Origin of the sequence: Pseudomonas sp. UYEF17, assembly GCF_040546125.1 — a bacterium.
Lineage (GTDB): Bacteria > Pseudomonadota > Gammaproteobacteria > Pseudomonadales > Pseudomonadaceae > Aquipseudomonas > Aquipseudomonas putida_Z.
Map to the genome: position 1 here is coordinate 1 of NZ_JBEPNE010000006.1, position 55,111 is coordinate 55,111.

50 protein-coding genes, 4 tRNA genes and 1 pseudogene (1 of these 55 cut by a window edge) are annotated in these 55,111 nt (G+C 63.9%); 34 read left to right on the forward strand and 21 right to left on the reverse strand.

Annotation, left to right across the window (positions count from 1 at the left end; genetic code table 11):
• The first annotated feature begins 248 nt into the window (after positions 1-248).
• Positions 249-2,057 (forward strand): ABC transporter ATP-binding protein/permease, encoded by a 1,809-nt coding sequence (locus ABIB24_RS11665; RefSeq protein ID WP_137163444.1) that lies wholly within the window; start codon positions 249-251, stop codon positions 2,055-2,057.
• On the opposite strand, the gene ABIB24_RS11670 is transcribed toward ABIB24_RS11665, so the two are convergent.
• A complete protein-coding gene (locus ABIB24_RS11670; RefSeq protein ID WP_354316471.1) occupies positions 2,054-3,283 on the reverse strand; it encodes an MFS transporter in 1,230 nt (409 codons plus the stop codon). The genes ABIB24_RS11665 and ABIB24_RS11670 overlap by 4 nt on opposite strands.
• 300 nt (positions 3,284-3,583) lie before the next feature.
• On the opposite strand from ABIB24_RS11670, the gene ABIB24_RS11675 reads away from it, so the two are divergent.
• The 5 genes from ABIB24_RS11675 (at position 3,584) to ABIB24_RS11695 (ending at position 8,742) form a co-directional block, all read left to right on the forward strand.
• Positions 3,584-5,818: a TonB-dependent siderophore receptor gene (locus ABIB24_RS11675; RefSeq protein ID WP_354316472.1), complete on the forward strand. Its 2,235-nt coding sequence runs from the start codon at positions 3,584-3,586 to the stop codon at positions 5,816-5,818.
• A 157-nt stretch (positions 5,819-5,975) separates the two neighbouring features.
• Positions 5,976-6,263 carry an iron transporter gene (locus ABIB24_RS11680; protein ID WP_075044517.1) on the forward strand — a complete coding sequence of 96 codons (288 nt, stop codon included), beginning with the start codon at positions 5,976-5,978 and terminating at the stop codon, positions 6,261-6,263.
• Positions 6,260-7,774, forward strand: coding sequence for a PepSY-associated TM helix domain-containing protein (locus ABIB24_RS11685; protein ID WP_354316473.1), 1,515 nt, complete (start codon positions 6,260-6,262; stop codon positions 7,772-7,774). The genes ABIB24_RS11680 and ABIB24_RS11685 overlap by 4 nt, the downstream gene beginning before the upstream one ends.
• The gene (locus ABIB24_RS11690) at positions 7,771-8,103 is read left to right on the forward strand and encodes a DUF3325 domain-containing protein (RefSeq protein WP_085706514.1); all 333 of its coding nucleotides are present in this window, start codon (positions 7,771-7,773) and stop codon (positions 8,101-8,103) included. The genes ABIB24_RS11685 and ABIB24_RS11690 overlap by 4 nt, the downstream gene beginning before the upstream one ends.
• 99 nt (positions 8,104-8,202) lie before the next feature.
• Positions 8,203-8,742: a histidine phosphatase family protein gene (locus ABIB24_RS11695; RefSeq protein WP_274078724.1), complete on the forward strand. Its 540-nt coding sequence runs from the start codon at positions 8,203-8,205 to the stop codon at positions 8,740-8,742.
• Between the two features lie 3 nt (positions 8,743-8,745).
• On the opposite strand, the gene ABIB24_RS11700 is transcribed toward ABIB24_RS11695, so the two are convergent.
• Both ABIB24_RS11700 and ABIB24_RS11705 read right to left on the reverse strand, forming a co-directional pair.
• Positions 8,746-9,531 carry a sulfite exporter TauE/SafE family protein gene (locus ABIB24_RS11700; RefSeq protein ID WP_013971855.1) on the reverse strand — a complete coding sequence of 262 codons (786 nt, stop codon included), beginning with the start codon at positions 9,529-9,531 and terminating at the stop codon, positions 8,746-8,748.
• 262 nt (positions 9,532-9,793) lie between these two features.
• Positions 9,794-10,387 carry a helix-turn-helix domain-containing protein gene (locus ABIB24_RS11705; RefSeq protein WP_075044520.1) on the reverse strand — a complete coding sequence of 198 codons (594 nt, stop codon included), beginning with the start codon at positions 10,385-10,387 and terminating at the stop codon, positions 9,794-9,796.
• A 114-nt stretch (positions 10,388-10,501) separates the two neighbouring features.
• Here ABIB24_RS11705 and ABIB24_RS11710 point away from each other — a divergent pair, with 114 nt between their 5' ends.
• The 3 genes from ABIB24_RS11710 to ABIB24_RS11720 all read left to right on the forward strand — a co-directional run bounded on the left by ABIB24_RS11710 (position 10,502) and on the right by ABIB24_RS11720 (position 13,276).
• Positions 10,502-11,638 carry an NAD(P)/FAD-dependent oxidoreductase gene (locus ABIB24_RS11710; RefSeq protein WP_025338400.1) on the forward strand — a complete coding sequence of 379 codons (1,137 nt, stop codon included), beginning with the start codon at positions 10,502-10,504 and terminating at the stop codon, positions 11,636-11,638.
• Between the two features lie 12 nt (positions 11,639-11,650).
• Positions 11,651-12,028, forward strand: coding sequence for a RidA family protein (locus tag ABIB24_RS11715; RefSeq protein WP_085663135.1), 378 nt, complete (start codon positions 11,651-11,653; stop codon positions 12,026-12,028).
• Positions 12,029-12,211: 183 nt separating this feature from the next.
• On the forward strand, positions 12,212-13,276 hold the full coding sequence (locus ABIB24_RS11720) for a YkvI family membrane protein (protein WP_274078725.1): 1,065 nt from the start codon (positions 12,212-12,214) through the stop codon (positions 13,274-13,276).
• A 112-nt stretch (positions 13,277-13,388) separates the two neighbouring features.
• On the opposite strand, the gene ABIB24_RS26830 is transcribed toward ABIB24_RS11720, so the two are convergent.
• The 3 genes and pseudogenes from ABIB24_RS26830 to ABIB24_RS11730 form a co-directional block, all read right to left on the reverse strand.
• Positions 13,389-14,129, reverse strand: coding sequence for a methyl-accepting chemotaxis protein (locus ABIB24_RS26830; protein ID WP_370290711.1), 741 nt, complete (start codon positions 14,127-14,129; stop codon positions 13,389-13,391).
• A 114-nt stretch (positions 14,130-14,243) separates the two neighbouring features.
• A pseudogene (gene mcpA, locus ABIB24_RS26835) lies at positions 14,244-15,320 on the reverse strand (methyl-accepting chemotaxis protein McpA); the annotation flags it as partial.
• A gap of 97 nt (positions 15,321-15,417) precedes the next feature.
• A complete protein-coding gene (locus tag ABIB24_RS11730) occupies positions 15,418-16,296 on the reverse strand; it encodes a LysR family transcriptional regulator (RefSeq protein ID WP_137163450.1) in 879 nt (292 codons plus the stop codon).
• 102 nt (positions 16,297-16,398) lie between these two features.
• On the opposite strand from ABIB24_RS11730, the gene ABIB24_RS11735 reads away from it, so the two are divergent.
• A complete protein-coding gene (locus tag ABIB24_RS11735) occupies positions 16,399-16,827 on the forward strand; it encodes a PACE efflux transporter (protein WP_137163451.1) in 429 nt (142 codons plus the stop codon).
• A 122-nt stretch (positions 16,828-16,949) separates the two neighbouring features.
• Here ABIB24_RS11735 and ABIB24_RS11740 read toward each other — a convergent pair whose 3' ends face one another.
• The 7 genes from ABIB24_RS11740 to ABIB24_RS11770 form a co-directional block, all read right to left on the reverse strand.
• Complete coding sequence (locus tag ABIB24_RS11740; RefSeq protein ID WP_025338406.1) at positions 16,950-18,011, reverse strand: hypothetical protein; 1,062 nt, start codon at positions 18,009-18,011, stop codon at positions 16,950-16,952.
• A gap of 243 nt (positions 18,012-18,254) precedes the next feature.
• Entirely contained in the window at positions 18,255-18,923 is a 669-nt protein-coding gene (locus tag ABIB24_RS11745; protein WP_137163452.1) for a GntR family transcriptional regulator, read from the reverse strand.
• Positions 18,924-18,939: 16 nt separating this feature from the next.
• Positions 18,940-19,644: a FadR/GntR family transcriptional regulator gene (locus ABIB24_RS11750; protein ID WP_025338408.1), complete on the reverse strand. Its 705-nt coding sequence runs from the start codon at positions 19,642-19,644 to the stop codon at positions 18,940-18,942.
• Between the two features lie 44 nt (positions 19,645-19,688).
• Positions 19,689-20,999: a C4-dicarboxylate transporter DctA gene (locus ABIB24_RS11755; protein ID WP_108480307.1), complete on the reverse strand. Its 1,311-nt coding sequence runs from the start codon at positions 20,997-20,999 to the stop codon at positions 19,689-19,691.
• A 342-nt stretch (positions 21,000-21,341) separates the two neighbouring features.
• Complete coding sequence (locus tag ABIB24_RS11760) at positions 21,342-21,821, reverse strand: Lrp/AsnC family transcriptional regulator (RefSeq protein WP_025338409.1); 480 nt, start codon at positions 21,819-21,821, stop codon at positions 21,342-21,344.
• 162 nt (positions 21,822-21,983) lie between these two features.
• On the reverse strand, positions 21,984-23,048 hold the full coding sequence (gene ocd / locus ABIB24_RS11765; protein ID WP_289515200.1) for an ornithine cyclodeaminase: 1,065 nt from the start codon (positions 23,046-23,048) through the stop codon (positions 21,984-21,986).
• Between the two features lie 220 nt (positions 23,049-23,268).
• Positions 23,269-25,017 (reverse strand): sigma-54-dependent Fis family transcriptional regulator, encoded by a 1,749-nt coding sequence (locus ABIB24_RS11770; protein WP_354316475.1) that lies wholly within the window; start codon positions 25,015-25,017, stop codon positions 23,269-23,271.
• A gap of 224 nt (positions 25,018-25,241) precedes the next feature.
• On the opposite strand from ABIB24_RS11770, the gene ABIB24_RS11775 reads away from it, so the two are divergent.
• Genes ABIB24_RS11775 through ABIB24_RS11800 form a run of 6 tightly spaced genes read left to right on the forward strand, consistent with a single transcriptional unit; the run spans position 25,242 to position 31,173 of the window.
• Entirely contained in the window at positions 25,242-26,336 is a 1,095-nt protein-coding gene (locus ABIB24_RS11775; protein ID WP_354316476.1) for an ABC transporter ATP-binding protein, read from the forward strand.
• Positions 26,336-27,445: an ABC transporter ATP-binding protein gene (locus ABIB24_RS11780; RefSeq protein WP_137163457.1), complete on the forward strand. Its 1,110-nt coding sequence runs from the start codon at positions 26,336-26,338 to the stop codon at positions 27,443-27,445. The genes ABIB24_RS11775 and ABIB24_RS11780 overlap by 1 nt, the downstream gene beginning before the upstream one ends.
• On the forward strand, positions 27,442-28,305 hold the full coding sequence (locus ABIB24_RS11785) for a carbohydrate ABC transporter permease (protein WP_013971875.1): 864 nt from the start codon (positions 27,442-27,444) through the stop codon (positions 28,303-28,305). The genes ABIB24_RS11780 and ABIB24_RS11785 overlap by 4 nt, the downstream gene beginning before the upstream one ends.
• Positions 28,306-28,308: 3 nt before the next feature.
• Positions 28,309-29,109, forward strand: coding sequence for a carbohydrate ABC transporter permease (locus ABIB24_RS11790; protein WP_013971876.1), 801 nt, complete (start codon positions 28,309-28,311; stop codon positions 29,107-29,109).
• A 12-nt stretch (positions 29,110-29,121) separates the two neighbouring features.
• Entirely contained in the window at positions 29,122-29,394 is a 273-nt protein-coding gene (locus ABIB24_RS11795; RefSeq protein WP_013971877.1) for a DUF2160 domain-containing protein, read from the forward strand.
• A gap of 39 nt (positions 29,395-29,433) precedes the next feature.
• Positions 29,434-31,173, forward strand: a complete 1,740-nt coding sequence (locus tag ABIB24_RS11800) for an ABC transporter substrate-binding protein (RefSeq protein WP_013971878.1) — start codon at positions 29,434-29,436, stop codon at positions 31,171-31,173.
• 186 nt (positions 31,174-31,359) lie between these two features.
• On the opposite strand, the gene folD is transcribed toward ABIB24_RS11800, so the two are convergent.
• The gene (gene folD / locus ABIB24_RS11805; RefSeq protein ID WP_025338415.1) at positions 31,360-32,214 is read right to left on the reverse strand and encodes a bifunctional methylenetetrahydrofolate dehydrogenase/methenyltetrahydrofolate cyclohydrolase FolD; all 855 of its coding nucleotides are present in this window, start codon (positions 32,212-32,214) and stop codon (positions 31,360-31,362) included.
• 271 nt (positions 32,215-32,485) lie between these two features.
• On the opposite strand from folD, the gene ABIB24_RS11810 reads away from it, so the two are divergent.
• The 4 genes from ABIB24_RS11810 (at position 32,486) to ABIB24_RS11825 (ending at position 32,936) form a co-directional block, all read left to right on the forward strand.
• Positions 32,486-32,562, forward strand: a tRNA-Arg gene (locus tag ABIB24_RS11810).
• A gap of 41 nt (positions 32,563-32,603) precedes the next feature.
• Positions 32,604-32,679 (forward strand) — tRNA-His (locus ABIB24_RS11815).
• A gap of 52 nt (positions 32,680-32,731) precedes the next feature.
• Positions 32,732-32,816 (forward strand) — tRNA-Leu (locus ABIB24_RS11820).
• Positions 32,817-32,860: 44 nt separating this feature from the next.
• Positions 32,861-32,936, forward strand: a tRNA-His gene (locus ABIB24_RS11825).
• Between the two features lie 73 nt (positions 32,937-33,009).
• Here the strand turns inward: ABIB24_RS11825 and ABIB24_RS11830 are convergent.
• A complete protein-coding gene (locus ABIB24_RS11830) occupies positions 33,010-33,312 on the reverse strand; it encodes a helix-turn-helix domain-containing protein (RefSeq protein ID WP_137163459.1) in 303 nt (100 codons plus the stop codon).
• Positions 33,309-33,665, reverse strand: coding sequence for a type II toxin-antitoxin system RelE/ParE family toxin (locus ABIB24_RS11835; RefSeq protein ID WP_025338417.1), 357 nt, complete (start codon positions 33,663-33,665; stop codon positions 33,309-33,311). The genes ABIB24_RS11830 and ABIB24_RS11835 overlap by 4 nt, the downstream gene beginning before the upstream one ends.
• Before the next feature lie 206 nt (positions 33,666-33,871).
• On the opposite strand from ABIB24_RS11835, the gene ABIB24_RS11840 reads away from it, so the two are divergent.
• From ABIB24_RS11840 to ABIB24_RS11870, 7 genes are all read left to right on the forward strand, one after another.
• Positions 33,872-34,171: a DUF6388 family protein gene (locus ABIB24_RS11840; protein ID WP_025338418.1), complete on the forward strand. Its 300-nt coding sequence runs from the start codon at positions 33,872-33,874 to the stop codon at positions 34,169-34,171.
• A gap of 247 nt (positions 34,172-34,418) precedes the next feature.
• Positions 34,419-35,732: a trigger factor gene (gene tig / locus ABIB24_RS11845; protein ID WP_015269696.1), complete on the forward strand. Its 1,314-nt coding sequence runs from the start codon at positions 34,419-34,421 to the stop codon at positions 35,730-35,732.
• A gap of 91 nt (positions 35,733-35,823) precedes the next feature.
• Positions 35,824-36,465, forward strand: coding sequence for an ATP-dependent Clp endopeptidase proteolytic subunit ClpP (clpP, locus tag ABIB24_RS11850; RefSeq protein ID WP_003259400.1), 642 nt, complete (start codon positions 35,824-35,826; stop codon positions 36,463-36,465).
• Positions 36,466-36,573: 108 nt separating this feature from the next.
• The gene (gene clpX / locus ABIB24_RS11855; RefSeq protein ID WP_025338419.1) at positions 36,574-37,857 is read left to right on the forward strand and encodes an ATP-dependent Clp protease ATP-binding subunit ClpX; all 1,284 of its coding nucleotides are present in this window, start codon (positions 36,574-36,576) and stop codon (positions 37,855-37,857) included.
• A 163-nt stretch (positions 37,858-38,020) separates the two neighbouring features.
• Positions 38,021-40,417, forward strand: coding sequence for an endopeptidase La (lon, locus tag ABIB24_RS11860; RefSeq protein WP_015269697.1), 2,397 nt, complete (start codon positions 38,021-38,023; stop codon positions 40,415-40,417).
• A gap of 152 nt (positions 40,418-40,569) precedes the next feature.
• A complete protein-coding gene (locus ABIB24_RS11865; protein WP_003259401.1) occupies positions 40,570-40,842 on the forward strand; it encodes an HU family DNA-binding protein in 273 nt (90 codons plus the stop codon).
• A 184-nt stretch (positions 40,843-41,026) separates the two neighbouring features.
• Positions 41,027-42,898, forward strand: coding sequence for a SurA N-terminal domain-containing protein (locus ABIB24_RS11870; RefSeq protein WP_025338420.1), 1,872 nt, complete (start codon positions 41,027-41,029; stop codon positions 42,896-42,898).
• Between the two features lie 176 nt (positions 42,899-43,074).
• Here ABIB24_RS11870 and ABIB24_RS11875 read toward each other — a convergent pair whose 3' ends face one another.
• Positions 43,075-44,115 (reverse strand): patatin-like phospholipase family protein, encoded by a 1,041-nt coding sequence (locus ABIB24_RS11875; RefSeq protein ID WP_024086621.1) that lies wholly within the window; start codon positions 44,113-44,115, stop codon positions 43,075-43,077.
• 178 nt (positions 44,116-44,293) lie between these two features.
• On the opposite strand from ABIB24_RS11875, the gene ABIB24_RS11880 reads away from it, so the two are divergent.
• The 3 genes from ABIB24_RS11880 to ABIB24_RS11890 all read left to right on the forward strand — a co-directional run bounded on the left by ABIB24_RS11880 (position 44,294) and on the right by ABIB24_RS11890 (position 46,244).
• Entirely contained in the window at positions 44,294-44,572 is a 279-nt protein-coding gene (locus ABIB24_RS11880) for a hypothetical protein (protein ID WP_003259403.1), read from the forward strand.
• Positions 44,573-44,589: 17 nt separating this feature from the next.
• Positions 44,590-45,369, forward strand: a complete 780-nt coding sequence (locus ABIB24_RS11885) for a CHAD domain-containing protein (protein WP_274078731.1) — start codon at positions 44,590-44,592, stop codon at positions 45,367-45,369.
• A gap of 77 nt (positions 45,370-45,446) precedes the next feature.
• A complete protein-coding gene (locus ABIB24_RS11890; RefSeq protein ID WP_085592892.1) occupies positions 45,447-46,244 on the forward strand; it encodes an acyl-CoA thioesterase in 798 nt (265 codons plus the stop codon).
• A 331-nt stretch (positions 46,245-46,575) separates the two neighbouring features.
• On the opposite strand, the gene ABIB24_RS11895 is transcribed toward ABIB24_RS11890, so the two are convergent.
• The 3 genes from ABIB24_RS11895 to ABIB24_RS11905 form a co-directional block, all read right to left on the reverse strand.
• Complete coding sequence (locus ABIB24_RS11895) at positions 46,576-46,944, reverse strand: Mpo1-like protein (protein WP_038409214.1); 369 nt, start codon at positions 46,942-46,944, stop codon at positions 46,576-46,578.
• Positions 46,945-47,020: 76 nt separating this feature from the next.
• The gene (locus tag ABIB24_RS11900) at positions 47,021-48,499 is read right to left on the reverse strand and encodes a methyl-accepting chemotaxis protein (protein WP_137163462.1); all 1,479 of its coding nucleotides are present in this window, start codon (positions 48,497-48,499) and stop codon (positions 47,021-47,023) included.
• A gap of 252 nt (positions 48,500-48,751) precedes the next feature.
• Positions 48,752-49,549: a TatD family hydrolase gene (locus ABIB24_RS11905; protein WP_137163463.1), complete on the reverse strand. Its 798-nt coding sequence runs from the start codon at positions 49,547-49,549 to the stop codon at positions 48,752-48,754.
• A gap of 158 nt (positions 49,550-49,707) precedes the next feature.
• On the opposite strand from ABIB24_RS11905, the gene ABIB24_RS11910 reads away from it, so the two are divergent.
• From ABIB24_RS11910 to greB, 4 genes are all read left to right on the forward strand, one after another.
• On the forward strand, positions 49,708-51,114 hold the full coding sequence (locus ABIB24_RS11910) for an MltF family protein (RefSeq protein WP_137163464.1): 1,407 nt from the start codon (positions 49,708-49,710) through the stop codon (positions 51,112-51,114).
• A gap of 113 nt (positions 51,115-51,227) precedes the next feature.
• Positions 51,228-51,665, forward strand: coding sequence for a DoxX family protein (locus tag ABIB24_RS11915; RefSeq protein ID WP_015269705.1), 438 nt, complete (start codon positions 51,228-51,230; stop codon positions 51,663-51,665).
• 223 nt (positions 51,666-51,888) lie between these two features.
• Positions 51,889-52,197: a hypothetical protein gene (locus ABIB24_RS11920; protein WP_025338428.1), complete on the forward strand. Its 309-nt coding sequence runs from the start codon at positions 51,889-51,891 to the stop codon at positions 52,195-52,197.
• Between the two features lie 11 nt (positions 52,198-52,208).
• Complete coding sequence (greB, locus tag ABIB24_RS11925; protein ID WP_013971895.1) at positions 52,209-52,682, forward strand: transcription elongation factor GreB; 474 nt, start codon at positions 52,209-52,211, stop codon at positions 52,680-52,682.
• Between the two features lie 38 nt (positions 52,683-52,720).
• Here greB and ABIB24_RS11930 read toward each other — a convergent pair whose 3' ends face one another.
• Positions 52,721-55,111 carry the 3' portion of an ABC transporter permease gene (locus tag ABIB24_RS11930; protein ID WP_354316479.1) on the reverse strand. The gene runs 117 nt beyond the window's last position, so only the last 2,391 of its 2,508 coding nucleotides appear in the window; the start codon falls outside the window, past its right edge; it ends in the stop codon at positions 52,721-52,723.

The window sequence follows — 55,111 nt, forward strand, 5'->3', positions numbered from 1 at the left end:
AAGGGCCGCAACGCGGCCCCAGGATTGATGCGCAACAGTTGAAATTGCTGGGGCTGCTTTGCAGCCCTTTCGCGACACAAGGCCGCTCCCACAGGGGATCACAACAACTTTTAGAACTTGAGCAAGACATTTGCTCCCAAAGGGCCCCGCGTAGCTCCGAAAAGCAATCATGAAATGTGCGTCATTTATGCCTGACGAATCACAGGTCAATGCTACGCTCGCGGAAATACTCAGCACGGATACCTATCATGGAAATGAACTGGCACCAGGCCCTGCAAGAGAGCCTGAGTTGGCTGGCAATCGCCTCGTTCATCACCCTTATCTGCTTCACAGCAGCCGCCACACTGGCTGTACGTTGTACGCGCTGGGGCAGCCAGTTCTGGCAGCTTGCCGGGCCCTATTTCAGTTTCAGGCGCAGTTGGCGGCCGTTACTGGTGTTCGCCCTGCTGCTGGTATTGACGCTATTCTCGGTGCGCCTGAACGTGCTGTTCTCGTTCTGGTACAACGGTTTCTACAGCGCATTGCAAGGCCTTGACCAAGCCGCCTTCTGGTACCTGCTCGGCGTCTTCGCGGTATTGGCCACCATCCATGTGCTGCGTTCGCTGTTCACCTTCTATGTAAGCCAGGCGTTCAGCATCCAGTGGCGGGTCTGGCTGACCGAGCGCCTGACCCACGACTGGATGCACGGCGATGCCTACTACCGTGGCCAGTTCCTGGCCGAGCCGGTGGACAACCCTGACCAGCGTATCGAACTGGACGTCAACGCCTTTGTCAGCAACTCGGTGACCCTCGCCCTGGGCGCGGTCAGCGCGCTGGTTTCGTTGGTGGCGTTCACCGGCATCCTCTGGGGGCTGTCGGCGCCGCTGGCCGTCGCTGGTGTGGAGATTCCCCGAGCGATGGTATTTGCCGTGTACCTGTACGTCATCATCGCCACCTGGATCGCCTTCCGCCTCGGGCGGCCGCTGATCCGCCTGAACTTCCTCAACGAAAAGCTCACCGCCAACTTCCGTTACGCGTTGATGCGCCTGCGCGAGAACGCCGAGAACATCGCTTTCTACCAGGGCGCGCAGGTCGAGCGGGGCACCTTGCTGGGCCGCTTTGGTGCCTTGATCGTGAATGCCTGGGCGCTGGTGTTCCGGAACCTGAAATTCAGTGGTTTCAACCTGGGGGTGAGCCAGGTAGCAGTGGTGTTCCCGTTCATTCTGCAGGCACCGCGCTTCTTCAGCGGGGCGATCAAGCTGGGCGACGTCATGCAGACCTCCCAGGCCTTTGGCCAGGTGCAGGATTCGTTGTCATTCTTCCGCGAGTCGTATGATGCGTTTGCCCAGTACCGGGCTACCCTCGACCGTCTGACCGGCTTCCTCGATGCCAACGAGCAGGCGAGCGCTTTGCCGCGCGTCATCACCGAGGACCAGGAGCATGCCTTGGCGATCAGCCGCCTGCAGGTGCTGCGCCCGGACGGGCATGCCCTTATCGCCGACCTGAACCTTGACCTGCACGCCGGCCAGGCACTGTTGATCAAGGGGCCGTCAGGCAGTGGCAAAACCACGCTGCTGCGAGCGCTGGCAGGCCTCTGGCCGTATGCCGAGGGTGAGGTCAGGCGCCCGCTGGGCCACCAGGCGCTGTTCCTGTCGCAGCGGCCGTACCTGCCGCTGGGCGATCTGCGCGCCGTCATTGCCTACCCGGCGGCCAGCAGGCCTGAGGATGAAACGCGGATGCAGCAGGCCTTGCGCCAGGTCAACCTGGCCCACCTGGCCGAGCGACTGGACGTCAGCTGTGACTGGTCACACATTCTCTCGGTCGGTGAGCAGCAGCGCCTGGCATTTGCCCGGGTGCTGTTCAACCGGCCGCAAGTGGTGTTTCTCGACGAGTCCACTTCGGCCATGGACGAAGGGCTCGAGCATGCCCTGTATTCACTGTTGCGCACGGAAATGCCGGGGGCGTTACTGGTCAGTGTCGGGCACCGCAGCACGCTGGCAGGTTTCCATACCCATCGGCTGGAGGTGGATGGGCATGGCGGCTGGTCGCTACTGGAACAGCAGCCAGCGCTGGCCTAGTGCGGCTTGCCGGTGATCGGGCCTGACCTGAGCAATGCGACCCCGACCAGGGTGCTGCCGGCACACGCTGCGCCAAGCAGGAATGTCGCCTTGAAGCCGACCCCGTCCCACAGCAGCCCGGCCCCCACGCTGGCCACCAGCAGCGCCACGCCGGTCAGCAGGTTGAACAGGCCGAAGGCTGTACCGCGCAGTTCGGCGGGGGCGCTGTCGGCGATCATGGCGGCAAAGATGCCTTGGCTGAAGCCCAGGTGCAGGCCCCAGGCAGCCACCCCCATGGCCAGCCCGGTCCAGCCCGGCAGCAGGGCCAGCAGCAGGTCGGCGGCGACCAGCAGCCCCAGCCCGGTCATCAGCACGCCGCGGCGGCCTACGCGGTCCGACAGCACCCCCGCGGGGTAGGCCGACAGCGAGTAGGCCAGGGCCATGAGCACCAGCACTGCCGGCGCCCACAGCGGCGCCAGGCCCATGTCCTGGGCGCGCAGCAGCAGAAACGCCTCGCTGAAGCGGGCGAGGGTGAACAGCGTGGCCAGGCCGATCAGCCGCCAGTAGGCCGGGCCCAGGCGGGCCAGCTCGTGCAGGGCCAGCGGTGAGCGCACCGGCCGGGTGGTGGCCGGCGTTTCAGGTTCGCGCACGAAGGCGATGAGGATGTACACCGCCACGAACGCCGGGAGCACCGCCACCCAGAACACCGTCTGGAAATGGCTCGCGGTCAGCCACATCAGCACGATCGCCAGCAACGGCCCAAGGAAGGCGCCCACGGTATCCAGCGCCTGGCGCAGGCCAAAGGCTGCACCACGCAGTTCTGCGGGCGTGACGTCGGCCACCAGCGCATCGCGCGGCGCCCCACGAATGCCTTTGCCTACCCGGTCGACGAAGCGTGCTGCGGTCAACCACTCCAGCCCGGAGGCCATGGGGAACACCGGCTTGGTCAACGCACCCAGGCCATAGCCCAGCACCGTGAGCAGCTTGCGCTTGCCCAGCCGGTCGCTGAGGGCACCGGAAAACACCTTGGTGATCGAGGCGGTCGCCTCGGCGATACCTTCGATAAAGCCCACCGCCACTACCGAGGTGCCGAGCACGGTGACCATGTACAGCGGCAGCAGGGCGTGAATCATTTCTGAGGAAATGTCCATGAACATCGACACGAAGCCCAGCGCCCAGACACTGCGAGGGATCTTCGACAGAGACCTGGTGGTGTTCGTGGCGTGGCTTTCTTCGTGGCTGCGCATCAGGAGGCTCGGCAGAGGGGCTACGTTCGAAACTGTAGGAGCCGTCACGCAGGATGCAAATCGGACAGGTGTATGCAAGCAACAGCGCGAATAGCCGGGCTGCGCCGGCAACGCTGTCGTGTCAGCAAAGTTCCGTTACAAACATGTAAACTTCGTAAATAAGATTTAAACTCATTTGCGAATCTCTATATTTACCACCCCTGTTGGCCACCAAACTGTGTTTGCGAGGCCGGTGGGCGAGGGCTCCCGGTTTCCGACAGGGATGTGCCGTTTCGCTCATGAATCGCAGGAGATGTACCCATGCAGTGCAAGACTTCACCCAACAGCCTGGCCCTGGCGTTCGTCGCGCTGGCGTTACCGGCCATGGTGGCCACCGTGGCCCAGGCCGAAGAACAGCGTACGGGTGAGGTGCTGGAGATGCCGGTCGCCGACAACGCGCTGGTGATCCAGGACACCCTGGTCACCGCCGAGCGCGAGGCACGCCAGGCCCTGGGTACGTCGATCATCACCGCCGAAGACATCAAGCGCCATCCGCCGGCCAATGACCTGTCCGACATCATCCGCCGCGAGCCCGGGGTCAACCTGACCGGCAACAGCGCCAGCGGCGCGCGTGGCAACAACCGGCAGATCGACCTGCGCGGCATGGGCCCGGAAAACACCCTGATCCTCATCGACGGCAAGCCATCCAGCGCACGCAATGCCGTGCGCTATGGCTGGAACGGCGACCGCGATACCCGCGGTGAAACCAACTGGGTACCGGCAGAAGCGGTCGAGCGCATCGAGATCCTGCGTGGCCCGGCGGCCGCACGTTACGGTTCCGGCGCCATGGGCGGGGTGGTCAACATCATCACCAAACGGCCCACCGACGAACTCAAGGGCAGCGTCAGCCTGTACACCCAGCTGCCGGAAGACAGTGCCGAGGGCGCCAGCCGCCGGGCCAACTTCAACCTGGGCGGCGGCCTGACCGACAACCTCGGCTTCCGCCTGTACGGCGGCCTGGCCAAGACTGATGCCGACGACCTGGACATCAACGCCGGGCATGCCACCAGTGCGCTGGTGGCGGGTCGCGAAGGCGTACGCAACAAGGACATCAATGGCCTGCTGAGCTGGAAGCTGAACGACGAGCACCGCCTCGAGGCCAGTGCCGGCTACAGCCGCCAGGGCAATATCTTTGCCGGCGACACCATGAACAGCAACGGCGGTGGTGACGTCGAGTTCGTGTCCAGCCTGTACGGCCACGAAACCAATGTGATGCAGCGCAGTACCTACGACCTGACCCACCTGGGCGATTTCACCTGGGGTACCAGCAAGACCGTGCTGGCCTACGAGTACGTGCGCAACTGGCGCCTCAACGAGGGCCTGGCAGGCCGCACCGAAGGTGCCCCCAATGCCGAAGGCGCCGCCATGTCGCGCCTGCGTAACACGCGCCTGAGCAGCGAAGTGAACCTGCCATTCGCCATGGGCAGCACCGAACATGTGCTGACCCTGGGCGGCGAGTACCTGTACGAAGCGCTCAATGACCAGGGCTCGCTGCGCCCGCAAAGCTCGGACCCTTCCGGTAACGGCGAGTTGGTCGGTTTCGACCGCAGCAGCTCGAAGATGACCGCCCGCAGCTATGCGCTGTTCGTCGAGGACAACATCATTGTCGGCGACACCACCATTACCCCGGGCCTGCGTTTCGACCACCACGAAACCTTCGGCGACAACTTCAGCCCCAGCTTGAACCTGTCGCACAAACTGACCGAAGCACTGTCGGTCAAAGGCGGTATCGCGCGCGCCTACAAGACCCCGAACCTGTACCAGTCCAACCCCAACTACCTGCTGTACAGCCGCGGCAATGGTTGCAGCGTGCAGCAGACCAACAACGGTGGCTGCTACCTGCAGGGCAACGCCGACCTCAAGCCCGAGATCAGCGTCAACAAGGAAATCGGCCTGATGTACGACCGTGGTACCTGGCGCACCAGTGCCACGTACTTTCGCAACGACTACAAGAACAAGATCGTCGGTGATACCGATGTGTTGTACACCATCGGCACCGGCAGCCGCGTGACCCAGTGGGACAACGCCGGCAAGGCGCGGGTGGAAGGTATCGAAGGCAACCTGTTCATCGAGCTGACGCCGGCCCTGGACTGGAACACCAACCTGACCTGGATGCTCGACAACGACAACCGCGAGACCGGCGAGCCGCTGTCGGTAATCCCGGAATACACCGTCAACACCACCCTTGACTGGCGCGCCACCGAGAAGCTGTCGTTCCAGGTGGCGGGTACCTACTTCGGCAAGCAGAAGTCGCCGACCTTCAACGAACGCACCCAGCAAGGCTACGACAAGACCGCGCAACAGGACGTGGAAGCCTACGGCCTGGTGGACGTGAGCGCTGGTTACAAGTTCAACGCCAACTACGACGTGCGGGTGGGGGTAAACAACGTGTTCGACAAGCAGATCCTGCGTGGCGGCAACGCCAGTACTTCGGGCGCCAATACCTATAACCAGCCGGGCAGGGCGGTGTTCGCTGCGCTGAACATCAACTTCTGATCCAAGGGGCCGCTGCGCGGCCCATTCGCCGGCAAGCCAGCTCCCACAGGTACCACACAGTATTCGAACCCTGTGCAATCCCTGTGGGAGCTGGCTTGCCGGCGAATGGGCTGCACAGCAGCCCCGGATGCCACCGATCAACGCCAAGGAGCCCCCGATGATCAAAGCCCCCGCCTGGCTGCAGATCCTCTCCCGCAGCTGTGCCGCACTGCTCGGCGGCTATGCCCTCAGCTACGCCGCCAGCGCCTGCCTGGCCCGTATCCTGCCGCTGGCTGCCGCCGATGCGGTCATCGTCGCGACCCTGCCGGCCTTCATCTTCTACACCGCCGCCATCCTCTGGGCCTTCGCCTGCAGTGATGCCCTGCGTGCCTGGGCCCCGCTGGCTGTGGCCGTACCGCTTGCCCTGATCGGCTTCTGGCCGCAGGCACTGGAGTGGCTGGCATGAAGAACACCTTCACCCAATCGATGGCCTGGCTGCACACCTGGGCCGGGCTGATATTCGGCTGGCTGCTGTTCGCCATCTTCGTCACCGGCACCCTGGCGGTATTCGACAAGGAACTCGACCACTGGATGCAACCGGAAATCCCGGTCACCGAGGTACCCCAGGCCGACGCCGCGCGGCGCGCCATTGCCTACCTGCAGGCCCACGAGCCGCAGGCTGGGAACTGGGGCATCAGCCTGCCGAGCGAGCGCTCGCCTGGGTTGCGGGTGTCCACCGGCGAGCGTCGCCATGGCCCCACCGTACAGCTCGACCCGCGTACTGGCGAGGCCATCGAGGTGCGTGACAGTGTTGGTGGGAACTTCTTTTTCCGCTTCCATTTCACCCTCGACCTGCCACGCAACTGGGGCATCTTCGTGGTCGGCGCGCTGGCGCTGGTGATGCTCGCGGCGCTGGTCACCGGTATCGTCATCCACAAGAAGATCTTCAAGGAGTTTTTCACCTTCCGGCCGAACAAGGGCCAGCGCTCTTGGCTGGATTTCCACAACGCCAGCGCGGTGCTGTTGCTGCCGTTCCACCTGATGATCACCTACACCGGCCTGGTGATCTTCATGCTCATCTACATCCCGGCCGGGGTCGATGCGCTGTTCGCCGGCGACAACCGTGCCTACTTCCAGGCCCAGGGCAATGCCCGCCTGGAGCAGCCTCGTGGCCTGGCCAGGCAACCGGCCGCGCTGGTCGATGTCGCGCCATTGCTGGCCCAGGCCGAGGCGCGCCTGGGGCCGATTGGTGGCCTGAATATCCGCAACCCCAACACGGCGGCGGCGCGTATCGAAATACGCCCCGGGCTCGGCAACCGCATTGCCTTGGCCAAAGGCCAGGCCATGGTCTTCGATGGTGTCAGCGGGCAGTTGCTCGGCGACGTCGCCGAATGGCGTGCGGCACCATTGACCCAGCGGGTCATGGCCGGCCTGCATTTCGCCCAGTTTGGCGGCTACCCGATGCGCTGGCTGTATTTTGTCTGCGGGCTGGTCAGTTGCCTGATGATCGCCAGCGGGCTGGTGCTGTTCTGCGTGAAGCGTGGGCGCAAGTACACCAGCGCCGCGGCTTCGGTGCGGCGTTGGTACCGGGTGGCGGAGGTGTGCAACGTGGGCTTCGTCAGTGGCCTGTTGTTGGCTTGCGTGGGGTTGCTGTGGGCCAGCCGTGTGCTGCCGGTGGAACTGGCGCAGCGGGAGAGCTGGGAGGTTCGTGCGTTCTTTGGTGTATGGCTGCTGGCGCTGTTGCATGCCGGTATCAGGCCGGTACGCCGGGCCTGGGTCGAGCAACTGCTGCTGACCGCGTTGCTGTGCATTGGCCTGGGTGCGTTGGGTGGCTTGGGCGACGCCATGCGCCTGGGGGTGGTGGCCTGTGCCTTGGTGTTGGGTGTATTGCTCGGGCTGCTGGCCTGGCGCGTATGGCAGGCGCAGTGGGTGCCGCAGAAGGCCAGGGCAGGGCGGCGGATGGAGGCCGGGGCATGATGATGTGGGTCATGGGCAGCGTGTTGTTCGCCTACGCTGGCATGCTGGGGCTGTGCCAGGGGCTGGAGCGGCATTACAAGCAGGTATGGAACCGCACCTGCCCGCGGGTGCTGCGTGTCGGCTTGCGCGCGGCCGGCTGGCTGGCGTTGCTGGCCAGTCTGGTGCTGTGTGCCCAGGCCTGGGGCTGGGCCATGGGGCCGGTGGCCTGGTTTGCCGTGATGTCGCTGGCGGGGATGGTGCTGGTATTGCTGCTGCCATACTGGCCGCGGCTGGCGGTGGGGTTGGTGGCAGCGGTGCCGGTTTGGGGACTGATGCTGCTGATGATCTGACCAGGCCCCATCGTCGGCGCAGCCGGTGCCAGGTTGTTGCGGTAAAAAGTGCCAAGGCATGTTAAACCTTGCGCCCCGACCCGCTGCGAGAGAAACCCGGTGAAAGCCGTCCGTCTGACCCTGATCTGCCACGCCCTTACCCAGGCCCAGAAGACCGGGCGCCTGCACCGTGCCGACGATGGCATCCTGCCGTTGGGCCAGCAGCCTTTCGCCGACCTTTCCGGTGTGCCGGTGCTGACTGCACCAGAGCGGCGAGCCTGCGAGACGGCGGCGTGGTTTTCGGGGCCGGTGCAGGTCGAGCCGGCCTTGGCCGATTGCGACCTGGGGCGTTGGCAAGGGCTGACGCTGAAGCAATTGCAGGCCGAGCAACCGCAGGCGATGGCCGAATGGTTGCAGGCCCCGGCCAGTGATGTGCACGGCGGTGAGTCGTTCGCCGTGCTTTGCCAGCGCATCGCCGCCTGGTTGGGGGCCTTCGACAGGCCGGGTGAATGGGTGGCGGTTACCCACCCGATGGTCATGCGCGCCGCGCTGGTGCACGTACTTGGCTGCCCGATGAGCGCCAGTCAGCGGGTCGACGTGTTGCCGCTGTCGCGCCTGGAGCTGAGCTTTACCGGGCAGTGGCGCCTGCGCCTGGGCTGAAGGTCAGAACGCCAGCTTGTAGCCGATCAGCAGCAGCATCGCCGCCAGGCACGGACGCAGCACGCGGTCGGAAATCCGCCCGGTGAGGTGGCTGCCCAGGTAGATGCCTGGCAGCGAGCCCAGCAGCAGGTAGCCCAGCAGCGACCAGTCCATGTTGCCCATGCCGGCATGGCCCAGGCCCGCCACCAGGGTAAGTGGCACGGCGTGGGCGATTTCGGTACCGACCAGGCGGCGGGTGACCAGGAACGGGTACAGCAGGAACAGCGCCACGGTACCCAGTGCGCCAGCACCGATGGAAGTGAGGGTGACCATCACCCCCAGCACCACGCCGGTGAGCACGGTAAGGGTGTTCAGGCTGCGGTCGCTGAGGTGGTAGTGATCACCGGCATGGCGGCTGGCGAAGGCCTGCAGGCGTGATTTGAACAGGATGGCCAGCGCGGTCAGGATCAGCACCACCGCCAGGCCTTGCTTGATGACGGCGTTGAGCGCCGAGGTGTCGGTGTGCAGGGTGCTGAGGAACCACAGGGTCAGCGCCGCAGCGGGCACGCTGCCCAGGCTGAGCAGGCCGGTGATCTTCCAGTCGACGTTCTTGTTGCGCGCATGCACCCAGACGCCACTGGCCTTGGTGATGGCGGCGTAGAGCAGGTCGGTGCCGACGGCTGTTGCCGGGCTGATGCCAAACCACAACAGGATCGGGGTCATCAGCGAGCCGCCACCGACGCCGGTCATTCCGACGATGAAACCCACGACCAGGCCCGCAATGGTGAAACCGAAAGAACCTACATCCATACGCTACTCGACTGCCCAACTTTGCCCGTTATCGGATGCAGCCCAGCATATAGATTTTTTTATAGCCAAATAGACTTGTTCGTTATTAGGTTATAACCGAGTCAGGGGCTGCATAGGTTCCCTGTGGAAGCGGGTTTACCCGCGAAGCAGGCGCCGCGGTGGATGGCACGGGCTTCGCCCGTGTTCGCGGGTAAACCCGCTCCCACAGGGGGCGCGCCAGTTTTCAGATTTTTAACAAGGCAGTTGCTCTCATGAGGGCTTGTCAGCGATCAGTCATCACCACCATCACATGTGCATCTGCGCCATCGTCACTTTCCGACAGGTAGATATGCCCCACCTGGCTGTCGAAATACGCCGTCTCCTGCGGCCCGATGCTCACCGCTTCGCCGGTTTCGAACTCGATACGAACGCGCCCGCTCAGCACCAATGCGAACTCTTGCCCGGGGTGCCGGATAAAATCGTCGAACTGGCCGCGTTCACGGGCAATGATGCGGGCATAGGCGGGTGTCATGCGCCGTTCGGGGAAGTCGCCGGCGATCGGGTGGTAGTCATAGGTGCCGGTCGAGTAGCCCGCCGCCGCCGGCAGTGAATCGACCACCACGGTCACCGGTGCCGGTGCCGTGACCGTGCCGCTGGCGCGCAACAGCTGGGCAATGTCGACATTTAGCGCCCGGGCGGCAGCGGCCAGTTTTTCATAGCTGACCGAGACCTGCGCCAGTTCCATCTTCGACAAGGTGGACAGCGGTACGCCGCTGGCTTCGGACAATTGCTTGAGGGTCATCTGGCGCGCCTTGCGCACCTGGCGCAGGCGCTGGCCGACTACGGCACGGTCCAGCAGGGGTAGGGCAGCGGGCATTCGGGGTCTCGGCATACGGCGTTGGTCGGGCATCTTACCTTGGACCCTTGCGTATTCGTAAATTCTCATATATTAGAATTCTCATAAATGATAATTAGCCTGGCAGGAGCGTGCATGACCCCGATCTACGACACCCTGATCATCGGCGCCGGCATTGCCGGTGCATCTCTGGGCTATCGCCTGGCCGGCCAGCAGAAGGTGCTGCTGCTCGAGCGCGAGGCACAGCCTGGCTACCATTCCACCGGGCGTTCGGCAGCCATGTTCATGGAGGCCTACGGCACCCCACAGATCCAGGCGTTGACCCGCGCCAGCCGGGCCTTCTACGAAGCACCACCACAGGGTTTCTGCGAGCACCCGCTGCTGGAACCGCGTGGCTGCCTGTACGTCGCCAGCCTGGAACAGCGCACGCTGCTCGAGCAGACCCATGCGCAGAACCTGGCCAACGGCACCGAGGTCAGCCTGCTCGACCGCGACGCCGCCCTGGCCCTGGTGCCGAGCCTGCGTGGCGAGAACCTCGCCGGCGCGGTGCTCGAGGCGGGGGCCATGGACCTGGACGTACATGCCCTGCACCAGGGCTTCTTGCGTGGCTATCGCGCCGCTGGCGGCGAACTGCGCTGCAACGCCGAGCTTGTCCAGGCCTGGTACCTGGATGACCTGTGGCAGGTGCAGCTGGGCGATGGCAGCCGCGTGCAGGCGCGCCAGCTGGTCAATGCCGCTGGCGCCTGGGCCGACCGTGTGGCCGAGCAGTGCGGCGTGGCGCGTATCGGCCTGCAACCCTGCCGGCGCAGTGCCTTTACCTTCCCCGGCCCGGCAGACCAGGACTTCGCCCGCTGGCCGGCGGTAATCGGCGTAGACGAAAGCTTCTACTTCAAGCCCGACGCCGGCCAGCTGCTGGGTTCGCCGGCCAATGCCGACCCGGTCGAACCCCAGGACGCCGCGCCCGAGGAGCTCGACGTGGCTTTGGGCATCTACAACATCGAGGCCATGACCACCCTGGCGATCCGCCGGCCGAGCCACACCTGGGCCGGGCTGCGCTCGTTCGTCGCCGACGGCGACCTGGTGATCGGTTTCGATGTGCACGCGCCAGCGTTCTTCTGGCTGGCGGCACAAGGTGGCTATGGCATCCAGTCGGCTGCGGGCGCCTCGCGCCTGGCTGCCGACCTGCTGCTGGGCCAGCCCCTGTGTCCTGGCCTTGTCAGCCAGGGGGTGGCGCCCGAGCGCCTGTCCCCGGCCCGTTTCCAGCAATCCTGAAAGGAGCATCCCATGAGCAATGATATCCAGCGTTTCCCCAGCAGCCTGCCGTTCCCGTTCTCCCGTGCGGTGAAAGCCGGCGGCTTCCTGTTCCTGTCCGGCCAGGTGCCGATGAGTGCCGGCGGCGAAGTGGTGCGCGGTGACATCCAGACCCAGACCCGCGCCGCCTGCGAGCGCATCGGCGAAAGCCTGGCGGCCTGCGGCGCGCGTTTCGACCAGGTGGTCAAGGCCACGGTGTGGCTGTCGGACATGAGCCACTTCGCCGGTTTCAACGAGGTGTACAAGGAGTTCTTCGGCGCAGCGCTGCCGGTGCGCTCGACCGTGGCCTCGGCATTGGCGCTGGGGGTGGATGTGGAGATTGAAGTGCAGGCGTTTGTCGGAGATTTTTGACCGAACAAATCGCCCATGTGGGAGCGGCCTTGTGTCGCGAAAGGGGCGCGGAGCGGCCCCAGGATTTCTGCATTGCTGCCCAGATCGCCGGGGGCCGCTCTGCGGCCCTTTCGCGACACAAGGCCGCTCCCACAAAAGCGATGTGGTGGCAGTGAGACAACAACAATAAATCCAGAGGTTCACATGCAAGAGCAGCTGAAGATTGCCGGCGCGTTTGTTGGCGTGATCGTGGGGGCGGGGTTCGCTTCGGGGCGGGAACTGTTGTTGTTCTTTGTCGATTTCGGTGTGTGGGGGCTGGTCGGTGCGCTGGTCAGCGCAGCCTTGTTCACCTTCCTCGGCATGGCCCTGGCGGGGCTGGGCAATCGCCAGCAGGCCACTTCGCACAAGGATGTGATCCAGGCCATCTGCGGCCGTCACCTGGGCCTGTTCGTCGACTGGCTGATCACCTTTTTCATGTTTGCCGTCACCGTGGTCATGCTGGCCGGTGGTGGTGCCTTGCTGGAGCAGCAGTTCGGCATCCCGGCGCTGGCCGGCAGCGTGCTGGTGACGCTGGTGGTGGTGGGCATCGTGTGCCTGGATGTGCGCAAGGTGATCCTCGCCATTGGTGCTATCACGCCGTTGCTGATCCTGGTGGCCTCGGCGATTGCGTTGTACGCCGTGTTCAGCCGGGAGCAGAGCTTCGCCCAGCTCGACCAGCTGGCCAGCCAGCAACAGGCGGGCACCCGTCACTGGCTGCTGGGGGCGTTCCTGTACGTGTCGTACAACATCGTTGCCGGCGCGCCGATCCTGGCCATCCTGGGCGGCTCGGCCAAAGGCGAGAGAACCGCGGTATGGGGTGGGCTGCTCGGTGGTGCGGCACTGGGCGGGCTGATGCTGGTGATGAGTGCCGGGCTGTTGTCGCGCCTGGACAGCGTGGTTGACCTGCCGATGCCGATGCTGTCGATCGCCAACGAAGTATCGCCACTGCTGGGGCTGGTGATGTGCCTGATCATCTTCGGCATGATCGTCAACACCGCGGTGGGTACGTTGTTCTCGTTTCTCTCGCGGCTCATGCCGGCGGGTACGGCGAAGTTTCGCTGGGGCTCGGTGGTGACCGGGGTGGTGGCTTTCGGCTGCAGCCTGGTGGGGTTCATCAGCCTGGTGGGTGAGGTGTACCCGCTGTTCGGCTACCTGGGCTTCGTGCTGATGGCTGCGGTGCTGCTGGCCTGGGTCCGGCGGAGCAAAGTGGTTAAAGCGGCGGTGGCGTAGGGGGCTGCTGCGCAGCCCGATCGCGACACAAGGCCGCTCCCACAAGGATCGCATGGCACCTGTGGGAGCGGCCTTGCGTCGCGATTGGGGCGCAGAGCGCCCCCCTGGGTCATCAGATCCTGAAGCTGCCTACCAGCTGCTTCAGGCGCCCGGCCTGCTGGGCCAGTTGGTCGCAATGGCGCAGGGTCTCGTTGAGGTTCTCCACCCCTTGCTGGTTCAGGGCGTTGATCTGGGTGATGTCCAGGTTGAGGCTCTCGACCACGGCGGTCTGCTCTTCGGTAGCGGTAGCCACCGATTGGTTCATGCCATCGATCTCGCCAATGCGCTGGGTCACGCTGGCCAGGCGCTCGCCGGCCTGGTTGGCCACCTGCACGGTCTGCTCGCTGGAAACCTGGCTGGTGTTCATGGTGTGCACCGCTTCGCGCGAGCCTACCTGCAGGCTGGTGATCATGCGGTGGATTTCTTCCGCCGATTCCTGGGTGCGGTGCGCCAGGTTGCGTACCTCGTCGGCCACCACGGCAAAGCCACGGCCGGCCTCACCGGCACGGGCCGCTTCGATGGCGGCGTTCAGCGCCAGCAGGTTGGTCTGCTGCGAGATGCCCTTGATCACGTCGAGGATCTTGCCGATTTCGTCAGTGCTGGCGTTGAGCGTTTCGATTTGCGCGCAGGACTCGCTGATGCGCTGCGACAGGGCGGTCATGGCGCTGATCGCTTCTTCGACCACTTCACGGCCACCGTGGGCCTGTTCGCTGGCACCGCTGGCATGCTGCGAGGCATCGGCGGCGTTGCGGGCGATTTCCTGGGTGGCGGCACCCAGTTCGTTGATCGCTGCGGCCACGCTGTTGGTGCGCATGCTTTGCTCTTCGGAACCGGTGATCGACGCATTGGAGGCATTGACCACCTTTTCCGACAGGTCGTGCACCAGGCGGGTTGCCGAGGACACTTCGCTGATCGAGGCATGGATGCGCTCGACGAAGCGGTTGAACGAAGTGGCCAGTTCGCCGAACTCGTCCTTGTTCTGCACGGTCAGGCGGCGGGTGAGGTCACCTTCGCCCTCGGCGATGTCGCGCATGGCGCGGCCCATGGTGGTCAGCGGGCTCATCAGCACCGGGATCAGCAGGCCGAGCAGGCCGGCGATGGCCGCCACGGCGATCAGCATGGCGATGATCGCCGAGGTGCGGAACTGGCTGAGCGCGGCGTAGGCCTTGTCCTTGTCGATCGACAGGCCGATGTACCACTGTGCCGAAGGCAGGCCGGCCACCGGGGCGAAGGAGATGATGCGGTCCTGGCCATTGAGGGTGACATCCTGCATGCCGGCGGCGACTTGCAGGTTGCTGCCGGGGTAGATGTCCTTGAGGTTTTTCATCACCTGGTCTTTGTCGGGGCTGACGATCACCTGGCCATTGCTGTCGGCCAGGAAGGCGTGGCCGATGCCGCCGAAATCGACCGAGTTGATGATCTCGACCAGGGTGTCGAGGGTGACGTCACCGCCGACCACACCGATCAGCTCGCCATTGCCCTTGCTTTTCACCGGCGTGGCGATGGTGACCATCAGGCCGCCGACAGCACCCTGGTACGGGGCAGTCAGCACGGTCTGCCCGGCGCTGGCCGCGGCGCCGTACCAAGGGCGCTGACGTGGGTCGTAACCGGCCGGCATCTGCGTATCGGGGCGCTGGGTGAACACACCGTTGGCCTGGCCCAGGTAGGTGAACAGGAAATTGCGCGTATAGGACGGCTGCTCGATCAGCCCGGCCAGGGTGTCGCCGGCACCTTGCTGGGCGATGTCCTGGGCCAGGTTTTCCAGGACCAGGATGCGCCCGCTCATCCAGTTCTGCACGCTGCTGGCGGTCAGTGCGCCGGACTGCTGCACCGAAGCTTCGATGTTCTGGCGAATGGTGTTGCGTTGCAGGTAGTCGTTGTAGAGCGTGAACAGGGCAAATGCCAGGACTACGACGCCGCAGGCGCTGAGCAGGATCTTGTGGCGAAATTTCAGGTTCATGTTTCGAGACCTTGGGCCAATGAGGGGAGGGCGCAGCACGCTCATGACGCATTGCGCAACCTATCGTTCGGGATATCGGCTCAAGGGGTAAAAGATTGAAGTGCTTACAGAAATTTCTTACGGTCATTTCGACGGACGGCATTCACTGGCTACACAACTGCTCGATCAACAGGCGTGCAGCCTGCTGCAACGGTTGTTGCTTGCGCCAGAAGATGTGTACCGGCAACTGCAGCTCGTTGCGGGTGTTGCGAAAATCCAGGCGCACCAGGCGCCCGCTGGCCAGCAGTGGCGCGACCCGCGACAGCGGCAGGTCGCCCCAGCCCAGGCCGGCCTCCACCATCTGCAGGGCGAGGTCGAAGCTGTCGGTTGACCAGTGCGTGGCGCCTATCAACGGGCGTGGGTCGGCCAGCGGCAGGTCACGGCTGCGCACCAGGATCTGGCGCACCCGTGTCAGGTCTTCGAGGTAGTGGATACGCCCCTCGCGCAGGGCCGGGTGGGCGGGCGACAGGGTGGCCACCAGCGACTCCATGCCGATGTGCTGGAAGCCGCGCCGGGCATCTACCTGCAGCCCGGCAAAGGCCACGCAGAGGTCGGCGCGGCCGCTGTCCAGCAGGTGCACGGCCTCTTCCTGCGGGGCGCTGAGCAAGGCGATGTCCAGCAGCGGGTGCCGCTCACCCAGGCGAGCGATGGCCGTCAGCAGCGGGCGGTGGTCGATGTCCGGCACCACCGCCAGGGTCAGGCTGCTCTCCAGCCCCTGGGACAGCTCCAGGGCATGCACCTGCAGCAGCCCCAGCTGCTCGGCGATCAGCCGGGCATGGGGTTCCAGCGCCATGGCCTGGGCGGTCGGGCGGACTTCCCGCGGGCCGCGCTCGAACAGGGTGTAGCCCAGTTCGGCCTCGAGGTTGCCGATGGCCATGCTCACGGCCGAAGGCACCCGCTGCAGGGCGCGCGCGGCGGCGGAAAACGAACCGCGGTCGAGCACGGCGAGAAACAGCTGGATATTGTCGCTGGAAAAGTTCATGGCAGCCTCCTGTCAGTAGATCTGACAGCTGCTGACTTTTGCTGTCAAGCATGATGAAGCATGATCGCGCCCCATCGCTTTTGTCATTGGAGGTAACCCCGGGTGCAGGGACTCAAACGCAAACTGGTCTACGTGACTTTCTATGAACTAATCGGGCTGTGCATGTCGACCCTCGGACTGGCCTACCTGTCGGACACCCAAGCGTCGCATACCGGGCCTCTGGCGGTGATGATCACCACCATCGCCATGCTCTGGAACCTGATCTACAACACCCTGTTCGAGTGGTGGGAAAGCCGCCAGGCCAAGCGCGGGCGCAGCGTGGCACGGCGGGTGGTGCATGCCATCGGCTTCCAGCTGACCCTGGTGGTGTACCTGATCCCGCTGATTGCCTGGTGGCTGGACATGACATTGCTGGAGGCGCTGCTGGTGGACATGGCGTTCATCGTGCTGGTGCCGTGCTACACCTTTGCCTACAACTGGGCGTTCGATCGGATCTTTGGCTTGCCCAGTTCGGCCTTAGCAGCAGCCTGATTCAACCTGTTCCGGCCTCTTCGCAGCACAAGGCTGCTCCTACAGCGACCGCACAATCTTCAGGCGGGTGCGGTCCCTGTAGGAGCAGCCTTGTGCTGCGAAGAGGTCGGAACAGTCAACCACTAAGGCGGCAGGCGTATGATCAAAGGCTCCTGTTGCTGCTTCACCTGCTGCTCGACCGGTTGTTCCGCCGGCCGCGGCGCACTGGCCAGCAAGCTGTCCTCGACCTGCCCCGACAGGTAGTACACCCCCGACATGGCCCCGCTCTGGCGGTTCTCCATCAGCTCCTGCCATTCCTGGTTCAGCGCCACGTTGAGGATCACCCGCAACTGCTCGACCATCTGCGGGTGTTCGCGGTCATGGGTCATCATCCCGTAACCGGCCGCCGCAATCGAAATCATCGCCCCCGCCACCTTGCCCACCGCCGACGCCACGGCACTGGCGATGCCGCGCGGGGCAAGGGTGGCACCGAGCTTTTCGCTGGCCTGGTTGGCCACCGAGTTCAGCCCGACATCGGTCTTGCCGGGGCCTTTGCTGGCCTGCTGGTGCAGGTGCTGGCGCATGGCTTGCCAGGCCGGTTGCTGGGCCAGCGACTTGGCCCGTAGCAGTTGGTACAGGCTGGCATTGCGCGCATCCGGCGGCCCCAGGGCGATTGCGGGAATGCGGTTGAGGCGCTGGCTGAACTGCTCGGGGGGCGCGTTGTAGCGGCTGATGATGGCCGGCAGCTGCTGGCCGAGCAGTTGCAGGTACAGCTCGCTGGCACGGTCGCGGATGCCTTCGGGGTTGATCTGCTCCGCCACCGGTTCGATCACCCGCTTGTGGTACTGCTCCTGCAGGTACAGCGCCAGGCGCTTTTCCGCCGGCTCCCGGCCTTCACCACTGTCGATCTTGTACCAGGCCACCTTGAGGGTCAGCCACTGCTGGGTCCAGTAGCCGGTGAACCAGGGGATGAAGTCGCTTTCGGTGCGCTGCTGCACCTGTTCTTTCCACACTCGCATGGAGCGCCGGGCATAGTCGTTGGCCGAGCTGGCGGCGCCGACCGAGGCTTCGATCAGTTCCTGGTCGATGCGTTGCCAGGCGGCGGGGGTGAGCACCACCGGTGGTGGCGGGACAGGTGGCGGCTTGCCTGCGCAGCCGGCCAGGGCCAGCAGCAGGCACAGCAGCAGGAGGACTCGAGTGCTCACGCAACCGCCTCCCTGATAGAGGCTGGGGTGGTTCTCGGAGTATAGGGCGGGGAGTGAAGGGCTGCCGTGCAGCCCATCAGCCATCGCCCGGCCAACGCGATCCATGTAGGAGCGGCCTTGTGTCGCGAAAGGGCCGCAAAGCGGCCCCGGCAATTTCTGCTGCACAGCTGAAATCCTGGGGCCGCTTCGCGCCCCATCGCGACACAAGGCCGCTCCTACAAGGGGGGCGTCAGCTTGAATCGGTCATTCCAGGTCGAGCTTTTCTTCCAGGCGGTCGAGATGCTGGTGCATCAGCCCCAGCGCTGCCTCGGCATCGCCGTGCTCCACGGCATCGATGATCGCCGCATGTTCCTGCCACGCGCAGTGGTCGCAGCATGGCGACTCGTAGCGGGCGATGATCAGCGAGGTCATCGGCACCAGGCCGTTGAGGAACCGTGCCAGTGGCGCATTGGCGGCCACCTGCGCCAGTTTCAGGTGAAACTCGCCGCCCAGGCGGATCGCCGCACAACGCTCGCCGTTCTCATGGTGCTGGCGCTCGCGCTCCACCAGTTGTCGCAGCTGGCGAATCTGTACCGGCCGGGCGCGTTGCGCGGCCAGGGTGATCAGCGTGGTTTCGGCCAGGCGCCGGGCGCTGAGCACCTGGCGGGCCTGCTCCGGGTCGGGCGCGGCCAGATGCGCAGTGTGGCTGGGGCGCTGCACCACCACCTGCTGGTCGGACAGGCGCCCGAGCACGCGGCGGATCACTGTACGGCTGACGCCAAAGGCATGGCCCAGCGCCTGTTCGGGCAACAGGCTGCCAGGTGGCAGGCGCTGTTCGAGAATGGCATCGAACAGCCGCGGGTAGATCTGCTCGGCCGACAGGCGGGTTTCGCCGGCCGCGAGCAGGGCCGGCAAGTGAGGGGCGGCGTTCATGGTCGCTCTCCTGGGGTCATGGATGCGGGTGTTCGTCCGGGATGTTCAACGGGATGCCCATGCGCAACCCTTCGGCCAGGATGTGCTGGCGCATCTGGGCACTGGCCTGGGCGCTGCTGCGCTCACGTATGGCGCGCACCACCGCTTCGTTTTCCTTCAGCCGCGCGGCCAGGTGCTCTGGCGAATTGCGCAGCATGTCGGCGCTCTGCTTGAGGGCATTGCCGGTCTGTTGCACCACGCTCTGGAAGATCGGGTTGGTGGTCAGGGCGAACAGCGCTTCATGGAAAGCGATGTAGGCCCTGACGCCGGCTTCGCTGTCATCGGCCTCCAGCGCTTCACGCATGTCCATCAGGGTCAGGCGCAGCTGGCCGATGTCCTGGCTGTTGGCCGACTGCGCCACCAGGCCGACGATGAAAGGCTCAAGGGTGTAGCGCAGCTCCAGCACGTCGGCCAGGCTGGCTGCGGCGCTGGTGTCCACGCCCGGTTCCTGGGCGGCGGCATCGGCATCCAGCACCAGCACGCCCTTGCCCGGCAGCGAACGCACCAGGCCCAGGGTTTCCAGCACGGTCACCGCTTCGCGCAGGCTGGGGCGGCTGATACCCAGTTGTTCGGCCAGCTCGCGCTGGCCTGGCAGCATGTCGCCGGTACGCCATTGGCCTCGGGCGAGGGCCTGGCGCAGTTTTTCCACCACTGAGTTGACGACGGTAGATGAGCTGATCACGGTTCGCTCCTGGAAGGGCCGGCATCAGTGCCGGCCACGTTCGCTCAGAATTCCTGTTGATGGGGGGTGGGCTGCTTGCGTGGCGTGGGGGCGAAGCCGGGTTTGCCGTCGAGCACGTTGTGCGCGCGTTCCAGGTCGATGTCCTTCTCCCAGCGGGCGATGGCCACGGTGGCCACGCAGTTGCCGATCAGGTTGGTCAGCGCCCGGCCGATGCCCATGAACCAGTCCACCGCCAGTACCAGTACCAGGCCGACCACCGGGATCGCCGGCACGGCGGTCAGGGTAGCGGCAAGGATCACCAGCGCCGAGCCTGGGATGCCGTGAGCGCCCTTGGAAGTCACCAGCGACACCAGCAGGATGGTCAGCAGGTCGGTCATTGCCAGTGGCGTGCCGGTGGCGTTGGCAATGAACACGATGGCCAGGGTCAGGTAGATGGAGAAACCATCGAGGTTGAACGAATAGCCGGTGGGGATCACCAGGCCGACGGTGGAGCTGCCGATGCCCAGGTGCTCGAGCTTGCGCATGATCTGTGGCAGTACGGCATCGGACGAGGCGGTGCCCAGCACGATGGTCAGCTCTTCACGCAGGTACTTGATCAGTGGCAGCAGCTTCAGGCCCGACAGGCGCATGACCGTGCCCAGCACGATCAGTACGAAGCCGGCACAGGTCAGGTAGAACAGCGCCACCAGCCCGCCCAGGTGTTGCAGCGATTCCAGGCCGTACTTGCTGGTGGTGAAGGCGATGGCACCGAACACGCCGATCGGTGCCAGGCGCACGATCATGCCCATGATGCGGAAGATCACGTGGCTCAGTTCGTTGATCAGCCGCGAGATGCCGGCTGCCGAGTCACCTACCAGGTTCAGCGCGCTACCGAACAGTACCGAGAACAGCAGCACCTGGAGGATGTTGTTGTCGGCGAAGGCGCCGATCACCGAGGTGGGGATCAGGTCCATGAAGAATGCCGTGGCACCGTGGATGTGCTGGCCGCGCTCGGCCAGGCTGCTGGCGTCGGCGCTGGACAGTTGGTCCAGGTGGATGTTGGCGCCGCTGCCGATGCCGCTGGTGAAGGCGAACACCAGGCCGATCACCAGCGCCAGGGTGGTCAGCACTTCGAAGTAGATCACCGACTTCAGGCCGATGCGCCCGACCTTTTTCAGGTCGCCGGCGCCCGAGATACCGCTGACCACCACGCAGAACACGATCAGGCCGATGAGCATCTTGATCAGCTTGATGAAGCCGTCGCCAAGGGGTTTGAGTTGCAGGGAAAGGTCGGGGAAGCTGAGACCGCAGGCGATGCCGAGGGCAAGGCCGAGCACGACTTGAAGGAAGATCGAACGCGAGCACCATTTGAGCATGGGAGGGATCTCTGATCGGTGTCCTTGCTTCGGTAGCCGCACGGGGCGAAAGAGCGCAGGACTTAATTATTGTGGTCTTACCGGTTTGTTCAGCGCGAAGCCATGAAAGCGCGAAAAATCCGACATTGCAAGGATTTTTGGCCTTACCGGTCTGACCAGTTGTGGGGCAATCCAGCCTGCCTCGCTCTAATTCGGTGCGTCTGGTTGATCGGGCCGCAGTGCGGCCGTTCGCAGGTGAATCGCAGCGGCGAACCGCGTGCGCACATGAATCAGATCAGGCTTTGGCCAGTGCCTCGGGCACCGTTGCAATCAGCTTGCCAAGCGCCATGCCGAGATAGCGCGTCAGCGAGCCATTGGCTTGACCTCGGCCAGCACCGGGTGCGCGACCAGCTTGTCGATGTGCAGGGTGTCGTCGTTCATCCAGCTTTCGCTGAGCAGCCGGTAGTGCTCCATGTCGCGGCAGCGCAGGCGCAGGCTGTAGTCGAAGTGGCCGCTGATCAGCTGGCACTCGTGCACTTCCGGGCAGTTGCGCAGGGTGGCTTCGAAGGCCTTCTGCGCGGCCCGCCCGCTTTGGTTGGACAGGGCGACCAGCACCAGCAGCGACACCCCGGGCGCCACCTTCTGCAGGTCGATGATCGCCCCGTAGCCGCGGATCACGCCACGGCGCTCCAGCTTGCGTACGCGCTCCAGGCAGGGGCGGGGGGTGAGGTGGACGAGGCTGGAGAGCTTCTCGAAGGTGATGCGGCCGTCATGGCGCAGGATGTCGATGATCGCTTCGTCGATGCGGTCGAGGGGGTGGGCGTTGGCGTCCTTGGTGTCCATGCGCTTGGGCTTCGTTCGGAAGAGGGCATGGGACAGGTTAGGCGGTAAAGGGGGCCGCTGCGCGGCCCATCGCGACACAAGGCCGCTCCTACAAGGGATACGCGGTCCTCGTGTAGGAGCGGCCTTGTGTCGCGATGGGCTGCGCAGCAGCCCCAGGATCTATCAGGCGCAGACAGAACCAGCCTTGGGCACCGCCCGCAACTCCACCACCCGCGGCTGCAACAACCCATACAAATCCTTCGGATCTTCCAGCACCGGCACCAGCCCGATATCCGTGCCGATACCCAGCGCCTGCGCCGTATCCAGCACATAGCGCAAGGCCGAATAATCCTCCAGGGCAAACCCCACCGAGTCGAACAGCGTCACCTGTTCGGCGCGCTCACGCCCCTTGGCTTCCCCGGCAACCACACGCCAGAATTCGGTCACTGGCGAGTCCGCCGGCATCTGCTGGATCTCGCCTTCCACCCGGCTCTGCGGTTCGTATTCGACGATCACCCGGGCCCGCTCGACAATCGCCCGGTGCAGCTCGGTCTTGCCCGGGCAGTCACCGCCCACGGCGTTCAGGTGCATGCCCGGCTCGATCATCTCCGGGGTGAGAATGGTGGCGCAGGCCTTGTCGGCGGTCACCGTGGTGACGATATCGGCCCCGCGTACCGCTTCGGCCACGGAGCTGGCGATGCTCAGCTTGAGGCCGGGTCGGTTGGCCAGGTTGGCGACCAATTTGGCCGAGGCGGCCGGGTCGATGTCATACAGGCGGATTTCATCGATGCCCAGCAGGGCATTGAAGGCGATGGCCTGGAACTCGCTTTGCGAGCCATTGCCGATCAACGCCATGCTGCGGCTGTCTTCGCGCGCCAGGTAGCGGGCGGCCAGGGCCGAGGTGGCCGCAGTGCGGATGGCGGTGGTCAGGGTCATTTCGCTGAGCAGCAACGGTGCACCGGTATCGACGCTCGCCAGGGCGCCGAAGGCCATCACCGTGGGCAGGCCATGGCGAGTGTTCTTCGGATGGCCGTTGACGTACTTGAAGGCGTAGCGGCTGGCGTCCGAGATTGGCATCAGCTCGATCACGCCGTCCGCTGAATGGTTGGCCACCCGGGCACACTTTTCGAAGACGGGCCAGCGCAGGTGGTCCTGGCGGATGTACTCGGCCATTTCCAGCAGGCACGTGGGCAGGCCTTTGCGATTGACCAGGCGGGCCAGGTCTTGCACATCGATATAGCGGGTCATGAGGGGTCTCCCTGCGGTCGACGCTTCCAGAGTGGGCTCTGGTTTCATTGTGCGGCGGGTGGGGAGGTAAAGCTGGCTGTAATGGGCTGTGGCGGCAGCGGCTTTGGCTGATTTCGCTGCGCTGGCAGCCGAATCGGCTGCAACGGTGGGCGATGCTTTCCAGTGTAGGAGCGGCCTTGTGTCGCGATTGGGCCGCAAAGCGGCCCCAGGGAATCAAGCATCACTGCTCACGCAACCGCTTGTACAGCGTGGTGCGGCTGATCCCAAGCCCGCGCGCCACCGCCGACAGGTTGCCGTTGGCTTGCTCCACCAGCGCGTGCAGGTCCGCTTCCTCAGTGGCAAGCAGCACGGGGGCCTGCAATTCGGCCAGAAATCCTGCAGGCAGGTGCTCGACGCCAACCGGCCCATTACCCGCCAAGGCCAGCGCCACCTGCAGCACACTCACCAGTTCACGCATATTCCCCGGCCAGGGGTGCCGATCGAGCAACTCGATAATGGCCGCAGGCAGCCGCGCAGGCTGCCCGGGGTCGCGGTAGCGCGCATGCACCTGCTCGATCAGCTGTCGGCGATCACTGCGCTCGCGCAGCGGCGGCAACACCACCGCCAGCCCGGCGATGCGGTAATACAAGTCCTGGCGAAAGCGCCCGGCGCGCACTTCTTCGGCCAGGTCGCGGTTGCTCGCCGACACCACGCGGATATCCACCGCCACCGGTTCGCCGCTGCCCAATGGCTGGATACTGCGCGTCTGCAGCACGCGCAGCAGGCGGGCCTGGGTGGGCAACGGCATGTCGCCGATTTCGTCGAGGAACAGGATGCCGTGGTGGGCCTTGCGGATCAGCCCCGGGTTGCCCTTCTGGTGGGCACCGGTGAACGCGCCCTTGTCGTAGCCGAACAGTTCCGACTCCACCAGCTCGGCCGGGATCGCCGCGCAGTTGACGGCGATCAGCGGCTGGCTGGCGCGGCTGCTGGCCCGATGCAGGGTATCGACGAATACCTCCTTGCCTACGCCGGTTTCCCCCTGCACCAGCACCGGAATGTCCTTTTCCAGCAGCAGGCCGGCCTGCGCCAGGGCCTTCTCCAGGCGTGGCTCGGCGCTGCTGGCGGCGGGGCGGCCGGGGGCCTCGCGCGGCGGCTGCCACTGGCAATGAAAGCGGTTGCGCCCGGTGGCTTGCAGGGCGAAGGGCTGTTGCCGGGGATGGCTGAGCAGCTGTTGCAGGGGCAACTGGAACAGTTGCGCGATGTTCTGCTGCCGTGGGTTGCCCCCGAGCAGGGTGTCGGCCCGGTGATTGGCGGCCAGCACCTGCCCGTGCTCATCGAACACCAGCAGGCCGGCCCAGGGGCTGTCGAGGTTGTCGGAGGCGCTGTTGAAGATCAGTTGCGCGTGCTGGTCGGCATGCTTGGCGAGGATCAGGCGGTTCTCCAGGCTCTGGCCCATCATGCGCACCAGGCCCAGGGTCTGACTGGCGGGCAGGTAGCCGTCGCTGGCCACATCGAGCACCCCGACCAGCTGCCGCTCGGCGTCGAACAGCGGCGCGGCGGCGCTGGACATATAGCGGTTCTGGCGCAGGAAGTGCTCGTCCTGGCCCACGTGAATCGCCTCGGCGCAGACCAGCGCGGTGCCCAGCGCATTGGTGCCGACACCGCGCTCGTGCCAGTGGGCACCGGCGCTGAAACCATGCTGCTGGCGCGGCTCGATGAACCGCCGCGAGCCCCAGCTGTCGAGCAGGCAGCCACTGGCATCGGCCAGCATCACCAGGTAGCTGGCATTGCCCAGCAGGTGCGCATATTGCGGCAGCACCGCTTCGCGGGTCAGGTGCAGCAGGGCCTGGCGCTGCTCCAGCAGGGCGTTCAGCTCGGCGCGGGTCAGGCAGTCGAAGTCCGGGGCGTGCTGGGGTTGCAGGCCGTGGTCGCGGCAGCGGGCCCAGGAGGCCTGGATCAGTTGGGCATGGGGCGAAGCGGATGCGGCCATGGGCCTGTCCTGTGTGATTGTTGTCATGGGGCCGACCGCTGTTCAGTGTCGTGCACGGTTGTTCAATGTCAAACCGGCAAGTGTTCAGTTGTTCAGTGCTTGTGTTCACTTGTGAACCTGCGATTGGCCGGTGTGGCCAGCAAGGCCCCGGGCCAGACGCTCGCGGCGCAACTGGCACGAAACTGGCTGTGCCCGGCAGACAAAAACCACAAGAAGGCCACGCCATGTCCCTGGTGCTGGAACAGGTCAGCCGCAGCGTCGACAACCAGGCCTGGATCGTCGATGCCTCACTGCGTTTCGAACCCGGCTCGTTCAACGTGCTGCTGGGCCGCACCCTGGCTGGCAAGACCAGCCTGATGCGCCTGATGGCCGGGCTCGATCGCCCGGACCGGGGGCGGGTGCTGATGGATGGCCAGGACGTGACTGGCGTGCCGGTGCGCCAGCGCAATGTGTCGATGGTGTATCAGCAGTTCATCAATTACCCGACCCTCAGCGTGTACGAGAACATTGCGTCACCGCTGCGCCAGGCACGCATGGCCGAGCCCCTAATTCGCCGACGGGTGCAGGAAACCGCCGAAATGCTGCGCATCGAAGCCTACCTGCAGCGCCTGCCGCTGGAGCTGTCCGGTGGCCAGCAGCAACGCACGGCAATGGCCCGGGCGCTGGTCAAGGATGCCTCGCTGATTTTGTTCGACGAGCCACTGGTCAACCTCGACTACAAACTGCGCGAGGGCCTGCGCCAGGAACTGCGCGAACTGTTCGCGGCACGCCACTGCATTGCCGTGTATGCCACCACCGAGCCCAACGAGGCGCTGGCTCTGGGCGGTACCACCACCCTGGTGCATGAGGGCCGTATCGTCCAGAGCGGGCCTACTGCCGAGGTCTACCAGCGCCCGGGCAGCGTGCTGGCTGCCGAGCTGTTTTCCGAGCCGCCGATCAACCTGGTGCCTGGCCGTATCAGCGGCAACGACGTGAGCCTGGCCCAGGCCGTGCATTTTGCCCGCAATGCTGACTTGCAGCCGCTTGCCGAGGGTGAATACCGCTTTGGCGTGCGGCCCAGCCACATCAGCCTGGTGCCGGCCCACGACGATGACCTGGAACTGTCGGTGCTGGTGGAACTGGCCGAGATCAGTGGTTCAGAGACCTTCCTGCATGTGCGCAACGAACACTGGCGCATGATCCTGCACCTGCCAGGGGTGCACGAATACCAGGTGGACACGCCGATCCGCGTGTTCATCCCCACCCACAAGCTGTTCGTGTTCGACAGCGCCGGGGCGCTGGTGCAGGCCCCGGGGCTACGCCAGGCAAGGAGAGGGTGATGGCCGAGATCCGCCTGCGCCAACTGGCGCACAGCTACAGCCGCCAGCCCGCCAGCGAGGCGGACTATGCCCTGCACGCGCTGGAGCATGTGTGGGAGCAGGGCGGTGCCTACGCCTTGCTCGGGCCGTCGGGCTGCGGCAAGTCGACCTTGCTCAACATCATTTCCGGGCTGCTGACACCGTCCCACGGCGAGGTGCTGTTCGACGGCAAGCCGGTCAACCAGCTGTCACCACAGGCGCGCAACATCGCCCAGGTGTTCCAGTTCCCGGTGGTGTACGACACCATGACGGTGTTCGACAACCTGGCGTTTCCCTTGCGCAACCAGGGGCTGGACGAAGCCCGGGTGCAGGCCCGGGTGGAGGAGATTGCCGAGGTGCTCGATCTCTCGGCCGTGCTGCGCAAGAAGGCGCGCAACCTCAGTGCCGACGAAAAGCAGAAGGTCTCCATGGGCCGTGGCCTGGTGCGCGATGATGTGTCGGCGATCCTGTTCGACGAGCCGCTGACGGTGATCGACCCGCACCTGAAGTGGAAGCTGCGGCGCAAGCTCAAGCAGATTCACGAGCAGTTCAACATCACCATGATCTACGTCACCCACGACCAGTTGGAAGCCTCGACGTTCGCCGACAAGATCGCGGTGATGCACGGCGGGCGCATCGTCCAGTTCGGCACCCCGCGCGAACTGTTCGAGCGGCCGCGGCATACCTTCGTCGGTTACTTCATCGGCAGCCCGGGGATGAACCTGATCGAGGTACGCGCCGAAGCGGACGGGGTGGCGTTCGGCGATATTCACCTGGTGCTGCCCGGGCAACTGCGGGAGCACCTGCGAGAGCGCCTGGCGGCCACAGGCGGTGGACGCCTGCAGGTAGGTATTCGCCCGGAATTCGTGCAGCTGTGGGACAGCCCGTTCGATGATGCCTACCCGGCACGGGTGCTGGACGTCGAGGACCTGGGCACCTACCGCATCGTCACCCTCGAACTGGGCGGTGTCGCGCTCAAGGCGCGCCTGGGCGAGGACCGCCCACTGCCGGTGGCCCAGGCCTGGGTCAGCCTGCCGGCGCAGTGGCTGATGCTGTACGTCGACGATGTGCTGCTGGAGGTCGGGCCATGAACAAGGTGCCGAACAACAAGGCCTGGTGGCTGGTGCTACCGGTCTTCCTGCTGGTGGCATTCAGTGCGGTGGTGCCGATGATGACAGTGGTCAACTACTCGGTGCAGGACATCTTCGACCAGTCCAACCGCTACTTCGTCGGCGCCGACTGGTACCGCCAGGTGCTGCGCGACCCGGCGCTGCACGATGCGCTGCTGCGCCAGTTCATCTATTCCGCCTGCGTGCTGCTGATCGAGATCCCGCTGGGCATCGCCATTGCCCTGACCATGCCGACCAAGGGGCGCATGGCCTCGGTGTGCCTGATCGTCATGGCCATCCCGTTGCTGATCCCGTGGAACGTGGTCGGCACCATCTGGCAGATTTTCGGCCGGGCCGACATCGGCCTGCTCGGCGCCACCCTGGCCAAGCTCGGGGTCAGCTACAACTACGCCGGCGACCCGTTCGACGCTTGGCTGACCGTGCTGGTGATGGACGTGTGGCACTGGACATCGCTGGTGGCGTTGCTCTGTTATTCGGGGCTGCGCGCCATCCCCGACGTTTACTACCAGGCTGCGCGCATCGACCGCGCCTCGGGCTGGGCGGTGTTCCGCCATATCCAGTTGCCCAAGCTGAAGAACGTGCTGCTGATCGCGGTGATGCTGCGCTTCATGGACAGCTTCATGATTTATACCGAGCCCTTCGTGCTGACCGGTGGCGGGCCCGGCAACGCCACCACCTTCCTCAGCCAGACCCTCACGCGCATGGCCGTGGGGCAGTTCGACCTGGGCCCGGCGGCGGCATTCTCGCTGGTGTACTTCCTGATCATCCTGCTGGTTTCGTGGCTGTTCTACACAGCCATGACCCATGCCGACAAGGACTAGGCCATGAGCACGCGCAAATCGCTGGCCCTGTTGCTGTACTTCTTCTTCCTGCTGGTGCCGATCTACTGGCTGCTGAACATGTCGTTCAAGAGCAACACCGAAATCCTCGGCGGCCTGACCCTGTGGCCACAGGCGTTCACCCTCGACAACTACCGGGTGATTTTCACCGATGCCAGCTGGTACAGCGGCTACATCAATTCGCTGTACTACGTGTGCCTGAACACGCTGATTTCGCTGCTGGTGGCGCTGCCAGCGGCATATGCCTTCTCGCGTTACCGCTTCCTCGGGGACCGGCACCTGTTCTTCTGGCTGCTGACCAACCGCATGGCGCCACCGGCGGTGTTCCTGCTGCCGTTCTTCCAGCTGTATTCGTCGATCGGCCTGTTCGATACCCATATCGCCGTGGCCCTGGCCCACTGCCTGTTCAACGTGCCGCTGGCGGTGTGGATCCTCGAAGGGTTCATGTCTGGTGTGCCGAAGGAAATCGACGAAACAGCCTACATCGACGGCTACAGCTTCCCGCGCTTCTTCGTGAAGATCTTCATCCCGCTGATTGGCTCCGGCATCGGCGTGACAGCGTTTTTCTGTTTCATGTTCTCCTGGGTCGAGCTGCTGCTGGCGCGCACCCTGACCTCGGTGAATGCCAAACCGATCGCCGCTGTGATGACCCGTACCGTGTCGGCCTCGGGCATCGATTGGGGCGTGTTGGCGGCGGCGGGGGTACTGACCATCTTGCCGGGCATGCTGGTGATCTGGTTCGTGCGCAACCATGTGGCCAAGGGCTTCGCCCTGGGCCGGGTGTGAGGAGGGCAAGGCATGGAGTGGATGGCCTGGACCTTGCCGACGGCGCTGTTCTTCGCCGCCGTTGGCGTGCTGCTGCTGGGCATGACCCTGCTCGAACTGCGCCGCCCCTGCGTGGAGCGACGCGGCTTCCTGCCGCTGGTCACCAGCCGTGGCGACCGCTTGTTCATCGGCCTGCTGGCCAGCGCCTACCTGCATTTGCTGGTGGTTGGCGTCAGCGAGTGGCCATTGTGGGTGGCCTCGCTGCTGTCGCTGGCGTGGCTGGTGGTGGTGCTGCGCTGGGGCTGAGCGAGCGGCCCTGTGGGATAACTGAAACGGGAGATCACAATGTTCGACAACAAGTACAACAGGCGACATTTGACCCTGGCCGCGTTGCTGGTACTGGCCAGCGTGCAGGGCACAGCCTGGGCCGACCAGTACGAGGATGCGGCAAGGAAGTGGCTCGGCAGTGAGTTCAAGCCTTCGACCCTTACCCCAGAACAGCAGCTGGCCGAGTTGAAGTGGTTCATCAAGGCTGCCGAGCCGTTCCGCGGCATGAAGATCAACGTGGTGTCGGAAACCATCACCACCCATGAATACGAGTCCAAGGTGCTGGCAAAGGCCTTCAGCGAGATCACCGGTATACAGCTGACCCACGACCTGTTGCAGGAAGGCGACGTGGTGGAAAAGCTGCAGACACAGATGCAGTCGGACAAGAACATCTATGACGGCTGGGTCAACGACTCCGACCTGATCGGTACGCACTTTCGCTACGGCAAGGTTGAATCGATCACCGACCTGATGGCCAACGAAGGCAAGGACTACACTTCGCCGACCCTGGACCTGAAGGACTTCATCGGCATTTCCTTCACCACCGCGCCGGATGGCAAGGTCTACCAACTGCCCGACCAGCAGTTCGCCAACCTCTACTGGTTCCGTGCCGACTGGTTCGAGCGGCCCGAGTTGAAGGCCAGGTTCAAGGAAAAGTACGGCTACGAGCTGGGCGTACCGGTGAACTGGTCGGCCTACGAGGACATTGCCAGGTTCTTCACCGAAGACGTCAAGGAAATCGACGGCAAACGCGTTTATGGCCACATGGACTACGGCAAGAAAGACCCGTCGCTGGGCTGGCGCTTCACCGATGCCTGGTTCTCCATGGCGGGTGGCGGCGACAAAGGCCTGCCCAATGGTTTGCCGGTAGACGAATGGGGCATTCGCGTGGAGGACTGCCACCCGGTGGGGTCCAGCGTGACCCGTGGCGGCGACACCAACGGCCCGGCCGCCGTGTATGCCACGCAGAAGTACGTGGACTGGATGCGTGCCTATGCGCCCAAGGAAGCCCAGGGCATGACCTTCTCCGAAGCCGGCCCGGTGCCGGCCCAGGGCAACATCGCCCAGCAGATCTTCTGGTACACCGCGTTTACCGCCGACATGACCAAGCCCGGTTTGCCGGTGGTGAACGCTGACGGCACGCCGAAGTGGCGCATGGCGCCTTCGCCGAAGGGGCCGTACTGGGAGGAGGGGATGAAGCTGGGCTACCAGGACACCGGTTCGTGGACCTTCTTCAAGTCCACCCCCGAGAAGCAACGCCTGGCTGCGTGGCTGTACGCCCAGTTCGTCACCTCCAAGACCGTGTCGCTGAAAAAGACCATCGTCGGCCTCACGCCGATTCGCGAATCGGACATCAACTCCCAGGCCATGACCGAGCTGGCGCCCAAGCTGGGCGGGCTGGTGGAGTTCTACCGCAGCCCGGCGCGGGTACAGTGGACACCGACCGGCACCAACGTGCCGGATTACCCGCGGTTGGCGCAGTTGTGGTGGAGCCACATCGCCGAAGTGGCCAGTGGCGAGAAGACCCCGCAGGAAGCGCTGGACGGCCTGGCCCGCGACCAGGACCGGATGATGGAGCGCTTGCAGCGGTCCAACGCCCAGGCCACCTGCGCACCGAAGCTGAACCCGGAGAAGGACGCCCAGTACTGGTTCGACCAGCCCGGGGCGCCGAAGCCGAAACTGGCCAACGAAAAGCCCAAGGGCGAGACGGTCAGCTACAACGAACTGCTGAAGTCGTGGGAGGCGGCGAGGAAGTGACCGGCTGAATACCGCGCCGGCTTCTTCGCGGGTAAACCCGCTCCCACAGAGATATCGCCATCTTCTGGGACGGCGCGCAACCTGTGGGAGCGGGTTCACCCGCGAAGAGGCCGGTGAAGCCAATGCATTGATCACGGGCAAAAAAAACGGCACCTGCCAGAGGTGCCGTTTTCATGTCACGCGGTATTACTTGTGCAGCTCTTCCGCCGCATACAGCGTGTTCTCCAGCAGGCATGCGCGGGTCATCGGCCCGACGCCGCCCGGCACCGGCGTGATCCAGCCGGCGCGCGGCAGGGCGGTCTCGTAGACCACGTCGCCGACCAGCTTGCCGTCTTCCTGGCGGTTGATGCCCACGTCGATGACGATGGCACCTTCCTTGATCCACTCACCCTTGACCAGGCCCGGCTTGCCTGCGGCCACTACCACCAGGTCGGCGCGGCCGACATGGCCGGGGAGGTCCTTGGTGAAGCGGTGGCAGACGGTCACTGTGCAGCCGGCCAGCAGCAGCTCCATTGCCATCGGGCGGCCAACGATGTTGGAGGCGCCGACGATGACCGCGTTCATGCCGTACAGGTCCTGGCCGGTGCTTTCCAGCAGGGTCATGATGCCCTTCGGCGTGCACGGGCGCAGCAGCGGGATGCGCTGGGCCAGGCGGCCGATGTTGTACGGGTGGAAGCCGTCCACGTCCTTGTCCGGGCGGATGCGCTCGAGCAGCAGCGAGGCGTCCAGGTGCGCCGGCAGCGGCAACTGCAGCAGGATACCGTCGACGGCCGGGTCGTCATTGAGGCGGTCGATCAGCTCGGTCAGGGCCTGCTGCGTGGTTTCGCTGGGCAGGTCGAACGCCTGCGAAATGAAGCCGACCTCTTCGCAGTCCTTGCGCTTGTGCGAGACATAGACTTGGGAGGCGGGGTCGGTGCCGACCAGGATCACCGCCAGGCCCGGCGTACGCAGGCCTTGCTGGCGACGCTCCACGACACGTTGAGCGATCTGCTGGCGCAGGCTGGCGGCGATCGCCTTGCCATCGATTAGGTGTGCAGTCATAGACGCGTGATTAACCATCGAGAAGGAAACAATTAAAGAGGGCGCATTCTCGCACGACATGGGCCAAGGGCAAAGGCGGGTGGTCGGGCAAATCCCCTAAGCCCTTAAATAATTTAAATTTTTTTGAGAAAGGTGTTGACGACTATCAGGCCCGCCTATAAGATTCGCCGCACTTGTCGGGCACAGCCTAGCACTGGTTGGCTAAGTCGGGCAGAATGAGTGGTTTAGCAGTTACCTGTTAAGGTCTCGTTCGGTTAGGCTTCAAGCTTAAGCGCCCGTAGCTCAGCTGGATAGAGCATCCGCCTTCTAAGCGGATGGTCGCAGGTTCGAGTCCTGCCGGGTGCGCCATTAGGCAGCTTTGGCAAGCAAGTAGGCTGTAATGCAATATGGTGGGCGTAGCTCAGTTGGTAGAGCGCTGGATTGTGATTCCAGTTGTCGTGGGTTCGATTCCCATCGTCCACCCCATATTCTTCAAAGGCGCCTCGATAGCATCTGGCGCCTTTGTTTTAAGCGTTACGCGGACGTGGTGAAATTGGTAGACACACTGGATTTAGGTTCCAGCGGCGCAAGCTGTAAGAGTTCGAGTCTCTTCGTCCGCACCATGCTTCTGTAAGGCTGTACCGCAACATCGCAAGACCGCAATATGGTGGGCGTAGCTCAGTTGGTAGAGCGCTGGATTGTGATTCCAGTTGTCGTGGGTTCGATTCCCATCGTCCACCCCATATTCTTCGAAGGCGCCTTGATCGTGAGATCGGGCGCCTTTTTGTTTTGCGCCCTGATCTGGCGGCGCTGCGCTCAGGCGAGGGCAGGGCTGTTTACCGGTACCAGGCGCACCTCTACGCGATGCCCGAGGGCGCGCGCTGCGCTGGCCAGGGTTGCCAGTGTCATGCCTGGGTCGTTCTGGTCGAGCGCCCGGTCAACCGCAGTGCGGCTGGTGTGCATGCGCTCGGCCAATGCCTTCTTGCTGATCTTCTGCGCTTTCATGGCCTCAGCGATCTGCCAGGCGATCAAGCGCTTCAGGGCAGCTGCGGATACCTCCTCTGCAAGGCCCTCGCCTGCCAGGAAGTCGTCGAAGTCGGAGCCGATATGTGTGGTCATTGCTTGTGCCTCTTTATGGCGGCTTGGCGCTGCCTGGCGGCGGCCAGGTCCGGCGCTGGTGTTTTCTGGCTCTTCTTGATGAAGCCGTGAAGCAGGACCATGGTGTTTCCATCCACGGTAAAAAGAACCCGGGCGATCGTGTTCTCAAGGTTGACCCTGGCCTCCCATAGGCCTTTCCCGAGCTTCCTGACAATGGGCATGCCTAGCGGCCATCCGATTTGTATTGTCTTGATCTCGGTTCCAATCAGGTGTTTGTGGGTGCGGGGGAGTGAGGTCAACCATTCGCGTACAGGCTCACTGCCGGCTTCGGTGCGAAAGAAGCGGACTTCTAGTGTTGTTGCGTTCCTGTCCATGGAAGTGTACCAAAAAAGGTACTCCATTCAAGCGCAGGGCAATCGCTTGTGCGATAGCGTGTTTCCCGCAGCGCTGTAGGAGTGTTCGCCGGGTTGCAAATCAATCGAGCCCGGCCCTTGCAATCCTCTAGTGACATCCCAATAAAAGCTGTTAGATTTCAGCCGGTTGAAACACCGGCCCATTTGGCCGGCAGAGGAACAGCCCGATGATCGCAAAAGAAGCCCGTCAGGCCCTGGCGCTACAGCGCTTTGCCGAGGCCAATCCGCAGCTGCTCGAAGAGATCCGTGAGCTGGATGCGCGCGAGCAGGCCCAGCAGATCGAGTGGGCGTTCGAGGATGCGGCCGAGGAGCAGGGTATCCAGCCTTGGGAGCTGGCCCTGCAACTGATCGCCGAAACCCCCGAGCAGCTGCAGGCCATGCGCCTGGAGACGCACCGCGAGGTAGCTGAGGCGCTGGGGATGGAGTGGGAGGAGTACTGCCAGTTCAACGAAATCGACCCTGAATAAAGGCAGCGAATTCGTTCCTGGTAGTTGTTTGACAAGGTATTTCGGCTGCAGGTCGCCCCGGGCGTCGTGCGGCCCCCATTGAAACAGGCCCGGCGTTATGTCGTGCGGGCCTTGAAAGTTAATCGACCGGCGTGGTTTCCCGTCGTCCCGAGTGGGGTGACTTCTGCTGCGCGACTCACTAGAATGCTTGCCCTTGATTCTGGAGTCGGGCTAACGCCGGCTAACGTCTGTGCAACGAGGAATATCCATGCAAGTTTCTGTTGAAAACACTTCCGCTCTCGAGCGCCGCATGACCATCGCCGTTCCGGCCGAGCGCGTCGAGAACGAAGTCAACAAGCGTCTGCAACAGACTGCCAAGCGCGCCAAGGTTGCCGGCTTCCGCCCAGGCAAAGTGCCGATGAGCGTGATCCGTCAGCGTTTCGAAGCCGATGCCCGTCAAGAGGCTTTCGGTGACCTGGTCCAGGCTTCCTTCTACGAAGCCATTGTCGAGCAGAAGCTGAACCCGGCTGGCGCCCCTGCGGTAGAGCCGAAGTCCTTCGAAAAGGGCAAGGACCTGGAATTCGTCGCCATCTTCGAAGTGTTCCCGGAGTTCACCGTTGGCGGCCTCGAGTCGATCAGCGTCGAGCGCCTGAGCGCCGAAGTGGCTGACGCCGACCTGGACAACATGCTGGAAGTGCTGCGCAAGCAGAACACCCGCTTCGAGGCCGTCGAGCGCGCCGCGCAGAACGACGACCAGGTCAACATCGACTTCGTCGGCAAGGTCGACGGTGAAGTGTTCGCCGGTGGTTCGGCCAAGGGCACCCAGCTGGTACTGGGCTCCGGCCGCATGATCCCAGGCTTCGAAGACGGCCTGGTTGGCGCCAAGGCTGGCGAAGAGCGCGTTGTCAACGTGACCTTCCCTGAGGACTACCAGAACCTGGACCTGGCTGGCAAAGCCGCCGAGTTCACCATCACCGTCAACAGCGTTGCTGCTCCTGTGCTGCCAGAGCTGAACGAAGAGTTCTTCGCCCAGTTCGGCATCAAGGAATCGACCCTGGAAGGCTTCCGCACCGAAGTTCGCAAGAACATGGAGCGTGAGCTGCGCCAGGCCATCAAGGCCAAGGTGAAGAACCAGGTCATGGACGGTCTGCTGGCTGCCAACCCGATCGAAGTGCCGAAGGCCCTGCTGGAAAACGAAGTCAACCGTCTGCGCGTGCAGGCTGTTCAGCAGTTCGGTGGCAACATCAAGCCTGAGCAACTGCCGGCCGAGCTGTTCGAAGAACAAGCCAAGCGCCGTGTGGTCCTGGGCCTGATCGTGGCCGAAGTGGTCAAGCAGTTCGAGCTGAAGCCGGACGAAGGCAAGGTTCGCGAAATGATCGAAGAAATGGCTTCGGCTTACCAAGAGCCTGAGCAGGTCATCGCCTGGTACTACAAGAACGACCAGCAACTGAACGAAGTCCGTTCGGTTGTGCTGGAAGAACAAGTTGTAGATACTGTTCTGCAGAAAGCGACTGTGACCGACAAGTCGGTCTCGTACGAAGATGCCGTTAAACCAGCACAGGCTCCAGCCGCCGCTGAGTAACAGGCTTCTCTCGTAGGAAACCCCCACAAGCCAGCCTTCGAGCTGGCTTGTGCGTATTCAAGCCATGACTATTTGGGAGTGAGCGCAGGACATGTCCCGCAATTCTTATATTCAGCAGAGCTCTGACATCCAGGCCGCAGGCGGCCTGGTCCCGATGGTTATCGAGCAGTCCGCCCGTGGCGAACGCGCTTACGACATCTACTCGCGCCTGTTGAAGGAGCGTGTGATCTTCCTGGTTGGCCCGGTAGAGGACTACATGGCCAACCTCGTCGTCGCGCAACTGCTGTTCCTTGAAGCGGAAAACCCGGACAAGGATATCCATCTGTACATCAACTCGCCGGGCGGTTCCGTCACCGCCGGCATGTCGATTTACGACACCATGCAGTTCATCAAGCCGGACGTCTCGACCATCTGCATCGGCCAGGCCTGCAGCATGGGCGCCTTCCTGCTGGCTGCAGGTGCCAAGGGCAAGCGTCACTGCCTGCCGAACTCGCGCGTGATGATCCACCAGCCGCTGGGCGGCTTCCAGGGTCAGGCCACCGATATCGAGATCCACGCCCAGGAAATCCTCAATATCAAGGCCCGCCTGAACGAGCTGCTGGCCTACCACACCGGCCAGGATCTCGAGACCATCAAGCGCGACACCGAACGTGACAACTTCATGAGCGCCTCGCGCGCGGCCGAGTACGGCCTGATCGACTCGGTCTACGACAAGCGGCAACTGGCCTCCTGAACCGGGGTGCCAGAGCAGGTGGGCGCCGAAAGCGCCTACCTGCGGACTTGAAAAAGCCCGCAATTGCCTTCATCTTGTGTTGCAAGCCTACCGGATTGGATCGATCGAATGACTGACACCCGTAACGGCGAGGACAGCGGCAAATTGCTTTATTGCTCCTTCTGCGGCAAAAGCCAGCACGAAGTGCGCAAACTGATTGCCGGGCCCTCGGTATTTATCTGCGACGAGTGCGTCGACCTGTGCAACGACATCATCCGTGAGGAGGTGCAGGAAGCCCAGGCCGAGAGCAGCGCGCACAAATTGCCTTCGCCGAAAGAAATCAGCGGTATCCTGGACCAGTACGTCATTGGTCAGGAACGCGCGAAGAAGGTGCTTGCCGTAGCGGTGTACAACCACTACAAGCGCCTGAACCAGCGTGACAAGAAGGGTGACGAAGTCGAACTCGGCAAGAGCAACATCCTGCTCATCGGGCCAACCGGCTCGGGCAAGACCCTGCTCGCCGAAACCCTTGCACGCCTGTTGAACGTACCGTTCACCATTGCTGACGCCACCACCCTGACCGAAGCCGGTTACGTGGGTGAGGACGTCGAGAACATCATCCAGAAGCTGTTGCAGAAGTGCGACTACGACGTGGAAAAGGCCCAGATGGGCATTGTCTACATCGACGAGATCGACAAGATTTCGCGCAAGTCGGACAACCCGTCCATCACCCGTGACGTCTCGGGCGAGGGCGTGCAACAGGCACTGCTGAAGCTGATCGAAGGCACCGTGGCCTCGGTTCCGCCGCAAGGCGGCCGCAAGCACCCGCAACAGGAATTCCTGCAGGTCGATACCCGCAACATCCTGTTCATCTGCGGTGGCGCCTTCTCGGGCCTGGAAAAGGTCATCCAGAACCGCTCCACCAAGGGTGGCATCGGTTTTGGCGCCGAAGTACGCAGCAAGGAAGAGGGCAAGAAGGTTGGCGAGTCCCTGCGTGAGGTCGAGCCGGACGATCTGGTCAAGTTTGGCCTGATCCCGGAATTCGTCGGCCGCTTGCCGGTACTGGCAACCCTCGACGAGCTGGACGAGGCTGCGCTGATGCAGATCCTCACCGAGCCGAAGAACGCCCTGACCAAGCAGTATGCCAAGCTGTTCGAGATGGAAAGCGTCGACCTCGAGTTCCGCAGCGATGCGCTCAAGGCCGTGGCGCGCAAGGCCCTGGAGCGCAAGACCGGCGCCCGTGGCCTGCGTTCGATCCTCGAAGGCGTGCTGCTCGACACCATGTACGAGATTCCTTCGAAGAAGGATGTCAGCAAGGTGGTGATCGACGAGAGCGTCATCGATGGCACCTCGCAGCCGCTGATGATCTACGAGAACAGCGAGCCGCAAGCCAAGGCCGCACCGGACGCCTGATCCAGGCAATGGCCGGTTGACGGTTGCAAGCAAGAAGGGGCCTACGGGCCCCTTTCTGCTTTTCCTGCGCTAGCGCTTGTAATTTCCCAAGCGTGCCCCCACATTAGGTCCAAGCATCATTTCCACCGGTTTCCGGCCATAAGGCCGCTGTAGAGGCGAAATCATGAAGACCACCCTCGACTTGCCTCTTTTGCCATTGCGCGATGTCGTTGTTTACCCGCACATGGTCATCCCGCTGTTCGTGGGGCGCGAAAAGTCCATCGAAGCCCTTGAGGCGGCGATGACGGGCGAAAAGCAGATCCTCCTGCTGGCCCAGAAAAACCCGGCCGACGATGATCCGGGCGAAGACGCCCTGTACCGCGTCGGTACCGTTGCCACCGTGCTGCAATTGTTGAAACTGCCCGATGGCACCGTCAAGGTGCTGGTCGAGGGCGAGCAGCGCGGCGCCGTGGAGCGTTTCAGCGAAGTAGAAGGGCACATCCGTGCCGAAGTTTCCCTGATCGACGAAGTCGACGCCGCCGAGCGCGAGTCAGAAGTGTTCGTGCGCACGCTGCTGTCGCAGTTCGAGCAGTACGTGCAGCTGGGCAAGAAAGTCCCTGCCGAAGTGCTGTCGTCGCTGAACAGCATCGAAGAGCCAGGGCGCCTGGTCGATACCATGGCCGCACACATGGCCTTGAAGATCGAGCAGAAACAGGAAATTCTCGAAATTGTCGACCTGCCGACCCGTGTCGAGCACGTACTGGCGCTGCTGGATGCCGAAATCGACCTGCTGCAGGTCGAAAAGCGCATTCGCGGTCGGGTCAAGAAGCAGATGGAGCGCAGCCAGCGCGAGTACTACCTGAATGAGCAGATGAAGGCCATTCAGAAAGAGCTCGGCGATGGCGACGAAGGCCACAACGAAGTCGAAGAGCTGAAAAAGCGCATCGAAGCCGCTGGCCTGCCCAAGGACGCACTGGCCAAGGCCCAGGCCGAGCTGAACAAGCTCAAACAGATGTCGCCGATGTCGGCCGAGGCCACCGTGGTCCGGTCCTACCTCGACTGGCTGGTGCAGGTGCCGTGGAAGGCCCAGAGCAAGGTGCGCCTGGACCTGGCCAAGGCCGAGGAAATCCTCGATGCCGACCACTACGGCCTGGAGGAGGTCAAGGAACGCATCCTCGAGTACCTTGCCGTGCAAAAGCGCGTCAAGAAGATCCGCGGCCCGGTACTGTGCCTGGTCGGCCCGCCCGGCGTCGGCAAGACCTCGCTGGCCGAGTCGATCGCCGCTGCGACCAACCGCAAGTTCGTGCGCATGGCCCTGGGTGGTGTGCGTGACGAGGCCGAGATCCGTGGTCACCGCCGTACCTACATCGGTTCCATGCCTGGCCGCCTGATCCAGAAGATGACCAAGGTAGGGGTGCGCAACCCGCTGTTCCTGCTGGACGAAATCGACAAGATGGGCAGCGACATGCGTGGCGACCCGGCCTCGGCACTGCTCGAAGTGCTCGACCCGGAGCAGAACCACAACTTCAACGACCACTACCTGGAGGTCGACTACGACCTCTCGGACGTGATGTTCCTGTGCACCTCGAACTCGATGAACATCCCGCCGGCGCTGCTCGACCGGATGGAAGTCATCCGCCTGCCGGGCTACACCGAGGACGAGAAGATCAACATCGCGGTCAAGTACCTGGTGCCCAAGCAGGTCAAGGCCAACGGCTTGAAGAAGGACGAGCTGGAAGTTGACGTCTCGGCGATCCGCGACATCATCCGCTTCTACACCCGCGAAGCCGGTGTGCGTGGCCTGGAGCGGCAAATCGCCAAGGTCTGCCGCAAGGTGGTCAAGGAACATACCGGGCAGAAGCAGGTCAAGGTCAAGGTGGCCAGCGAGCAGCTGGAACACCTGCTGGGCGTGCGCAAGTTCCGCTACGGCCTGGCCGAGCAGCAGGACCAGATAGGCCAGGTTACCGGCCTGGCCTGGACCCAGGTGGGCGGCGAACTGCTGACCATCGAAGCCGTGGTCATCCCCGGCAAGGGCCAGCTGATCAAGACCGGCTCGCTCGGCGACGTCATGGTCGAGTCGATCACCGCCGCGCAGACCGTGGTGCGCAGCCGTGCCCGCAGCCTGGGTATCGCCGCCGACTTCCACGAGAAGCACGACGTGCATATCCACATGCCGGAAGGCGCCACGCCGAAGGACGGCCCGAGTGCCGGTATCGGCATGTGCACCGCGCTGGTGTCGGCGCTGACGCAGATTCCGGTACGTGCCGATGTGGCCATGACCGGCGAAATCACCCTGCGTGGCCAGGTGCTGGCCATTGGCGGGTTGAAGGAAAAACTGCTGGCGGCACACCGTGGCGGGATCAAGACGGTGATCATTCCCGAGGAGAATGTTCGCGATCTGAAGGAGATTCCGGAAAATATCAAACAGGATCTGCAGATCAAACCGGTCAAATGGATTGACGAAGTCCTGCAAATTGCGCTGCAATACGCCCCGGAGCCCTTGCCAGATGTGGCTCCGGAGATTGTCGCGAAAGATGAAAAGCGCGACGGCGATGCTAAGGAAAGAATTAGCACGCACTAGTAGTTTTTGGCTGGGGGGCTTTCCTTGACAGTTTTTTCGGGGCCTTGCTATAAAGCGGCACGCTATTGTCATCAGGCCACCCAGCGCACGTTTCATAAGCTTTTCATTACATACTTAGAAACAAACTCAATAGAGAAATAAGGGGACTTAGAGTGAACAAGTCGGAACTGATTGACGCTATCGCCGCATCTGCTGACATCCCGAAAGCTGTAGCCGGCCGTGCGCTGGACGCAGTCATCGAATCCGTCACCGGCGCCCTGAAGCAAGGTGACGATGTGGTACTGGTTGGTTTCGGTACCTTCTCGGTCAAGGAGCGTGCAGAGCGCACCGGCCGCAACCCGCAAACCGGTAACGCGATCAAGATCGCTGCCGCCAAGGTTCCAGGCTTCAAGGCTGGCAAAGGCCTGAAAGACGCCGTCAACTAAGTCGTCTCTTTCAGCCGGACCCGGCCTGGCCAGGTCCGAGCACGGTGATGGCGGGGCGCAAACGTTCCCGCCTGACACGTTTGCTAAGAAAAGGCGCATCCTCGGATGCGCCTTTCTTTATATCAGGTTTCTACCCACGCTCCGCGGTTGTCGACGCAGTGGTACAGCCGTTTCTGGGGGACGCATGCTGCAAAATATCAGGGACAATTCACAAGGTTGGATTGCCAAGACCATCATCGGCCTTATCGTCGTGTTGATGGCGTTGACCGGCTTCGAAGCCATTTTCCAGGCCGCCACACATAGCCAGGACGCCGCCAAGGTGAACGGCCAGACCATCAGCCAGAACGAGCTGAGCCAGGCGGCCGACATGCAGCGCCGTCAGCTGATGCAACAGTTGGGCAAGGATTTCGACCCGGCGCTGCTGGACGACAAATTGCTGCGTGAAGAGGCACTGAAAGGCCTGATCAGCCGCAAGCTGCTGCTGCAAGGCGCCGAAGATGCCAAATTCGCCTTCTCCGAGGCCGCGCTGGATCAAGTGATCCTGCAGACGCCGGAATTCCAGGTGGACGGCAAGTTCAGTGCCGACCGTTTTGACCAGGTCATTCGCCAGATGGGCTATGGCCGCATGCAGTTCCGCGACATGCTCGCCGAGGAAATGCTCATCGGCCAGCTGCGCACCGGCCTGGCCGGCAGCAGCTTCGTCACCGACCAGCAGGTCGATGCCTTTGCCCGCCTCGAGAAGCAGACCCGTGACTTCGCTTCCCTGACCTTCAAGGCCGACCCGGCCGCGGTCAAGGTCAGCGATGAAGAGATCAAGGCGCACTACGACCAGCACGCCAAGGAGTTCATGTCGCCGGACCAGGTGGTGATCGACTACATCGAGCTGAAGAAGTCGGTGTTCTTCGACCAGGTCAAGGTGACCGACGAAGAGCTCAAGGCCCAGTACGAGAAGGAAATCGCCAACCTCGCCGAGCAGCGCCATGCCGCGCACATCCTCATCGAGGTCAACGACAAGGTCACCGACGCCCAGGCCAAGGCCCGCGCCGACGAGATCGAGCAGCGTCTGGCCAAGGGTGAAGACTTTGCCGCGCTGGCCAAGGAGTTCTCCCAGGACCCGGGTTCGGCCAACAGCGGCGGTGACCTTGGCTTCGCTGGCCCGGGCGTTTACGACCCGGCGTTCGAAGATGCACTGTACAAGTTGCAGGATGGCCAGGTCTCGGCGCCGGTGCGCACCGAGTTCGGCTACCACCTGATCAAGCTGCTGGGCGTACAGGCACCGGAAGTGCCGAGCTTCGCCAGCCTGAAGGACAAGCTGACCCGTGACCTGAAGATCCCGCTGGTCGAGCAGCGTTACGTAGATGCCAGCAAGCAGCTGCAGGATGCCGCCTACGAGGCTTCCGACCTAGCCCAGCCGGCCCAGGACCTGAACCTGAAGGTGCAAACCTCCGCAGCCTTCGGCCGCGAGGGTGGTGAAGGCATCACTGCCAACCGTTCGGTCGTGCAGGCCGCATTCTCCGAAGAAGTGCTGGAGGAGGGTGCCAACAGCACCGCCATCGAGCTCGACCCGGAAACCACCGTGGTACTGCGCGTCAAGGAGCACCGCAAGCCTGAGCAGCTGCCGCTGGAAGCCGTGGCCAAGAACATCAGCGAGCACCTGGCCAAGGAGAAGGCGACTGCCGAGCTCAAGGCCAAGGCTGACAAGCTGATTGCCGGCCTGCGTGACGGTTCCATCGCAGCGGGCAGTGTGCACGAAGGGCAGGGCTGGAAGGCCTATGAAGCAGTTACCCGCGGCGAGGACGGTATCGACCCGGCCGAGCTGCAGGCACTGTTCCGCCTGGGCAAGCCACAAGCCAAGGACAAGCCGGTTTATGGCAGCGTCGTGCTGCGTGACGGTAGCCTGGTGGTACTGCAGCTCAAGGGTGTCAACGAAGGCGCTACTGCCACCGACGAAGAGAAGCAGCAGATCCGCCGCTACCTCGCGTCGCGTGCTGGCCAGCAAGACTTCGCGGCGTACCGCAAGCAGCTGGAAGCCAAGGCGGACATCACCCGTTACTAAGGTGATGGATGCATGAACGAACAGGCCGCCCAGTGCGGCCTGTTTCGTTTCTGTTGTCTGTGCCGGCCTCTTCGCGGGTAAACCCGCTCCCACAGGTCCAACACAGGTTTCAAGTACTGTGGTGAACCTGTGGAGCGGGTTTACCCGCGAAGAGGCCGGCACCAGCAGCGCAGGGTCTAGCGTTTCACCCCTTCATGGATATCCAGCGTATCCCGCGCAATCTCCCGCCCCAGGGCAATCAGCTCCGGCGCCTTGTAGAACTCGAAAAACCGGCATACCCGTTTGGGCACGTTGATCAGTACATCCGGCGGATAGCCGGCGATCTTGTACTGCGCCAACGAGGTCTGCATGACCTCGAAGCTCTGGTTGATCAAGTCCAGCAGCGAAGCGGGCCCCACGTTGTCGATGATGAACGAGCCGGTCGCCGACTTCGGTGCGCCTTCGCGCTCCGGCGCCGCCGCCGGTTGCTGGCCTTCCGGGTTGGCGGCATCGGCCAGCCATGGGTTTGGCGGCGCAAGCCCTTCGGCGACGATTTCCTGCTCGATGCGGATCAGCTCCTCCGCCGGCTTGCGCCGGAACGGCAAGCGCGAGCCCAGCGAACTGAGCAGGGCATCGAACCGCATCTTGAACGCCGCCGGGCGTTCGATCACCGGTAACTGGTACTGCTTCTGGTTGGTGGCGTTGAGGTTGACCGCGATGATCAGGTCGCAGTGGCTGGACACCACCGGCACGATCGGCAGCGGGTTGAGGATGCCGCCGTCGACCAGCATGCGGTTGCCTTGCATCACCGGGGTGAACAGGCTGGGGATGGCCGCCGAGGCGCGCATGGCCTGGTGCAGGCAGCCCTCCTGGAACCAGATTTCCTGCTGGTTGGTGAGGTCGGCTGCAACCGCCGTGTAGGGGATGCGCAATTGCTCGATGTTGATCTCGCCGACGATCTTGCGGATTTGCCCGAACACCTTGTCGCCGCGAATTGCGCCAAGGCGAAAGCTGACATCGACCAGGCGCAACACATCCAGGTAGTCGAGGCTCTCGATCCAGTTGCGGTAGTCTTCCAGCTTGCCGGCGGCATAGATGCCGCCGATCACCGCGCCCATGGAGCAGCCGGCGATGCAGGCAATGTCGTAGCCACGGCGCTCGATTTCCTCGATCACCCCGATATGTGCATACCCCCGGGCTCCGCCGGATCCCAGTACCAGTGCCACGCGTTTGCTCATGAACATTCCCCGGCCAGTGCAACCATGGTCCTACAATGCACCCATCGCCACCTGTGCTTCAATGTGCATCGCGCTGAGCTACTGTAATAAAACTGGCTGGGCCAAGCGGGCTGGGCATGGCACTTTTCAGCTGCCGAGGCGTCAAAAAGCCAACGTTTTTTCTTTTGAGGTATTACCGATGAAAGCCTGGATCTGCCTTCCCTTGATCGCCTTGGCCCTTGCTGGCTGCGCGGGCAAGACGGCCTACCGCGAGAGTTGCGCGACCCAACTGGATGCCGCCTGGAAGGAACTGGACCTGGCCAAGGCCGAAGGCTTTGCCGGTGCCGTGAGCTACTCCAAGGCCTTGTCGTTGCTGACCGGGGCCAAGACCCAGCAGCAGTTCGAAGGTTATGAAAGCTGTACCAGAAAAGCCGAAAAGGCCCGTTTCTATATTCGTGAGTCTCGCGCCGGGCGCTGACCAAGGAGCGTCTTTCGATGTCTGCCATGCTCGATCATGTGGTTGCCCAGATAGTGGCCTTGCAGGTGCGCCTGCTGGCCTGCCGCGAGCGCCTGGCTGCCGATACCGACAGTGAGGCCTTGCATGACCTGCGCACCACCCTGCGGCGCCTGCGCAGCCTGCTACGGCCGCTGCGTGGGCTGCCGGGGGTGGAGCAACTGGAGGACGCCGCCAAGTCGTTGGGTACACTGACCACGCCGTTGCGTGACCGTGAGGTGCTGGCGGCCGAGCTGATCGGGCGTGGTTTAGCAGAGGCCGGGCAGCGGCGCCTGGAAGGGCGTGGCAGGACCTTCGCCAGTGTTGCCGCCAGCCCGCAGCTGACCCGGGTGCTGGCGATTGTCGACGCGTTTCCGCTGTTCCTGCGTGCAGCCGGCCGCGAGGGCCTGGTCAAGGCGTTGGAAAAGCGTATCGACAAACGCCTGGTCAAACAGTGGCGCAAATTGCACAAAGCGCTGCAGGACCCGGCCCACGATCGCCATCGCCTGCGTTTGCTGATCAAGCGTGCGCGCTACGGTGACGAGGCATACCCGCAGCTCGACCATGCGGGCAAGCCGTTGCGGCGCTTGCTGAAGCAGGCCCAGGGCGACCTGGGTGACTGGCATGATCGCCTGCAATGGCTGCTGCAGGCGCGCGACCATGCCGACCTGGCACCGTGCAAGGTCGCCTGGGAGCAGGAGTTGCACGAGGCCGAGCGGCATTCGGATGTGACGCTGGATGCACTGCAGCAGGCGCTGGCGCGGCGAAAGCCCGAAAAATGACCGATATGCGGGCTGATCGACAGGGGGTTGCTGGCTAGGATGGACAGACCTTTTTCGCTGCAGGCAGGAGCCGGCCAATGAATTTCAACCAACTGCTCGACGCCGTGCGGGCCAACCCCGAAGCGGTGAGCGTCCCGCCAAGCTGGGCCCAGGGTCGCGCCGCCTTTGGTGGGCTGATGGCGGCCATGGTGTATGAAGCCATGCGCCAGAAAATCTCCGATGACCGCCCCGTGCGTTCGCTGGCCATCAGCTTTGTGGCGCCGGCCGCGGCGGATGTGCCAATCCGCTTCGACGTGGAGGTGCTGCGTGAAGGCAAGGCAGTCAGCACCTTGCTGGGCCGTGCCGTTCAAGACGGCCAGGTGGTGACCCTGGTGCAGGGCAATTTCGGTGCGGGGCGGCCATCGGTGGTCGATGTGCCGGCGTTGCCGGCAACGGAAATGAAAGCGCTCGAAGACGCAGCCCCCGAGTTGCCCCATATCAAAGGCGTTACCCCGGAGTTCATGCAGCATGTGGCCTTGCGCTGGGCGGTGGGTGGGTTGCCGTTCAGTGGCAATCAGTCGCGCCAGATGGGCGGCTGGGTACGTTTGCGCGGGGTGGCCGAAGAACCGGTCAACGAGGCGCACCTGCTGGCGTTGGTCGATGCCTGGCCACCGAGCCTGATGCCGTTTCTCAAGCAGCCGGCCGCCGGCAGTACGTTGACCTGGACCATCGAATTCATGCAGCCCACGGCGCAGCTGTCGACCCTGGACTGGTGCCGTTATTGCGTGGAAACCGAGCATGCGCGGGATGGTTACGGGCATGCCGCCGCCGCGTTGAGGACGGCGCAGGGTGAGTTGCTGGCCTTGAGCCGGCAGACGGTTACCGTGTTTGCCTGACCGAACCCGGGAGCGCGTTGCGCTCCAATGGCGACACAAGGCCGCTCTCATGGAACAACACATAAATCATTGATTTAGCAGGGCCCCTGTGGGAGCGGGCGTGCCCGCGAAACGGCCAACGCGGTGTATGGCACCGGCTCCGCCGGTGTTCGCGGGCATGCCCGCTCCCACAAGGGATTGTGGCTCCCTCTCGAACATTGTTCCCTGTGCGACAGCGCAGCCCAAAGCGCTGGGCAATCTCCCACAGGGATCGCGTAAATTTCAGGACATGCGCGGTTCTTGTGGGAGCGGCCTTGCGTCGCGATTGGGCTGCAGAGCAGCCCCAATGGCATCAGCGCCGATGCTTGTGTCGTTCCCGCCAAGCCTTCCACCAGGCCCCACTCAGCAAGAAGCGCGGAAAGGTGATGAACTGCTCGGTCAGCAGGCGTTGCACGGCATCCTTGCGGTTGGCGAAGGGCTCGGGTTGCTCGGCTTCCAGGCGATGGCCCTGGCGCTGCAGGCCCAGGCCGGCGATCAAGGCAATGATGCCAACGGCAATCTGGCCCAGATCCAGGCCGAACAGGCCGGACAGAATCAGCAACGCGCCAAGGATGAACAACGGCACGGCGATCAGGTGCAGCACCAGGTTGGTCGGGTGGCGGTGGTTGTGGTGGTAGCCGCGCCATTGCCAGGCGGGCAGGTTGGGCAGGCGTTTGCTCATGGGCATTTCCTCTCGGTCATGCCCAAAGCTTAGTGCGCCCCCCCAGGCGAGGGCCAATCGAGGCTGGCTATGGTGACTATAGCTTGAGCTGGCCAATGGCCTTGTTCAGTTCACCGGCCAGGGTTGCCAGTTCGCTGCTGGTGGTCGCCGAGCCCACGGTCTGTTGCACGGTCTGTTCGGTGACATCGCGAATACTCACCACGGCGCGGTTCATTTCCTCGGCCACCTGGCTTTGCTGCTCGGCTGCCACGGCAATCTGGGTGTTGCTTTCGCGCATCTGCGCCACGGCACCGGTAATCTCGGCCAGTGCTTCGCCGGCCTCCTGGGCCTGCCTGACGCAGTCGTCGGCCTTGTACGAGCTTTCCTGCATGAAATCCACTGCATCGCGGGTGCCCGACTGCAGGGCCGAGACCATGGTGGTGATCTCGTCGGTGGAGTTTTGCACGCGCTTGGCCAGGTTGCGCACTTCATCGGCCACCACGGCAAAGCCGCGGCCCAGGTCGCCGGCGCGCGCTGCTTCGATGGCGGCATTGAGCGCCAGCAGGTTGGTCTGCTCGGCGATGCTGTGGATCACACTGACCACGCCATTGATCTTCTGGCTGTCTTCGGCCAGCTGGCGAATCATCTCGGCAGTTTGCTGAACGCCGCTGGACAGCCCGGAAATCGAGTCCTGCACCCGGCTGACCACCTCCTGGCCGCTACCGGCCAGGGTGTCGGCGGTTTGTGACAGGTCACGGGTGGCGCCGGCGTGCTGGGCGATGTGGTGCACCGTCGCCGACATTTCGTTGATGGCGGTAGCGGCCTGGTCGGTCTCGCTCTGTTGGCCGAGCATGCCGTGGCGCACGTCGCTCATGCTCGCAGCCAGGCGCGCGGCACCGGAGTCCAGTTGCGCTGCGGTGTGGGCGACGGTACTGACCACGCGGTGGTAGGTCGCCTGCATGGCATTGAAGGCCCCGGCCATCTGGCCGACCTCGTCGCCACAGGCCAGCGGCACGCGGGCCGACAGGTCGCCGGTTTTTTCCACGTGCAGCATCACATCCTTGAGCGTGTTGAGCTGGCTGAGCAGGAAGCGGATCAGCAGCTGCGAGGCGCCGAGCATGGCCAGCATCAGGATCAACACGCATACCGCGTAGTTGCTGAAGCGGTCGAGGAACACCTGGCGCAGGCTGGGCGACTGGGCCAGCACGGCCATTTGCTGATCGCCGTTGCGCAGCACCTGCGCGCCCTGTAGCGGGTTGTTGCCCAAGAGCCGGGCGGCGGGCAGTTCGACCCAGCCTTGGGCATTGCGCAGGGCCTCGAGGGGTTCACCGGCGAAGGTGGGCGTTTGCCCGGCTGACCAGCTGATGACGTTGGCCGGGCGGGGCAGCTGCTGGCCGGCCGGCCAGGCAGCCAGCAATTGGGCCTGCGCGGCCGCCTGGGCCTGCGCGGCCTCGGCGCGGGCGCGTTGCTCCAGATGCACGGCATAGAGCACCAACAGCAAGGTCGTGACAAAGGCCACCGCGTTGACGGCCCAGAACTTGTACTTCAGGGAAACATTGCTAAGCCAGGCACCCATGGGCAGGTCTTCTCTGAGTTGAGCGGGAACAATATTGGCAAGGTGCCATCATTGTGCCTGCGCAAGCCAGGGCCTTTCTTGATGTGCATCAAGAAAATTCTGCCGCAAGTTCTGACGCGCTTTTGAGCGGCGTTGTGTCGCGATAGGGGTGCGAAGCGCCCCCAGGTTTTCAGCTTCGCCGCATAGATTGCCGGGGCCGCGTTGCGGCCCTTTCGCGACACAAGGCCGCTCCTACAGGAGAACGCGACGGGTTCAGGGGAGTCGGAAAAACGCCCGCGCCGTTGCCGTGGTATGCGCCGCCGTATGTTCGGTCGACTCGCCCCGGTGCAAGGCCACTTCACGCAACACCTCCGGCAGGAACGCTGGTTCGTTGCGCCCGTTCTTCGGCTTGGGCCGCAGGCTGCGCGGCAGCAGGTAAGGCGCATCGCTCTCCAGCATCAGCCGCCCCTCGGCAATGTTGCCCACCAGCGGATGCAGGTGGGTGCCACGGCGTTCGTCGCAGATCCAGCCGGTAATGCCGATGTGCAGGTCCATGTCCAGGTAGGCGAACAGCGCGTCGCGCTCGCCGGTAAAGCAGTGCACCACTGCGCCGGTCAGGTGGTCGCGGTAATCCTTGAGGATCGCCAGCAGGCGTTCGCTGGCGTCGCGTTCGTGCAGGAACACCGGCAGACGCAGCTCGGCAGCCAGTGCCAACTGTGCCTCCAGGGCTTTTTCCTGCAGCGGGCGAGGGGAGAAGTCGCGGTTGAAGTCCAGGCCGCATTCGCCCACGGCGCGCACGCGTGTTTCATTCAGCAACTGGCGCAACTGGCGCTCGCTGCCGGCATCCCAGGTTTTGGCATCATGAGGGTGTACGCCTGCCGTGGCGAACAGGTGCGCGCCGCTCGCATCCAGTTGCTGGCACAGCTCCAGCGCCTGTTCGCTGACCGCCAGGCTGGTGCCCGTCAGCACCATCTGCGTGACCCCGGCCTCAAGGGCGCGCTCGACGATTGCCGCCTGCTGGTCGTGGAAACTGCTGTTGGTCAGGTTGACGCCGATATCGATCAGTTGCATGGTGCTATCTCGTGCCGCGGGGCGGCCAGCATAGCAAAAACCGTGTTTTTCTGAAAAAACCAAGAACTTCATGCTGTTGCCGTGGTCTTTTGCCGTCATTTCTCTCTTGGCGGTGCAACCCCATGGATGCCGCCCACCGACCACGGACACGTTTTCGCATGCAGCGATGCTGGCTCATTTTCCTGCTGACGCTTGGGCTGACCTTGACCGGGCCTGCCCACGCGCGCGTGCCGGGACCGCAGCAGAACATCGCGCCGGCCAAGGTCCGTGACCTGCAGCAGATTCGCACCAGCCAGGTGCTGCGGGTGCTGGTCAACCAGAGCCGCAACAGCTCCGGTGAGGTCAAGGGCGAGCCGGTCGGCATCGAGTACTATCGCTTGCGTGCCCTGGAGCATTACCTCAATGCCCGCGCCGCCGACGGCCAGGAGATCCAGCTCAAGCTGATCCCGCGGGCCAAGGAGCAATTGCTCGGCGCTTTGGCCCGTGGCGAGGGTGACCTGGCCGCGCCGGGTGAACTGCTCGACCCCGCCGTAGTGCGCGGGGTCAGCAGCAGCGCGCCGGTGCTCGAGCAGGTGCCGCTGCTGCTGGTGGGGCGCAAGGGCGAACGCAGCTTCAGCCATGTCGAGCAGTTGTCCGGGCGTACCGTGGCCCTGACCAGCGCCAGTGCCGCCGGCCCGTTGATCCAGCAGGTCAACCAGCAGCTGGCGCTGCGCAAGCGCGCGCCGATCAAGGTGGAGTGGGTCGACTCGACCCTGGCGGTGGAGGATGTGCTGGAAATGGTCCAGGCCGGCATCTATCACCTGACCGTGGTCGAGCAGCCGATCGCCCGGCGCTGGGCCCGGGTGATGCCGCGCCTGCGCCTGGACAGTCGCGTAAAACTGGGGGCGCCGCAAGCCATGCGTTGGTATGTGAGGCCCGATGCGCCGCAGTTGCAGGCCACGGTCGATCGCTTTCTGCAGGGCTACCGCGCGCCGGACAACCAGGACGCCGCGTTCGAGCGCATCTACCGCCGCCAGTACCGGGTGCACGACCCGTTGGCCAGCAAGAATCGCCAGCGTCTGACCGCGCTGCGGCCGGTGCTGCAGAAACACGGTGAGGCGCAGCAGATCGACTGGCTCAACCTGGCCGCGCTGGCCTTCAAGGAGTCGACGCTCAACCCGGCAGCGCGCGGCACCGGTGGGGCCCATGGCCTGATGCAGATCACTCCTTCGGCGGCGCAGCGCGTGGGGGTGAGCAACACCGCCACGGTGGATGGTAATGTCCAGGCCAGCGCCCGTTACCTGGCGCTGATCCGGCGCAAGTTCTTTGCCAGCGCCAAGATCAACGAGCGCGAGCGCATGGCCTTCGTGCTGGCGGCCTACAACCTGGGCCCCGAGCGCGTCCAGGCCATGCGCGCCGAAGCGCGGCGGCGCGGGCTGAATGGCGACCAGTGGTTCTTCCAGACCGAACGTATCGCCATGGAGCAGGTGGGCATGGGGCCAGTCAACTTCGTCAATAGCGTCAACAAGTACTTTGTAGCGTTCAACCGGGAGCGTGCCGCGCTGGAGCGTGTGGCTAAACGCTGATAAATCGATTTTGTCGATTGTTATGTTGGGTTTTTTGCGATTTTCATATCTATCGAATCGATTATGATGGCGCCCATCCCAACACAACTTCCCCGCTTCAAGGAGTCTTCGACATGAATAACGCTACCCTCAACGCTCTGTTCTCCACCCGCGCCGGCGCAGGCCTGAGCGTCATCCGTATCCTGGTCGGCATCATCTTCATTGCGCATGGCGCGCAAAAACTGTTCGGCATGTTCGGTGGCTATGGTCTGGAAGGCACCGGCCAGTGGATGGAGAGCATCGGCCTGGCCCCGGGTTACCTGATGGCCCTGTTGTCTGGTAGTGCCGAGTTCTTCGGCGGCCTGGCCCTGGTGATCGGCCTGCTGGCCCGCCCGGCGGCCCTGGTGCTGGCGGTAACCCTGGTGGTGGCGATCCTCTCGGTGCATATCGGCAACGGTCTGTTCATGTCCAACAACGGCTATGAGTTCGGCCTGGCCCTGCTGGCTGGCACCGTCGCGGTACTGATCGAAGGCGCTGGCCGCTTCTCGCTGGACCGCCTGATCGCCCGCTGATCCACCGCAAATGCCAAGATACAAGCCTCAGGCCGATCACTTTCGGCTTGAGGCTTGTATCTTGCCGCTTGTAGCTCTAGCATACCGTCTGCGCCGATTTAAACAGCTACTTGCGGGGCGCAGGAAAGCCCCTCTCCGGGTCATCCGAAATACCGCTAAAGCGCTGGTTCGGTGACGCCTCCCACCGCTGCCCAGCGGGATTCGCGAGGCGGAGAGAAGCTCCATGAGTTGCCCACGTACCAGTGTCTGTTTGAGTCCCTTGCCTGCCAGCCAGGCGTCCCGCACACCGCGCATCCTGCTCGGCGGCCAGCATCAACCCACTCTTTTACGTCACCTTGAAGGCCTGTCCCGGCGCAAGGGCCAGGCGCGTGCATTTCTGATCCAGTTCGCCGATACCGGCTGCCACCTCGCACAGTATGGCAATGACCGTTTCGACCTGGCCGTGATCCAGGCCCCGGCACCGGACGAGGCCGCCGAAATCATCGGCCACCTCACCCGTATCGCGCGCCAAGGCCTGATTACCCGCCGCTGAGGAGCGCGCTGTTGAGTACCAACATCATCACCACGGAAGGCCATGAGGCGCTGAAGAAAGAACTGGACCACCTGTGGCGGGTATACCGCCCGGAGATTACCCAGAAGGTTACCTGGGCGGCATCGCTGGGCGACCGCAGCGAGAATGCCGACTACCAGTACAACAAGAAGCTGCTGCGCGAGATCGACCGCCGGGTGCGTTACCTGCGCAAGCGTCTTGAAGATGTGAAGGTGGTGGCCTACTCGCCGCAGCAGGAGGGCAAGGTGTTTTTCGGTGCCTGGGTGGAGATCGAGAACGACGAGGGCGAGACCATGAAGTTTCGCATTGTCGGGTATGACGAGATCTATGGGCGCAATGACTACATCTCGATCGACTCGCCCATGGCTCGCGCCTTGCTGAAGAAGGAGGAGGGTGATGAGGTGGTGGTGCACACACCTACCGGTGAAGCGACCTGGTATGTCAACAGCATCAGCTACGGGCAGTGATCTGATGTTGCCTGTGCCGGCCTCTTCGCGGGCTGTCATCAACTCTCGCGTAAAACCGCCAACGGGCTGGCATTCAACGCCCGTCGCGTCCCCAGCACCCCCGCACCACCTACCAGCAGCGCCCCTGCCAGCGGCAACAGCAGCAACCACACATGCGGGCTCCATTGCAGGTCGAAGGCATAGCGGTACAGCATCAGGGTAATCAGCTCGCACCCGACCGCCGCCAGCAAGCCGCTGGCCGCACCCAGCAAGCCGAACTCGATCCGCCGCGCCTTGACCAGTAATGGCCGCGCCGCGCCCAGCGCACGCAGCAAGGCGCCCTGGCGGATGCGCTCGTCCAGCGTCGCCTGCAAGCCAGCGAACAGCACCGCCAACCCGGCTGCCAGCACGAACAGCAACACATACTCCACCGCCAGGGTCACCTGGGCGAGGATGCTGCGCAGCTGATCGAGCAAGGCGTCCACCTGCAGGATGGTCACTGCCGGAAATGCCCGTGACAGCGCCACCACATCCAGGTCATGGCCCGGTGCCAGATAGAAGCTGGTCAGGTAGGTGGTCGGCAGCCCCTGCAACGTGCCGGGCTGGAAGATCATGTAGAAGTTCGGCTGGAAGCTGTCCCAGTGCACGCTGCGCAGGCTGCTGACCCGGGCCTGGCGCTGCTGGCCGCCGATGTCGAAGGTCAGCAGGTCGCCCAGTTGCAGCTTCAGGCTGCTGGCCAGTTCCGCCTCCACCGACACACCGGGGATTTCATCTTCGGCGGGCAACGCCTGCCACCAGTTGCCGCCCGTCAGTGTATTGCCTTCGGGCAGTTCGGCTGCCCAGGTCAGGCTGAGGTCGCGCTGCACGGCGCGCTCGCCTGCCGAGTCCTTGCTGACCACCTGCTGCACCGGTTGCTCGTTGATGCGCACCAGGCGGCCGGGTGTCACCGGGTACAGCGGTGCCGAGGTGGCATTGACCTGCTGCAGGTGTTGGGCGAAGGGCTCACGGTCATCCGGCAGGATATTCAGGGCGAAATGGTTGGGTGCATCCTTGGGCAGCTGCGTTTGCCAGGTGTCGAGCAGTTCCGCGCGCAGCAGCGCGACCAGGGCCATGGCCAGCAGGATCAGGCCGAAGGCCAGGGCCTGGCCGGCAGCGGCCATGGGGTGGCGCAGCAGTTGGCCCAGCCCCAGGCGCCAGGTCAGTGGTGCCCCGGCCAGCAATTGGCGCAGGCTGCGCAAACCGAGCAGCAGCAGGCCACCGAGCAGCAGCGCGGCGACCAGGCCGCCACCGAGCAGGGCAAAGGTGAGCAGCAGGTCGAGGCTCAGGCGCCACATGATCAGGCCCAGTGCGAACAGGGCCGCGCCGTACACCAGCCAGCTGCTGGGCGGTATCGGCAGCAGGTCGCGGCGTAGCACGCGCAGCGGCGGCACCTGGCCCAGCGCGGCAATTGGCGGCAGGGCGAAGCCGGCCAGGGCCACCAGCCCGGTGGCGATGCCAGCCAGGGCCGGGACGATGCCGCCTGCAGGCACCACGCTTGGCAGCAGGCCATGCAGCAGGCGGAACAGGCCCAGCTGGGCCAGCCAGCCGAGCAGGGCGCCGGCCAGCGCGGCGACCAGGCCGAGCATGGCCAATTGCAGACAGTACAGGCCCAGTGCCTGGCGGCGCGAAAGGCCCAGGCAGCGCAGCAGGGCGCTGGCGTCCAGGCGGCGTGCGGCATAGCGGCTGGCCGACAGGGCCACGGCGACGCCTGCCAGCAGCACCGCCACCAGGCTGGCCATGTTCAGGTAGCGCTCGGCCTTGCCCAGGGCGCCGCCGACCTGCTGGTTGCCATCGCGGGTGTCGCGCAGGCGCTGGTTGGCGGCCAGGTCCTTTTTCAGTGCCCCGCGGTACTGGGCCAACGCTTCGGCATCGCCGCGCCACAGGTCGCGGTAGGTGACCCGGCTGCCCGGTTGGATCACGCCGGTCGCCTGCAGGTCGGCCAGGTTCATCATTACCCGTGGGGTAAGGCTGTAGAAGTTGTTGGCGCGGTCCGGTTCGTAGGTCAGTACGCGGCTCATGCGCAGCGTCTTCATGCCCACGTCGATGCTGTCGCCAACCTTCAGCCCCAGTGCCGCCAAAAGGCGTGGCTCGACCCATGCTTCGCCAGGTGCCGGGCCGCCGCCCGGAGTTTCTGCGGCATAGGGCTCCGCGGCACTGCGAACTTGCCCGCGCAACGGGTAGGCACCATCAGTAGCCTTGACGCTGGACAGCTGGATACCGTTGTCGCCGCCGACCACGCTGGTGAACTCGACCACCTGGGCGTGGCGCAAGCCAAGCGCCTTGCCGGCTTCTATCTGCTGGTCGCGGGCCGGGGCACTGCCCTGCAGCACCAGGTCTGCACCGAGGAACTCGCTGGCGCGCAGTTGCATGGCGCCGTTGAGGCGGGCACCGAAATAACCGATGGCAGTGCT

Bases quoted from the DNA above. Each gene is read 5' to 3' on its own strand.
- ABIB24_RS11870 (WP_025338420.1), top strand. From the start codon at position 41,027: ATGCTGCAAAATATCAGGGACAATTCACAAGGTTGGATTGCCAAGACC.
- ABIB24_RS11715 (WP_085663135.1), top strand. From the start codon at position 11,651: ATGAGCAATGATATCCAGCGTTTCCCCAGCAGCCTGCCGTTCCCGTTC.
- ABIB24_RS11730 (WP_137163450.1), bottom strand. From the start codon at position 16,296: ATGAACTTTTCCAGCGACAATATCCAGCTGTTTCTCGCCGTGCTCGAC.
- ABIB24_RS11665 (WP_137163444.1), top strand. From the start codon at position 249: ATGGAAATGAACTGGCACCAGGCCCTGCAAGAGAGCCTGAGTTGGCTG.
- ABIB24_RS11900 (WP_137163462.1), bottom strand. From the start codon at position 48,499: ATGGGTGCCTGGCTTAGCAATGTTTCCCTGAAGTACAAGTTCTGGGCC.
- ABIB24_RS11675 (WP_354316472.1), top strand. From the start codon at position 3,584: ATGCAGTGCAAGACTTCACCCAACAGCCTGGCCCTGGCGTTCGTCGCG.
- ABIB24_RS11670 (WP_354316471.1), bottom strand. From the start codon at position 3,283: ATGCGCAGCCACGAAGAAAGCCACGCCACGAACACCACCAGGTCTCTG.
- ABIB24_RS11685 (WP_354316473.1), top strand. From the start codon at position 6,260: ATGAAGAACACCTTCACCCAATCGATGGCCTGGCTGCACACCTGGGCC.
- ABIB24_RS11680 (WP_075044517.1), top strand. From the start codon at position 5,976: ATGATCAAAGCCCCCGCCTGGCTGCAGATCCTCTCCCGCAGCTGTGCC.
- ocd (WP_289515200.1), bottom strand. From the start codon at position 23,048: ATGACCCGCTATATCGATGTGCAAGACCTGGCCCGCCTGGTCAATCGC.
- ABIB24_RS11745 (WP_137163452.1), bottom strand. From the start codon at position 18,923: ATGAACGCCGCCCCTCACTTGCCGGCCCTGCTCGCGGCCGGCGAAACC.
- ABIB24_RS11780 (WP_137163457.1), top strand. From the start codon at position 26,336: ATGGCCGAGATCCGCCTGCGCCAACTGGCGCACAGCTACAGCCGCCAG.
- ABIB24_RS11915 (WP_015269705.1), top strand. From the start codon at position 51,228: ATGAATAACGCTACCCTCAACGCTCTGTTCTCCACCCGCGCCGGCGCA.
- ABIB24_RS11705 (WP_075044520.1), bottom strand. From the start codon at position 10,387: ATGCCCGCTGCCCTACCCCTGCTGGACCGTGCCGTAGTCGGCCAGCGC.
- ABIB24_RS11885 (WP_274078731.1), top strand. From the start codon at position 44,590: ATGTCTGCCATGCTCGATCATGTGGTTGCCCAGATAGTGGCCTTGCAG.
- ABIB24_RS11830 (WP_137163459.1), bottom strand. From the start codon at position 33,312: ATGACCACACATATCGGCTCCGACTTCGACGACTTCCTGGCAGGCGAG.
- ABIB24_RS11910 (WP_137163464.1), top strand. From the start codon at position 49,708: ATGCAGCGATGCTGGCTCATTTTCCTGCTGACGCTTGGGCTGACCTTG.
- ABIB24_RS11890 (WP_085592892.1), top strand. From the start codon at position 45,447: ATGAATTTCAACCAACTGCTCGACGCCGTGCGGGCCAACCCCGAAGCG.
- clpX (WP_025338419.1), top strand. From the start codon at position 36,574: ATGACTGACACCCGTAACGGCGAGGACAGCGGCAAATTGCTTTATTGC.
- ABIB24_RS11710 (WP_025338400.1), top strand. From the start codon at position 10,502: ATGACCCCGATCTACGACACCCTGATCATCGGCGCCGGCATTGCCGGT.
- ABIB24_RS11835 (WP_025338417.1), bottom strand. From the start codon at position 33,665: ATGGACAGGAACGCAACAACACTAGAAGTCCGCTTCTTTCGCACCGAA.
- ABIB24_RS11880 (WP_003259403.1), top strand. From the start codon at position 44,294: ATGAAAGCCTGGATCTGCCTTCCCTTGATCGCCTTGGCCCTTGCTGGC.
- ABIB24_RS11895 (WP_038409214.1), bottom strand. From the start codon at position 46,944: ATGAGCAAACGCCTGCCCAACCTGCCCGCCTGGCAATGGCGCGGCTAC.
- ABIB24_RS26830 (WP_370290711.1), bottom strand. From the start codon at position 14,129: ATGCGCACCAACAGCGTGGCCGCAGCGATCAACGAACTGGGTGCCGCC.
- tig (WP_015269696.1), top strand. From the start codon at position 34,419: ATGCAAGTTTCTGTTGAAAACACTTCCGCTCTCGAGCGCCGCATGACC.
- clpP (WP_003259400.1), top strand. From the start codon at position 35,824: ATGTCCCGCAATTCTTATATTCAGCAGAGCTCTGACATCCAGGCCGCA.
- ABIB24_RS11785 (WP_013971875.1), top strand. From the start codon at position 27,442: ATGAACAAGGTGCCGAACAACAAGGCCTGGTGGCTGGTGCTACCGGTC.
- ABIB24_RS11700 (WP_013971855.1), bottom strand. From the start codon at position 9,531: ATGGATGTAGGTTCTTTCGGTTTCACCATTGCGGGCCTGGTCGTGGGT.
- ABIB24_RS11795 (WP_013971877.1), top strand. From the start codon at position 29,122: ATGGAGTGGATGGCCTGGACCTTGCCGACGGCGCTGTTCTTCGCCGCC.
- ABIB24_RS11690 (WP_085706514.1), top strand. From the start codon at position 7,771: ATGATGATGTGGGTCATGGGCAGCGTGTTGTTCGCCTACGCTGGCATG.
- ABIB24_RS11770 (WP_354316475.1), bottom strand. From the start codon at position 25,017: ATGGCCGCATCCGCTTCGCCCCATGCCCAACTGATCCAGGCCTCCTGG.
- ABIB24_RS11875 (WP_024086621.1), bottom strand. From the start codon at position 44,115: ATGAGCAAACGCGTGGCACTGGTACTGGGATCCGGCGGAGCCCGGGGG.
- ABIB24_RS11790 (WP_013971876.1), top strand. From the start codon at position 28,309: ATGAGCACGCGCAAATCGCTGGCCCTGTTGCTGTACTTCTTCTTCCTG.
- ABIB24_RS11920 (WP_025338428.1), top strand. From the start codon at position 51,889: ATGAGTTGCCCACGTACCAGTGTCTGTTTGAGTCCCTTGCCTGCCAGC.
- ABIB24_RS11905 (WP_137163463.1), bottom strand. From the start codon at position 49,549: ATGCAACTGATCGATATCGGCGTCAACCTGACCAACAGCAGTTTCCAC.
- lon (WP_015269697.1), top strand. From the start codon at position 38,021: ATGAAGACCACCCTCGACTTGCCTCTTTTGCCATTGCGCGATGTCGTT.
- ABIB24_RS11755 (WP_108480307.1), bottom strand. From the start codon at position 20,999: ATGCTCAAATGGTGCTCGCGTTCGATCTTCCTTCAAGTCGTGCTCGGC.
- ABIB24_RS11720 (WP_274078725.1), top strand. From the start codon at position 12,212: ATGCAAGAGCAGCTGAAGATTGCCGGCGCGTTTGTTGGCGTGATCGTG.
- ABIB24_RS11800 (WP_013971878.1), top strand. From the start codon at position 29,434: ATGTTCGACAACAAGTACAACAGGCGACATTTGACCCTGGCCGCGTTG.
- ABIB24_RS11760 (WP_025338409.1), bottom strand. From the start codon at position 21,821: ATGGACACCAAGGACGCCAACGCCCACCCCCTCGACCGCATCGACGAA.
- ABIB24_RS11840 (WP_025338418.1), top strand. From the start codon at position 33,872: ATGATCGCAAAAGAAGCCCGTCAGGCCCTGGCGCTACAGCGCTTTGCC.
- folD (WP_025338415.1), bottom strand. From the start codon at position 32,214: ATGACTGCACACCTAATCGATGGCAAGGCGATCGCCGCCAGCCTGCGC.
- ABIB24_RS11775 (WP_354316476.1), top strand. From the start codon at position 25,242: ATGTCCCTGGTGCTGGAACAGGTCAGCCGCAGCGTCGACAACCAGGCC.